Raw genomic sequence first — 56,646 nt, 5'->3', positions numbered from 1 at the left:
AGGCGGCATCCAGATTCGAGGGGGTCCTGGCGTAGCGCAGCTCGCCCGCACCGATGAAGCCCTGCGCGTGCGGGAACAGATCGAGTCCGCCCGTGTGGTCGAAGTGCATGTGCGACAACACGATTCGGCGGACGTCGCGGACGGTGTAACCGAGGGCCTCGATCTGCCGGTCGAGCCGGTACGCCTCGGGGAACTCGATCCGGAACGCGGCGGCCATCTCCCCGTAGGCCGCGGCGGGGTCGCCCGCGCCGAGGGTGGCCAGCCCGGAGTCGAAGACCAGCAGCCCTTCGTCGTGCTCGATCAGGAACGTCGGCGACGGAATGGTTTCCTGCTCGCCACCGGTGCCGAGCATGAGGATGCCGCAGTCGACGGTGAGGGTCGGGGCGTCCAGCGCCCAGACGCGGCGGACGGACTTCGATGCTGCCATGGGGACTCCAATGTCGTGCCGGCGTGGAGATGCTGAGAATGGTCGACAACGGCAACCCGAATTCAGCATTAAATATTATGTTTGCGCATTCCGAAGGCGTCAGCCGATCGGCGCTGGACGCCGACTCCCGTCACCACCCAACCCTCCGCTGTGCCCTGGATCACATGCTGGACCGTATACTATCCGCAACCGAGTCCATATTCAACAGATGACTAGATTTAGTCTCTACCTGCACAGATGTAGCCGTATCGGCCTCTCGGGGCATCGAGCGAACGCTGACCCCCGCCATACCGGCGCTCAGCGAGCCCTCGCTCCCCGTGCGCGGTAGGCGAACTTCACCCTGAAGCTCTTTGGGCAAAGTGCACTAAACTTTATACGTAATCTCGTACTCTGCTCCTGGGAGCAGCTCCCCGGGCCGGCCGACCGCGCACCCCCGGGCATCCCGTTCCGAACCGCCCACTCCCCCACATCGCCTCGCCCGCAGGGCGTGGCGGGGAGCGCGGCACTTCTCACAGAGCAAGAGAGATCCGATGAGTTCACCGAAGAACGAGGCGACCGCGATCGGTATGCGCCCCGCCGAGCTGGCTGTCGTGCTGTTCTGCGCGATCCTGAACATGCTCGACGGCTACGACGTCCTGGTGATGGGCTTCGCGATGCCACACCTCCCGGAGGGATTCGCGTCGAACTCCCAGAAGGGATACCTGGTCAGCGCCGCGCTCGCGGGCATGGCCGTCGGTGCGATCGGACTCGCCCGCTTCGCCGACGTCCACGGCCGCCGCCGAATCCTGCTGATCGGGTTGGCGGTCAACACGATCGGGCTCGCGGCCTCGGCCCTGTCGTTCAACTTCGAGACCTTGCTGCTGACTCGTTTCATCACCGGCATCGCGATCGGCACGATCAGCGTGGTGATCATCGTGCTCGGCCAGGAGAGCGCTCCCGAGAATCGGCGCAGCGTCGCACTGGGCATCGTGATGATCGGATATCCGATCGGCACCATGCTGGCCGGGTTCGCCGGGGCGGGACTCATCACCTGGGTCGGCGGTACGTGGCAGGGGATGTTCTGGATCGGCTCCGCTTTCGGCGCACTGTCACTGGTGGTCATGGCCGTCTTCCTGCGGGAGTCCGAGGACTTCCTCGCCCGCGCGACCGCCGGGCAACCGGTGATCCACGCCGAGGCGCCCCAGCTGCTCGGGCAGACGTTGCGTGTCCGGACGATCCTGCTGGCCGGTGGCTACTCGATGTTGACGGCCGCCTATTACTTCGTCGGCACCTGGACCCCGCAGTTGATCAAGAACGCCAGCGGTGACGCCGGTAGCGGCGCGCTGGCCGGGATCATGATCGGGTTGGGCGCGGTCATCGGCGGGACCGCCTTCGGCGCGATCGGATTGAGGTTCGCCGGTGCCCGGATCGCCGTCGTCACCGCGGTGGTAGCGGCGGTCGCGATCGCGGTGTTCGCGGTGACACTGCGGGGTCCCATCGCATTGACCACCGCGGCCGTACTCGGCGCGGCCATCTACGCGGCACTGACCGGGTATACCGCAACATCCACAGTGGTCTACCCGGTGCTGGCCCGAGCCAAGGGGTACGGCGCCATGATGGGGGTCGGCCGGGCCGGTGCGATCCTGTCGCCGATCATCGCGGGCTACGCGTTGAGCGTGCTGACGCCGCGCACGATGTACCTCGCCGTCGTCGTCCCCCTCCTGATCGCGGCGATCACCGCGCTGGCGTTGACGCGAGTCCGCTCGCTCGCCCTCGAACCGACGTCGGCGGTGGCGCCGCGCGAGGTCGTCACGGATTCCTAGGCGTCTGCCCTCGCCGATCCCGCTGATCGGGATCGGCGAGGAACATCCCGATCAGGGTGTGGGAGACCTGGTCCGCGAACTCCTCGATATCGAGATCGCTGCCGGGATCGAACCATTCGCCGATGAGGGACAGTCCGCCCAGAGCCAGATTCAGCGTGACGTGCAGGCGATCGGCCGGGATGGCCCGCGGTGTGCCGACGAGTTCGTCGACCACGCCGCGAAAGATCGAGGTCTGCTCGCGCCGCAGCTCGTCGCGCCGACGCGCGAGCGCCTCGATCGGAACCTGGACCTTGAGGAACAGCGGGATGAACTCGGGGTATTCGCGCAGCGTGATCACGGCTTCCTCGCGAAACATCCGCTGGAGCCGGCGCAGGGGCGGTTCGTCGGCTCGGGCGATCACCCGCAGCCGCGGGAAGACCTCGGCGGCGGCGTGTTCCATGCACCGGAGGAAGAGTTCCTCCTTGGACGGAAAGTAGTAGTAGAGGCTCGATCCGCGCATATCGAGCGCTGCGCCGATCGCTTCGAAATTGGTTGCCTCGTAACCGTATTCGGCGAACAGCCGGGCCGCGGTGTGTTCGATCAGCCGGACCCGGCCGGCACGTTTGCGTTCGGCGCGAGTCCGGGGTTTCCCGTCGACGTCCGCGCCGCCGCGGGCGGCATCGGTGCCTGCCTGGGGCGCGTTCATCATCAACCTCCCTCGCGACAGTCCCGACAGTGCGCGAGTCTAACGAACCTCCCGGGTCGGCCGGCACCGCGACGACCCCTTGCCAGAGTCCAATAATATATTTAATCTAGCCGCGAGTAGAATTTCTGGTCGTGCGACGAATGTGCTGTCTCGGTTCGGACCCGGCCATCGTCATCGCAGAAGGTGGAGTCGTGGATATCGCCGGAGTAGCCGTCGCCCATACCGATCAGGTACTGATCGGCGGCGCGTTTCGACCTGCCACGGGTGCGGGCTACACCGTCGTCGCGCCGTCGACCGGCCGGCGGGTCACCGAGGTGCGTCACCCGTCGGTGGCGGATGCGACCGCGGCGGTCGACGCCGCGGACTCCGCACGCGAGGCATGGGCACGGACTCCGATCGGCGAACGGATCGCCGCGACGAGCCGCTGGTTCGACCTCGTCGACGCCCGCGCCGCCGAACTGAATGTGGTGTGGGCGGTCGAGGCCGGAATGCCGGTGCGTCACGGCCGCGCCCTGCACCGCTTCGGCACGACCGCCGCGTGGCGTTCGGCGCTCGACGGCGCCGAGGCGGTCCTGCGCGAGCGCCGCGAAGGATCCGAACTCGGTGAGATCCTGTTGCGCCGCGAACCGGCCGGCGTCGTGGTGGCGATCCTGCCCTACAACGGACCCCTCGTCACGATCGCGTCCAAGGTTGTTCCGGCGCTGCTCGCCGGTTGTCCCGTCGTGATCAAGGCCGCGCCCGAGTCCCATCTGACAATGGCGTTGGTCGCCGAGTGCGCGTCACGGGCGGGTTTTCCCGCAGGGGTGGTCAACATCGTGTGCGGCCCGGTCGAGGTCGGCAAGGCGCTGACCCGTGATCCGCGCGTCGATCTGGTCTCGCTCACCGGCGGCCATGTCGCCGCGCAGGATGTCCTCGCCGCCACCCACGGCCGCTACGCGCGCACGCAGCTCGAGCTCGGTGGCAAGTCCCCCGCGCTGATCCTCGACGACGCGCCACTCGATCAAGCCCTGCGCGCGGTGATCCCCGGGGCCACCAACGGCACCGGCCAGGTCTGCGCGTCGCTGTCGCGGATCCTCGTCTCCGAGCGGCGGCACGACGAGGTGATCGACCACTTGCGGGCGGGATGGGAGCGGCTGACCATCGGTGACCCCCTCAACCCGAAGACCCATCTCGGTCCGCTGATCAACGAGGCCGCGCTGTGGCGCACCGAGGATTTCGTCGCCAAGGCCGCGGCCGATGGCGCGCAGTTGGTCACCGGCGGCAACCGGCCCGTGCACCTGGACGCCGGATGGTTCCACGAGCCGACACTGTTCACCGACGTGCGCGAGGACTCCGACCTGGTCCAGCGCGAAGTGTTCGGACCCGTCACCGCGGTGCAGGTCTACCGCGACCTCGACGACGCCGTACGCCTGGCCAACGCCACCGCGTTCGGCCTGTCCGGGGCGGTGTTCACCGCCGACATCGCCCTCGGCGTCGAGGTGGCGAGCCGAATCCGTTCCGGGGCCGTCGCCGTCAACGCCTTCGGGCCCGCGATGAGCGCCCCGTTCGGCGGTGTCGGGGCGTCTGGCTGGGGCCGCGAATCCGGACCGGAGGGGATTCTCGGATTCACCGAACTCAAGCAGATCCTCATCGGGGCGTGAACCGGTGACCCTCCACGAACCGGCGGCACAGCCCACCGAAACGACCCGCACGCGCGCGGCGGGCCCGCTGCACGGACTCAGGATCATCGAACTGGCCGGGCTCGGACCCGGACCGTGGTGCGGCATGCTGCTCAGCGATCTCGGCGCCGAGGTGCTGCGCGTCGACCGGCCCGGCGACGTCGGGTCGCTGCGCACCGACCTGGGCGCGAGCAACGGCCGCCAGCCCGCGTTCGTCAACGATCGCGGGCGACGCTCGGTGGCCATCGACCTCAAACACCCCGACGGCGTGGAAACCGTCCTGCGGCTGGTCGAGCAGGCCGACGCGCTCCTGGAAGGCAATCGGCCCGGCGTCACCGAACGTCTCGGCGTGGGACCGGAGGACTGCGCGGCCCGCAACCCCCGCCTGGTCTACGGCCGGGCCACCGGGTGGGGGCAGGAGGGGCCACTCAGCCGGGCCGCCGGACACGACCTGAACTATCTGTCGTTGTCCGGGCTGCTCGCCGCCATGGGACCGGCCGGCGGCGCCCCCGCGATCCCGCTGAACCTGCTCGGCGACTACGCCGGCGGCGGCCTGATGCTCGCGATGGGATTGCTCGCGGCCCTCTGGGAGGCGCGCGGCAGCGGACGCGGCCAGGTCGTCGACGCCGCGATGATCGACGGGATCGCCTTGCTCGGCGGCGTCTTCTACGGCCAGCGGCAGGCGGGCATGCACGGGCTCGAACGCGGAACGAACATGCTCGACGGCGGTGCGCCGTTCTACAGCGTGTACGAAACCGCCGACGGCGGCTGGATGGCGGTGGGCGCGATCGAACCCGCGTTCTTCGCCGCGCTGCTCGATGTCCTCGGACTGGAACCCGAACTCGCCGGCGCGCAGTGGGATCGCGCGCGCTGGCCGTGGTTACGGTCCCGGCTCTCGGCCGTGTTCCGCACCCGGACGCGAGCCGAGTGGGAGTCCGCGTTCGCGGGCACAGACGCCTGCACGACCCCGGTCCTGGACCTGGACGAGGCCCTGCGCCACGATCACGCGCTGACGCGAAACAGTTTCATCCCGGTCGACGGCGTCCTCCAACCCGCCCCCGCGCCGCGCTTCAGCCGCACTCCCGGTGCCGTGCAGGGGCCCGCTGTCCCGGCGGGAACGAATACCACTCCGGCACTGATCGACTGGGGCTTCACCCCGCCCGAGGTCGATGCGCTCCGCGCCGCCGGGGCGATCGTCTAGCAAAGGACACCACGAATGAGTCACCGCCGCCTCACTCACCGGAGCACGTCATGGCGCTGAGCCTGAACTACATCACCGACGCCATCGCCGCTCGGATGCCCGCCGTCGACCCGAACCGGCCCGCGGTCGCCCTCGGCGGCGAGCCCGCCCTGAGCTGGCTCGAACTGCGCGCCGCCGAGTTGCGCTACGCGCGGGCCCTGCGACAAGCGGGAGTTCGCAAAGGTGACCGGGTCGGTCTGCTGCTGCGCAACTGCACCGATTACGTCGCCCTCTACCTGGCCATCGGCCGGGTGGGCGCCATCGCGGTGCGCCTCAACTGGCGGCTCACCGCGCCGGAACTGCGGTTCGCACTCGACGATTCCGACCCCGGCGTCCTCGTGTTCGATCCCGAGTTCGGCGCCACCCTGGCCGCCATCCGCGACGAGATCGCGGTCGCCACCTACGTCGTACGCGGCGCTCCCGGCGCGCTCGACGGCGCCGTTCCGTTGTCGGAATTCGCCGCCGAGGAGTCCGATGCCGACGGTTTCCCGGTGATCCGCGCCGATGATCCGGTGTCGCTGATGTATTCGTCGGGAACCACGGGACGACCCAAGGGCGCCCTGTTCTCGCACGGCAACGCCCTGTGGATCGGCTCGATCCAGGCGCAACGCTGGCGCATCGGCAGCGACACCGTCGGCCAGACCAGCGGACCGCTGTTCCACGCGGGCGGATTCGAGGTCCTGCTCCTGCCCGCCCTGCTCGCCCACGGCACCGCGATCACGTTCCCGTCCGGCAACTTCAGCCTCGGCGGCTTCCTCGAGGTCGCCGAACGGCACGCCGCGACCGATGTGCTGCTCTACCCGTTCATGCTGTTCGACCTGCTGCGCGACGACGCCGTCATCGACCGGGTGCCGCGGACGCTGCGCCGCGTCGTCACCGGTGGCGACATCGTGATGCCCTGGGTCTACGACGAGATCGAGAAGCGGCTGCCCGGCGTCGAACTCGTCCAGTCCTACAGCCTCACCGAGGGCGGCGCGGTGAGCACCAGCCTGGAATTCGCCGTCGCCCGCGGCCACGAGAGCAGTATCGGCACGCCCCAGGCGATGACCGAGGTCAAGGTCATCCGGCCCGACGGTTCGCCCACCGACATCGACGAGGTCGGCGAGATCTGTGTCCGCAGCGGCGGAGTGAGCATCGGCTACTGGAACCGCCCCGACGCCGACCGGGTCACCTTCGTCGACGGCTGGTGTCACTCCGGCGATCTCGGCCGCATCGACGCCGACGGCTTCCTCACCATCGCCGGACGAGCCAAGGACATGTACCGCAGCGGCGGCGAGAACGTCTATCCCGCCGAGATCGAGATGGTCCTCACCGGGCACGCCGAGGTCGCCGACGCCGCGGTCATCGGGGTCCCCGACGATCGCTATGTCGAGGTCGGCGCGGCGCTGATCGTCGCGGCGGAGGGCAGCACCCTCGACCTCGACGCGCTGCGGTCCTGGCTCGGTGAGCGATTGGCGAAATACAAAGTGCCCAAACACTTTCACGTCGTCGACGAGTTGCCCCGCAACGCCAACGGCAAGGTCCTGAAGAACGTTCTGCGCGACACCTACGGGCAGACCACGACAACGGAGACGAACCCATGACACGAGCAGCACTGTTCGAACAGGCGGGCACCCCGCTCCGACTGACCGACCTCGACCTCGCCGAACCCGGTCCCGGCGAGGTGGCCGTCGATGTGAAGGCCACCGGCGTCTGCCACTCCGACGTGGGTGTCTTCTCCGGAAAGCTGCCCGCCCCATTACCTTTGGTGCTCGGACACGAGGGCGCCGGGGTGATCACCGCCGTCGGTGACGGTGTCGAGGGCCTCGCCGCCGGTGACCACGTGGTGCTGTCCTGGCTGGCGAGCTGCGGCGTCTGTTATTACTGCCAGCGCGCCGAACAGCACCTGTGCGGGCGCCCGCGCACCATGCTCGGCGCGCACACCATGCCCGACGGCAGCACTCGGATGAGCCTCGACGGCACACCGGTACGTCAGTTCTGCGGACTCGGTACCTTCGCCCAGCGCACGGTCGTACCGGCCGGGGCGGCCATTCGCATCTCCGATGAGGTGCCCATCGCCTCGGCGGCGCTGCTCGGCTGCGGTGTGCTCACCGGATTCGGCGCCGCGGTGAAGACCGGCGGCGTCCGGGTGGGCGACGCGGTCGCGGTGATCGGTTGCGGCGGCGTCGGACTCAATGCCGTCCAGGGCGCCCGGATCGCGGGCGCCACCACCATCATCGCCATCGACGTGCACGCCGACCGGCTCGCGCTGGCCACCCAACTCGGCGCGACCCACGCCCTGACCGCGGGCCCCGACGTGGTCAAGAAGGTCCAGCAACTCACCGGCCGCCGAGGCGCCGATGTCGTGATCGAGGTGGCCGGTCGCCAGGAGACGGTCAATCAGGCCGTCGCGATGGCCCGGCGCGGCGGCACCGCCGTACTCGTCGGCGCGGGTCCGGGCGTCGGCGTGGACGAGGTGTTCAACAATGTCGTCATGTCCGGCAAGACAGTCAGGGGCTGTCTCTACGGCTCGGCCCACGTCGCACGCGACATTCCTCAACTCGTCGAGCTCTACCAGCGGGGCGCGCTCCTGCTGGACCAGTTGGTCACCGAGACCTTCGATTTCGACGATATCGGCAAAGCCGTCGAATACTGCGCGGGCGAGAACGGGGCCCGAGCGGTCGTCCTCTCCTGACAATACGGCGGACAATTTCCTGATCACGGCTCGCCAACCTAGTCCCGGCAGCCCGGGTTTCCATGCCATGATCTCTGTTAGCTGATCATTCGCTTGCTCTGTTCGAACAGCCGGTCGACTCCAGGTGGTGACAGTGCGCGACGGTGATGAGACCCGCTCGGATGCGGGCGAGATCTGGGGGAAGTTTCGGGCGCTCGGCGGGGTGGGGCATTTGGTCGACGGGGCGGTGCCGGCGTTGGGGTTCCTGGTCGGCTACGCGGTTTGGAACGCGAAGATCGGTGTGGTGGTCGCGCTCGTGCTGGCGGTTCTGCTCGCGGGGCTGCGGACGTGGCGGGGGGAGTCGGCCAAGGTCGTGATGGTCTCGGTCGCCGCGGTGATCGTGTTCTCGCTGTTCGTCGGGATCACCGGGGAAGGGCGGGGTTTCTATCTGCCGGATCTGCTGGTGTGTGCGGCCGGGGCGGTGCTGTTCGGTGGGACAGTGCTGATCGGCCGTCCGCTCAGTCAGTGGGTGTGTCGCCGCATCGGGCTCGAGCCGGCCGAGCACGCGGACCCCGCGGCCCGGCGGGCGCTGCATCGCCGGGTGAGTCTGGCCTGGTTCGCGTTCTGGGCGGCGCATCTGCTGATTCTGGTGCCACTGTATGTGGCGAACGAGGTGGTGCTGCTCGGCTCGGTGGCGTTGGTGCTCGGGAAGCCGGCGTTGGTGGTGATGCTGGCCGTGACCTGGTTGTGGGTGCGCCGCAGCCTGCGTCCGCGGGTCCCCACGGCGTCGGCGTGAGCGAGCCGGAGGGTGAGTCGGACCATTCCCGGCCCGGAGCCGGGACAAGGGCAATCGAGGAGGAGACGGATATGACCGCAGCGATCGACCCGAGTGAGTTCATCGCGGCCCGGCAGCGGCGGGTGGCGGCGGAGATGCCGTTCGCCGACACCACCGATCACGACGACGCCGATCGCGGGTTCATCGCCGCGCTGGAGCCCGGCGTGGTGCACGATGACGACGGAAATGTGGTGTGGGACAACGATTCCTACTCGTTCCTGCGGGGCTCGTGCCCGGCGTCGGTGAATCCGAGTCTGTGGCGGCAGGCGGGGCTGAACATCAGGCAGGGGCTGTACGAGGTGACCGAGGGGATCTATCAGATCCGGGGGCTGGACCTGTCGAATATGACCCTGGTCGAGGGGAAATCCGGGGTGATCGTGATCGATCCGCTGATCTCGGCGGAGACCGCGGCCGCCGGGCTCGCGCTGTACCGGGCGCACCGGGGTGAGCGTCCGGTGACCGGGCTGATCTACACCCATTCGCACGTCGATCATTTCGGGGGCGCCCGGGGCGTCACCACGGTCGACGACGTCGAGGCCGGTCGCTGCCCGGTGCTGGCGCCGACCGGGTTCCTGGAGCACGCGGTCGCGGAGAACGTCTACGCGGGAACGGCGATGGCGCGGCGCGCGGCCTACATGTACGGCGCCGCCCTGCCGCGCGGACCGAAGGGTCAGGTGGGAGCGGGCCTGGGGCAGACCACCTCGACCGGTACCGTCACCCTGATCGCGCCCACCCTCGACATCGGCGTCACCGGCCAGGAGGAGACCGTCGACGGGGTGCGCATCGTCTTCCAGATCACGCCCGGCACCGAGGCTCCGGCCGAGATGAACTTCTACTTCCCGGACCATCGCGCGCTGTGCATGGCCGAAAACGCCACCCACACCCTGCACAATCTGCTCACCTTGCGGGGCGCGCTGGTACGCGATCCGCACGTGTGGTCGCAGTACCTGACCGAGGCGATCAATCTGTTCGGCTACCGGTCGGATCTGGTGTTCGCCTCGCACCACTGGCCGACGTGGGGTACCGAGCGGCTGATCGAATACCTGTCGCAACAGCGGGATCTGTACGCCTACCTGCACGACCAGACGCTGCGGCGGCTGAACCAGGGTTATGTGGGCAGCGAGATCGCCGAGTCCTTCCAGTTGCCGCCGGCGCTGGAGACCGCGTGGCACACCCATGGCTACTACGGGTCGGTCAGCCACAATGTCAAGGCGATCTACCAGCGCTACATGGGCTGGTTCGACGGCAATCCGGCACATCTGTGGGAACATCCGCCGGTCGAATCCGCCAAGCGCCACGTGGAATTCATGGGCGGCGCGGACGACGTGCTGCGCAAGGCGCGCGTCGCCTACGATGCCGGGGACTACCGGTGGGTGGCGCAGGTGGTCGATTACGTCATCTTCGCCGATCCGTCCAACGAGGACGCGAAGGCGTTGCAGGCCAACACGTTCGAGCAACTCGGCTACGGGGCGGAGAACGGCACCTGGCGCAGTTTCTACCTGATGGGCGCCTACGAACTGCGCAACGGGAACGTCGGCACCCCGACCAAGGCCTCCTCGCCGACCATGCTGGCCGCGCTCAGCGTGGAGCAGGTGTTCGACGCGCTCTCGCTCCGCCTCGACGGCCCCAAGGCGTGGCACGAAAAGGCCGTCAGCGACTGGGTTTTCACCGACGAGAACCGCACCCACCGGCTGGAACTACGCAATGGTGTCCTGCTCCACTATGACCGACCCGACGGCACCGACCTGCCCCCCGCCGAGGTCACCTTCACCCTCGACCGGCCGACCGTGATCGCGGTGCTGCTCGCCGGCCAGGACCTGCAAGCCACCCTGAAATCCGGCGCGATCACCATCGACGGCGACGCGCAGAGCTTCGTACGCCTGGCCGGCCTCTTCGACCAGCCCGACCCGAACTTCGACATCGTCACGCCCTGAACGAAGAGGGTATTCCTCTGCCGCCCAAGGGATCCGGAGCATCTCCGACGGCACGCAGCGCCACGCACCTATTCTTCCCCGTTCTTCAGCACCTGCTCCAGCAAATGATTGTCCGCGCCGATGGCGCGGGCGGCGGGTAAGGGTGGGGGGCGCTTGCCGTCGAAGGAGAGGGGGAGGCCGACGAGGGGGATTTCGTCGGGGGTGGGGGTGCCGAGGATTTGCAGGGCTCGGGTTTGTTCGTGGGTGACTATTTCGGCGGTGTTCTGGGTGGGGGCTACCGGGATGCCGGCGGATTGGAGGATGTTTTGCCAGTGGGCTCGGGGGGCGGCCGCGATTCGGTCTCCGATGAGGTGGTCGATGGCGTCGCGGTGGGTCAATCGGGCGGCGTTGGTGGCGAATCGGGGGTCGGTGGCCCATTCGGGATGGTCGAGGGCCTCGCACAGGCGGGCGAACAGGGCGTCGTTGGCGCAGCTGATCACGAGGTGGCCGTCGGCGGCCTCGTAGGCGCGGTGCGGGACGATGAACGCGACTCCGGATCCGTGTCGGCCGCCGATCGCGCCGTCGGCGGTGTAGTTGGCGATGCCGACGGTCATCCAGGCGATCGCGGTTTCGAGGAGGGAGCTGTTCACCGTCGCGCCGCGGTGCTGGAGCTGGCGGCGGAACAGGGCGGCGAGGATGCCGATCACCGCCCACATGCCGGTGCCGAAGTCCACGATCGACACTCCGGCGCGGACCGGGGCCTGGCCCTCCTCGCCGGTGATGCTCATGATGCCCGAGAACGCCTGCATCAGTGGGTCGTAGCCGGGCAGGGTGTTCATCGGGCCGGTGTGGCCGAACGCGCCGACCTCGGCGTGGACGAGTTCCGGTTTGGTCGCGCGCAGGCTGTCGGCGTCGAGTCCGTAGCGGGCCGCCGAGCCGGGGCGCAGGTTGTGGATGAACACGTCGGCGCGGGCGGCGATCAGCTCGTGCAGGGTCGCCAGCTGGTCTGGATCCTTGATATCGATTCGGAGGCAACGCTTTCCGCGATTGAGGGCGTGGAAGGCCGCGCCGCTGCCCTGCCAGGTGCTCGGACCCCAGCCGCGCGCGGAGTCGCCCGTGGGCCGTTCCACCTTCCACACCTCGGCGCCGAGTTCGGCGAGGATCTTGCCCGCGAAGGGGGCCGAGGCGCTGTCGCCCAGCTCCACCACGGTGATTCCGGCCAGCGGTAGATCGGATGTCATGGTCGGCTCCGTTCCCGGTCGTCCGCCGCCGCGCGGTCGGCCTGGTACGCGGCTCCGGAGTTCAACAGGTCTTCGATTTCCGTTGCGCCGAAACCGTATTCGGCCAGCAGCCGGGTGGAATGCTCACCGAGGCGCGGCGCGGGATACCGGACGTCCGGCCGGCTGTCGCTCCACTGCTGGGGTATGCCCAGCGTCCTGAGCCTGCCCTCGGTGGGGTGGTCCTCGTCCCGGAAGAACCCGACGTCCTTCATGTGCGGATCGTCGAGCAGGGAATCGGGGGTGTTCATCTCGATCGCCGGGATATCGGCCTCGGTGAGGAGCTGCACCCACTCCGCGGTCGACCTCGTCGCGAAGGTCCGGGCCAGGAAGTCGTACAGCACAGCGATATTCGCGGTCCTGGCGTGGATGTCGGCGAAGCGCGGATCCGACGCCATCTCCGGATGTCCCGCCAGCTCGAAGAACCGGCGCCAGTGCCGATCGGTGTAGACATTGACGCCGAGGTAGCCGTCGGTGGTGCGGTAGGGGCGGCGATCCGGATTCATCATCCGGGCATAACCCCAGTCGCCGATCGGCGGATCGAAGGTGTACCCGTAGAGGTGATCGCCCATGACGAAATGGGCGAACGTCTCGAACATCGGCACCTGCACCTCCTGCCCGCGGCCGGTCCGCTCGCGGTGGTACAGCGCCATCGATATCGCGGTGGCGGCGGCCATGCCGACGACGCGATCGGCGATCGCCGTGGCCACGTAGTCCGGAGGTCCCTGTTTGCGGGCCTGGAGCACCGGCATCCCCACCGCCGCCTGGATCAAGTCGTCGTAGGCCGGACGGTCGGCGTAGGGGCCGTTCTGGCCGAAACCGAATGCGCCGCAATAGATCACGCGCGGATTGAGGGCGTGGACCGCGTCGTAGGACAGACCCAGTTTCGCCATCGTCCGCGGCCGCAGACTGTGCAGGAGCACATCCGCCGAACCCAGCATCCGCCGCACGGCCGCATTGCCGTCCGGGGTCTTCAGGTCGAGCACCAGGCTGCGCTTGTTGCGGTTGAGGTGCAGGAAGATCGCGCTCATGCCGGGGTTGCGGCGCGGTCCGACACCGCGGGTGGTGTCGCCGTCGCGGGATTCGATCTTGGCGACGTCGGCTCCCATGTCGGCGAGCAGCAGCGACGCGTACGGCCCCATGAAATTCGAGGTCAGATCGAGAATCCGGACACCGTCCAGCGGACCGGTCATCGTCGCGATCCGTCCGCGCGCGCGAAGACCGGAAGGACCTGCCCGCCGCGCTCGATGAACCGCACCTCGACCGGCATCCCGATCTCGATCGTGTCCGGATCGCCCTCGATCTGGGTGAACAGGTGATAGCCCTCGGCGAGTTCGACGAATCCCACGGTGTAGGGCACGATGGCCGCCCACACGGGCGTCGGGCCGCGCCCGATCGTGCTGTAGGAGTACACCGTTCCGGTTCCCCGCGACTGTTGCCAGGTGAGTTCGGCGGCATCGCAGTGCGGGCAGCGCGAATGCGCGGGCCACACCGCCTCCCCACAGGCCCCACAGCGCTGATAGGTCAGCCGCTCGTCGGCCAGTGCCGCCCAGTACGGTTCGGCATCGAGCTGACGGTAGGGCCGCGGCCACTCGTCCAGCGGTGGTGTTTCGGTCATGTCGTCTGTCCTTTTCCCTGGTCACGCGGCCGACGACAGCAGCATGACGCTGCCCGCGGCGAGCATCCCCCCGGCGCCCTGGACGAGCACCGTCTCCGGCCTGCGCGCCGGCGCCGCGCCGAGTGCCGTGCCGCGCAACTGCCGGACGGCCTCGACGAGACTGTCCATATTGCAGGAGATTCCGGGCTGTCCGAACGACAGCCAGCCGCCGTTGGTGTCGGTCGGCAGATCCCCGTCGATGCCGGTGCGACCCTCGCGATAGATCTCCACGCCGTGGCCCTTCTTCGCGAATCCGAGATCCTCCAGCACGATCGGGCCCATGTGCGCGAAGTTGACCGACAGTTGCAGCATGTCGATATCGGACGGGCCGAGTCCGGACATGCCGTACGCCTGCCGGGCGGCCTCGGCGGTCGCGGTGTGGGTCAGGTTCGGGAGCGCGCCGAGACCGGGGAAACGACTGTGCCGCAAGTTCATTCGGTCGGTGAGATATTCGTGGGTACTCGCCGAACCGTACCCGTGGACGTAGACCACGCCGTCGCGGTCGCCCACATTGTCGGGTGAGGTGACGATCAGCGCGCCGCCCGTCCCGCCGCCCCACGTCGAGCACATCCACCGCCGCAGCGGCGTCGCCACATACGGGGAGGACAGCACCTTCTCCCGATCGATCTCGCCGTAGCGGGCCTTGGCGGCGTGCGGATGACGCACGCCCCAGCGCTGATTCGCGATCGCGACATCCGCCAGATCGGTTTCGGTGATACCGAACTCGTGCAGGTAGCGGCACGCCGCCTGCGCGTACAGCGACGGAATCGTCGCCCCGTAGGGAACCTCCACCTGCGGATCCGAATCGGCCTCCGCCCCCATCGCCACGGCGTCGACGAACAGTTCGGTCGCGTCGCTCTGTAAACACAGCACGTATTCCGCCCGCCCGGCCGCGATCATCTGCGCCGCGATCGCGATGGTCGAGGTGAGACCCGCGCCGTGCATGGTGATCTCGCTGTCGATGGTCACCGGCATGTGCATGTGCGAGATGAAGATATTGGACCACTGCGAGCGCTTGTCGGCCCAGGGGGACCGACCGGTGAAGACGGCGTCGATCTGGTTCTTGCGAATTCCCGCGTCGGCGAGGGCGCCGTAGGTCGCCTCCACGGCGAGTTGCATGGGGTCCTTGCGGTTGTCCCGCGAGGCGTAGGCGTCGCCCATGCCGATGATCGCGGCGACGGGAGTGGCGGCCACCGGAATCAGTCCTTCGGGCGTTCGGTGGGGACGGAGGAGCCGACCAGCGCGTCGAGATCCGCACGCTTGCGCAGCATCAACAGGCTCCACTCGCTCTTCTGCACGACGTAGCCGTCCTGGTTGAGCGCCTTCATCAGGAAGGTGACGACCCCGAACTTGTCGTCCTTGTCCTTCTTGCCGATCACCTCGGCGGTGGCGTAGATGGTGTCGCCGATGATCACCGGCTTCAGGTACCGCAGGTTGTCGATGCCGTAGTTCGCCTGAATCGACGGGCCGAACTGGATCAGCCCGGTCATCACCGAATAGGTGAGCGAGCCCTGCACGATCCGCTCACCGAACCGGGTCTGCGCGGCGTAGTGCACATTCGAGTGGATCTCGATCCAATTGCCGGTCAGCGCACAGAAATTCACGACATCGGTTTCGGTGATCGTCCGCCCGCCCGAGCGGAAGATCGTGCCGACCTCGATCTCGTCGAGCGGCATATCGATACGATTGTTGACGGCTACCATCGATCTCCTCCAGAAGTATTGCGGGACAAGCGTTTCCGCTTACGCGGACAGGCGCATCGACTTGGCGATGATGGTGCGCTGGATCTGCGAGGTGCCGCCGCCGATGGTGGACTGCACGCTCTCGCGCAGATAGCGCTCCATATCGGCCTCGGGCAGGTTGGCGTAGCCGCCCAGGATCTGCATACCGTCCAGCGCGCACTGCTTGAGGGTCTCCGAGCCGTACAGCTTGGCCATCGAGGTCTCGCTCGCGGCCGGCAGGCCCGCGGCCTTCATCCGCGCGGCGCGGTAGCACAGCAGCCGGGCCGCGTCGACGCGGGTCTGGTTCTCGGCCAGCATGTGCTTGAGCACCTGGAATTCGTAGATGGGCTTACCGAACTGCACCCGCTCGTGGGCGTACTTGTTGGCCGCGCGGACCGCTTCCTGGGCGTTGCCGACATAGGCCGCGGCCACCGCGCAGCGCTCCAGCTCCAGATGCTCGGTGATGATCTTCCAGCCCTGGCCCACCTCGCCCAGCAGCGCGTCGGCGGGGACGCGAACATCGTCGAGGAAGATCTCGGTGGTGCCGGTCGCGTGCCGCGACAGGGTCGGCAGCTTGCGGATGTCCAGGCCGGGAGTGTCGTTGGGAATCAACAGCACCGACAGGCCGCCGTGCTTGTCCCCGGTGTCGGTGCGCACCAGCATCGCGATGATCGTGTCCTTGGCCGCGGCGCCGCTGCACCACAGCTTCTGACCGGACACGATCCAGTCGCCGTTCGTGTCGCGACGGGCCCGGGTCTTGGTGTTGGAGGCGTCCGAACCCGCGTCGGGTTCGGAGATCGACACCGAGAACCGGATTCGGCCGTCGATGAACGGTTCGACGTAGCGCGCCTTCTGTTCCGCGGTGCCGTACTTGATGATGTTCATCGCGGTGAACGTCGGAACCAGGACCGAGCAGGCGAAGTCGAAGCCGTATTTGCCGAGTCCCTCGGCCATCAGCGAGTAGTCGAAGATGTCACCACCGGAGCCGCCCTCCTCCTCCGGGATCAGAATCCCGAGCCACCCCTGCGCGGCGATCTTCTCGTACGCCTCGTACGGATATTCCCGGCCGTAATCGCACTTGCGCACATATTCGACGGTGATTTCATTGTCCATGAACTTGTTGACGACATCGAGCCAGTCGGCCTGCGAGTCGGTCAGGAAGTTCGAATTCATTTCGCTCCGCTCCAAATGGGGAAATATGAGGCCCGCGATTTCGGATACGCTCTCTCACCGAGGCTAAACCGCCGGTCCCCGCGATCCAAGTGATATGTTGCGAATCAACGATTCGACGGATTCGAACAGCGTGTTCCCGGTTTTCCCGCGCACCGCATTACGCGATCGCGCCGGCGGCGCGCAACGCGGCCACCTGCTCTCGAGTGAAGCCCCAGTCGTCGAGTACCTCGTCGGTGTGCTCGCCCGGCCGCGCCGGGGGGCGCTGCACCGCACCCGGCGTGCGACTGAATCGAGGCGCGGGCGCGGGCTGGATCACGCCCTCGAACTCGACGAATGTGTGCCGGGCCCGCAGGTGGGGGTGGTGCGGCGCCTCGGTCAGCGACAGCACCGGCGCGAAGCACACCTCCTGGCCTTCGGCCAGGGCGCACCATTCGTCCCGGGTGCGGGTGGCGATCACCGCGGCCAAGCGCTTGTGCATTTCGGGCCATCGTGAGCGGTCGTGCTGATCGGGCATGTCGGCCTCGTCCAATTCCAGCACGCGCAGGGTGTTGCGCCAGAACCGCGCCTCGTTGGAGCCGACCGCGAGCCACCGGTCGTCGCGGGTGCGGTAGGTGTTGTACCAGGGCGCGCCGGAATCCAATCGGTTCACCCCGCGCTCGTCACGCCAGTATCCGGCCGCGTGCATGCCGTAGAACAGCGTCATGAGCGAGGCCGAGCCGTCGACCATCGCCGCGTCGACCACCTGGCCGCGCCCCGATGTGTGCCGTTCCAGCAGGGCCGCGACGATTCCGAAGGCCAGATACAGCGATCCGCCGCCCAGATCACCCGCGAGATTCAGCGGAATGGCGGGCGGGCCACCGGCGAACCCGATCGAATGCAGGACTCCGGTCAGCGCGATGTAGTTGATGTCGTGCCCGGGCGCCTGCGCGAGCGGGCCGTCCTGACCCCAGCCCGTCATCCGCCCGTAGACCAGACCGGGATTCACCGTCAGGCACTCGTCGGGCCCCAGCCCCAGTTTTTCGGCGACTCCGGGCCGAAATCCCTCGATCAGCACATCGGCTCGCCGCACCAGATCCAGCACGGCCGCAACGGCTTCCGGCTTCTTCAGGTCGATGGCCGCACTGCGCCTGCCCCGGTTGAGCAGATTGAACCGCGGCTCGATCGGTGCGCCGCCGTCGTATCCGGCGGGCCGATCGATCCGGATGATGTCGGCGCCGAGATCCGCCAGCAGTTGACAACAGAACGGCGTCGGCCCGACTCCGCCCAGTTCGACGACCTTGACGCCCGACAGCGGGCCGCCCGATTCACTCATGTCCACTCCATTGCGAGATCGCGCGGCAGACCCACGGATTTGAATTCGATGAATTCGTCGAAACCCTCGGGCCCGAGTTCGCGGCCCACGCCGCTGTCCTTGACGCCGCCCACTGGCGCGGCCAATCCGACCGGATTGCCGTTGATCTCGACCGTCCCGGTCCGAATTCGTTCGGCGATCTGCACCGCCCGCCCCGGATCGGCGGTGAAGATCGCGCCGTTGAGCCCGTAGGACGAGTCGTTGGCGATGTCGATCGCCTGCTCCTCGGTGTCGTATTCCAGGATCGAGAGCACCGGACCGAAGATCTCCTCCCGCGCGATGCGCATATCCGGCCGCACCCCGGCGAAGATGGTCGGCTCGACGAACCAGCCGGTGTCCAGTCCCGCCGGCCGTCCACCGCCCAGCACGACGGTCGCGCCCTCCGCGCGCCCGGACCGGATGTACCGCTCGACGGTCTCCCGCTGCCGCGCCGAGACCAGCGGCCCGAATTCGGTTGTGGGATCGGCGGGATCGCCCACCGGCATGCGCTCGGTCGCGGCGCGCAACGCGTCGGTGAAATCCGCGGCGCGCCCGCGCGGCACGACCACCCGGGTCTTGGCGCTGCACACCTGCCCGGTATTGCGGAACGCGCCGGTCCGCAGGGCCGAGACCGTCGACTCCGGATCGGCGTCGTCGAGGACGACCGCGGCGGATTTGCCGCCGAGTTCGAGCGCGACCCGCCGCACGAGTCCGCCGCACAGCGCGCCGATCCGGCGGCCGACGCCGGTGGATCCGGTGAACGACACCATGTCCACGCCGGGGTGCGTCACCAGATATTCGCTCGGTTCACGGTGTGCGGGAACGATATTCACGACGCCGTCGGGCAGTCCCGCGCGGGTGAGGAGTTCGGCGAGGAGATAGGCGTCCAGGGGCGTCTCGGGCGCCGGTTTCAGGACGACCGTGCAGCCCGCCAGCAGCGCCGGGGCCAATTTCATCATCGTCACCAGATGCGGCGCGTTCCACGGGACGATCGCCGCCAGCACGCCGACCGGTTCCCGGGTGACCCGCGCCCGCCCGGAGGGCGCCTCGCGGATCTCGTCGAAGGGATACGCCCGCGCCAGGTCGATCATCGCGTCCACGATCAGGCGCGGCCGCACCGCCTGGATGCCATGCGATTGGGTTATCGGACAACCCATTTCGTCGGATACGAGCTCGGCCATGAGGGTTTCCGCGTCCCGCATCCCCGCGCTCAGCCTGCCCAGCACCTCGATGCGATCGGCGAGGGACATCCGGGGCCACGGACCGCGGTCGAAGGCCGCGCGCGCGGCCGCCACGGCGGCGTCGACATCGGCGGTCCCGGCGGCCGGCACCCGCGCGATCGGTTTCTCGGTGTACGGCGAGATCACCTCGATGACCTCGTCGGTCGACGGAACCTCCCACCGCCCGCCGATGAACAAGCGATCGTATTCGCCTTGCCACACCATATGTCAGCTCCCGGGATGATCGACAATGCGTGCCTCATGAACCCGGCAGTGCCGCGGCCCCGATTCACCGAGGTTATTGCGTATTCTTCGATATTCCAATTGGCGAAAATAAAATCGGCGATTCGTGATATTCGAACCGCGCGCGGATATCAAATCGATGCGGCGGCCGACTCCTCGATCGCCTCGACGGCCCCCTCGCCCCGGGCCGCGAGTTGTTGGATGAATGCCCGAGCCACCGGGCTCGGCGCGCGACCGCTCGGGGTGGCGATGTGGATTCGGCGGATGGCCCACGACTCGTCGAACCGCAGCACCGCCACCCGAGCCAGCGGAACGTGGTCGAGCAGGCATTCGGGAACGACGGTCACGCCCAGACCGGCGTCCACCAGACCGATCGCGACCTCACCGCTGCGCACCCGATGGGGAGACCGGAACTCGCCGCCGAGCCGTTTGGCGGCCGCCCGGAACGCGCCGACCATGGCGAGCGGTGCGATCAGACGCTCCGACGCCAGATCCTGGAAGGTCACCGCGGTCTCGGCGCCGAGCGGATGCCCCGGGGGCACCACCGCGACGAGCCGGTCCTCCCGATACGGGATGACGTCGACGCCGTCGAGGTCCAGATCGCAGGCCGAGGCGAACACACCCAGATCCGCGTCGCCGCGGGCGACCTGCCGCGCGATATGGACGTTCTCGGTCTCGTGCAGACCCACCTCGACCCGCGGATACTCCCGGCTGAACGCGCCGATCTCACTCGCCAGGAACGGCACGACGATGGTGCGCGCCGACACGATCGACAACTCCCCCTGCACCCCCTCGGTGATCGCCGCGATCTCCGACCGCATGGCGTCGAGACTGCCGAAGATCGACCGCACGTAGCGCTCCAGTACCGCACCGGCCGGGCTCGGGACCACGCCCTTGGGCCCGCGCTCGAGCAATTCGACCCCGGCGATGTCCTCGAGAACCTGGATGCGTTTGGTGGCCGTGGACGGCGCGATGTTCTCCCGGACCGCCGCGAGACCTATCTGCCGTTCTTCGATGGCCGAGAGAAACAGCCGCAGCGTGAACAGGTCGACTTGGCGAATCAGGTGCAGCCTGTTGAACGTTCCCATCCGGACCTCGCGAATCATCGGCGGGATCGGCGTCGACCCCTTCGAGCTCGATCACACCGCCACCGTCTCTGTGGCGCGAATCACTACGATTCCGTATCGTACATTATATGTACGAATGACGTGTTCGTATATGTGAACGGCGATGGGACAACCGGATGACGACCAGGCAGAAGACGGCCGCGCCGAGCGCACCGCAGGAACACCGCACGGTGTCGCGCGTGGTCACGATCCTCGAACTCGTCGCCCGGACGCCCGCGGGGATGACGCTCGCCGAGCTGGCGACCGCGCTGGAGGCCCCGCGATCGTCGGTGCACTACCTCGCGAAGGGTCTCGTCGCCGCCGGGTATCTCACCGACGCCGGTGTCTACACCCTCGGCCCGGCGGTCGAGACGCTGCTCGGCGCGCGGTCGGCCTCGGTCGAGCACGCGGCGCGGGCCGATCTGGAGGCACTGCATCGCCGATTCGACGAGACGGTCCTGCTGTGCCTGCGCGCCGGCGAGCAGATCGTGTACGCCGACGCCATCGAATCCACCCGTGCCATCAGGTTTTCGGCGCGCGTCGGCGAACGCCGCGCGCTGTACCCGTCGTCGGCGGGACGCTGCTTCCTCGCCTACGGCGATCCGACGTTTCGGGACGGCTACCTCGCCCGCCACATCGGCGACGCCGCCACCCGGCGACGACTGCACGACGAATTCGCGCGCACGCTGCGCGACGGCGTCGGTTTCGCGGATCGGCACACCACCCCGGACCTCGGCGGAGTGCACGGGCCGGTGTTCCGCAACGGGGTGCACGTGGCCGTGGTGACCGTCGCGGGTCCGGCGGCTCGCATCGATGCGCGGCTGGGCCCGATCACCGAGGCGGTCGTCGCCCACGCCCGGCACATCACCGACCGGTTGACGTTCTCGCCGTAGGTCTTCGGCCGCAACGAATTCCCCCTTCGAGATTTTTCAATTGGATCGGCACATGTCTGTGATTAGGCTCACGACAACACTTTCGGTGTCCAGAAATCGATACGTTCACGCCGGGCCGACGGCGCTCACCCTCGACGCCGAGATCGGGGTCCGGAAATCAGGAGCGAAATGAGTACCGAGCGCAGCCTCGAGGACAAGATCCGGTGGGTCATCGACGTCGAAGAGATCAAGATGCTCATGTCGAAGTACTGCCAGGGCATCGATAAACACGACGAAGAGATGTTCATGAGCATCTGGGCCGACGACGCCGTCTACGTGCTGCCGCGCGGCGAGGGCAAGGGCATCGAGGGGGTGCGTGAACTCGTTCGCAAGGTATGGCAGCAGGTGCCGCGGTGCCACCACCACATCACCAATCCGGTGATCGAGTTCGACGGCGACACCGCGACGGCCCGGACCGATGTGACCTACTACCGGTTGACCTCCGACGGAATCCACCAATTGCTCTCCGGCGGTTACGATTTCGTCTTCGCTCGGATCGACGGCGGGTGGCGGATCCGGCGGATGGAGTTCGCGAGTTTCGTCTCCCTCAGCCCGATCTTCAAGGAAAACGTCCTGGGCTGAAAAGCCCGGTCGCACAGCCCCATTCGAAGTTGGAGATTCCCATGACCACGACCGCGGAGGCGACGGCCGTCGCCCTCGGCGCCGCCGACCGGCCCGGCGAACTGTTGATCGACGGCGCGTGGGCGCCGTCGGTGTCCGGCAAGACCTTCGAGGTGGTCGACCCCGGAACCGAGAACGTCATCACCCGGGTGGCCGAGGCGACCGCCGCCGATGTCGACACCGCGGTGCGGGCGGCGCGCCACGCCTTCGACACCGAGCGCTGGCTCCGGTTGTCCTCGACGCAGCGCGGAGTCGTGCTGTGGCGGGTGGCCGAGCTGATGGAAGCGCGCATCGACGACCTGGCGCGACTGGAGAGTCTGGATGTCGGACTTCCGGTCTCGCAAGCGCGATTGATGGTCACCGAGGCGATCGCCCAGTTCCGGTATCAGGCGGGCTGGGCGGACAAGATCCACGGCCGCACCGTGGACATCGGTCCGGGCGAGCGACGCTTCCAGGGCTCGACCTATCTCGAGCCGATCGGCGTCGTCGGCATGATCGTGCCGTGGAATGGGCCGCTGATCGCGATGTCGATGAAGATCGCTCCGGCGCTCGCTGCCGGCTGCACCTGCGTCCTGAAACCCTCTGAGCTGGCGCCCCTTTCGGCGCTCGCGCTCGGCCGCATCCTGCTCGAGGCGGGCGTTCCGGACGGCGTGGTCAATATCGTCACCGGCTTCGGTGAGGCGGGCGCCGCACTGGTCGAGCACCCGGACGTCGACAAGATCAGTTTCACCGGCTCGACACTGGTGGGCCGCAAGATCGTGGCCGCCGCGGCGGGCAATCTGAAGAAGGTGTCCCTGGAGCTGGGCGGCAAGTCGCCGGTGATCGTGCTCCCCGACGCCGATCTGGAGACCGCGGTCGCCGGAATCGCGTTGGGAGTCTTCTGGAATTCCGGCCAGATCTGTAGTTCGGGCACCCGGCTGTTCGTCCACGAGTCGGTGTACGAGCAGGTCGTCCAGGGCGTGGCCGAGGCGGGCCGTGCTCTGAAGGTCGGGTACGGCACCGAGCCGGACGCCGACCTCGGCCCGCTGATCTCCCAGCGGCAACTCGACCGCGTCTGCGGCTACGTCGACAGCGGCATCGCCGAGGGCGCGCGAATTGTCAGCGGCGGCAAGCGAATCGGTGAGCGGGGCTACTATTTCGAGCCGACCGTCGTCGCCGATGTCACCCCGGAGATGAGGATGATCCGCGAGGAGATCTTCGGCCCGGTCCTCGGCGCGATGGCCTTCACCGATATCGACGAGGCCGTCGCGATGGCGAACAACACCGAATACGGCCTGGCGGGCAGCGTCTGGACCCGCGACGTCGCGCACGCCCACCGCATCGCCCGCAAACTCCGCGGCGGACGGATCGGCGTCAATGTGCACCGGGCGGGCGGTGTGCAGATGCCGGTCGGCGGGTTCAAGCAGTCGGGGTGGGGCCGGGAGAACGGGCCGGAGGCCATCCACGAATATCTCGAGACCAAATCGGTCATCACGTTTTTGGATCGCTGATCACACATACCTCACGACCCCACGAACTCAGCTCCTCGTGTAACCGGAAATCAAGGAGAAATGTCATGCGGGTACGTGGTGCGGTGATCAGGACGTCGCCCGGAGACCTCGAGGTCGTGGAGATGGAACTCGACGATCCGCGTCCCGACGAGCTTCAGGTGAAGATGGTCGCCTCGGGCATTGCGACACCGTCATCGTGATGGGTGTCGGCGGCATCGGCGCCAGCGCGGTCCAGGGCGCGAGATTCGGTCGGCGAGGCCTTCTCGGCGATCCGCAAGGCCGGGACGGTCGTGGTCACCGCGATCGGCCCGCACGAGGCCATGGGCGCCCCGATCTCGCCGCACGAGCTGACGCTGTCGCAGAAGCGGTTGCAGGGCTCGCTGTTCGGCGCGACCAACGGGAACTGGGATGTGAAGCGGTTGCTGAGCCTGTATCGGGCGGGCGCGTTGAAACTCGACGAGATGGTGACCCGCACGTACTCCCTCGACGAGGTCGCGCAGGGCTACCGGGACCTGCACGCGGGCATCAACATTCGCGGTGTGGTCGTCTACGGGTGAACCGATCCGGCGGCTGTCCATTGAATTCTGTCGAATCACCGATTCGAAGAATACGAATTGACCTGTCCCACAACCGCTGACACCATCGAATGAGCGTAATAGGCGGCTGTTTTCGGAGGAGTTGGGTCGATGAGGACACGGGGCGCGGTGCTGCTCGAATCTCCAGGGCGATACGAGATCGTCGAACTGGAAATGGACGATCCCCGGCCCGGGGAGATTCGGGTGAAGATGGTCGCCAGCGGCCTGTGCCATTCCGACGACCATTTCGCCACCGGGGACCAGACGCCGGGCATCCTGCCGATCGCGGGCGGACACGAGGGCGCGGGCATCGTCGAGGCGGTAGGCCCCGGCACCCTCGGCTTCAGCGAGGGTGATCACGTCGTCTTCTCCTTTCTGCCGGTCTGCGGCCGCTGCACCTGGTGTGCGAAGGGCCTGCAGAATCTGTGCAATCTCGGCGCGTTCCTGGCCACCGGTGCGCGTTTCGACGATCCGACCTCGTTCCGTTTGTCGCTGGACGGCCGCCCGGTGGGGCAGCTCGCCGGGCTGGGCACGTTCTGCGAACACGTCACGGTGTCGACCGCGTCGGCGATCCGGATCGATCCGTCCATTCCGCTCGACGTCGCGGTCCTCACCGGGTGTGGGGTCGGAACGGGATGGGGTGCGGCGGTGAATTCCGCGGCGGTGCGGCCCGGCGATGTCGTCATCGTGATGGGTATCGGCGGCATCGGCATCAACGCCGTGCAGGGCGCCGCACACGCCGGAGCGAACGCGGTCATCGCGGTCGACCCGGTGGAGTTCAAACGCGACTCCGCGCTGAAATTCGGTGCCACGCACGCGGTTTCGACCATCGAGGAGGCCACCGAACTCGCTCGGTCGATGACCGACGGCCAAGGCGCGGACTCCTCGATCGTCACCGTCGGTGTGACGACAGGGCGGCATATCGGCCAAGGTCTGCAAGCCGTGCGCAAGGGCGGGACGTGTGTCGCGGTCGGAATCGGCGACACCTTCGTCAAGGACGGCGATATCAACCTTCACGAGCTGACGCTGTCGCAGAAACGATTGCAGGGCGCGCTGTTCGGCGCCTGCGCGCCCACCGCAGACATCCCCGCGCAATTGGCGATGTACCAGCAGGGCAAACTCGAGCTGGCGGGACTCGTGACCACGCGGTACTCATTGGATCAGATCAATCAGGGCTTCGACGATATGAAGGCGGGCCGGAATCTGCGCGGGGTCATCGTCCACGACAGCTGATTCCGGCCCGTCTCCGTCAGACTCCGATGAAATCGTGGTAGCGGAAGGTGATGTCACCGTCGAGCATTTCGAGGAGTTCGGTGATCACACCGGTCTTGTCCCGCCACGCCAGGTAGTTCTCGAAATGCTCGCGGCTGTCCCATTTCTCGACGAACAGGATTCGATTCGGCTCGTCCTGGTTGCGCGCGATTTCCACGGTGATATTGCCCTCGAAGCCGCGGGTTCCGGGGATGTGTTCGAGGAACCAATTACGCAGATCGTCATAGGATCCCTCTTTCGCGGTCATGTCGATGCTCACCTGAATTGCCATGAAATTCTCCTGCGACAGCAGCCGATAATGATGCTCCGACAGTAACCTGCATCACAGCCCGAACCAATTGAATAGTCTCGAAATCCTGATTCGACAAGATCGAACCCGGCCGGGTGGCCGTCGTCCTGCCGGGGAAGGATCTCTCCCATTGTCGGCGGCCCGCATCGGGGCGAGTCTCGTTGTGTGCCCATCGAGGCAGACCAACTCCCGAAAGGACAACCACCGTCATGCAGACCAGCGTGAGCTTTCCGAGCAACGGACTCCGGCTCGCCGGAATCCTGTTCACCCCGGACGACCGCTCCGGTGAGCGGCTGCCCGCGGTCGTCGTGTCCCACCCGGGCGGCGGGGTCAAGGAACAGACCGCCAGCGTGTACGCGCGGCGGCTGGCCGAGCAGGGTTACGCGGCGCTCGTGTTCGACGCCGCCTATCAGGGCGAGTCGGAGGGCGAACCGCGCTTCCTGGAGGATCCCTTCCAGCGCGCCGAGGACGTGAAGTCCGCGGTCACCTATCTGACCACCCGTGACGACATCGACGCCGGCCGCATCGGCGCGCTCGGCATCTGCGCCTCCGGCGGCTACGTCCCGTTCGCCGCGCAGACCGACCACCGCATCAAGGCCGTCGCGACCGTGAGCGCCCTGGACATCGGCGACTACCTGTCCAACGGCCTGGGCCGCACCCAGGATCCGTCGGTGCTGGACGAGATGCTGGACGCCGCGGGCGCGCTGCGCACGGCGGCGGCGCGCGGCGCGGAGCCGACCTACCAGATCTGGGCGCCGCCGACCGCCGAGGGGCTTGAGGACGCGCCGGACCTGTTCCGCGAGGCGCACGACTACTACCGCACCCCGCGCGCACAGCACCCGCGGTCGGAGAACAAGTGGCCGCTGCAGAGCATCGACCGCATCGCCCACTTCGACGCCTTCGCCAAGATCGCCATGATCGCGCCGCGGCCGCTGCTGATGATCGCCGGATCGAAGGCCGACACCAAGTACTTCAGCGACGAGGCCATCGAGAAGGCGGCCGAGCCGAAGGAACTGTTCGTCGTCGACGGCGCGTCCCACATCGACCTGTACGACCGGGACGAGTACGTCACCCCGGCCGTGGAGAAGCTGACGGAGTTCTTCGGCAAGAACCTCGCGGGCTGATCACGGCAGCAGGTATCCGACGCCCGCCCCCCGAAATCTCTTGGGGGGCGGGCGTTTTCGCGGCTTGCTAGTCCGCGGCGGGCGGGGTGCCCAGGACCAGACCGTACGCGCGACGGCTCACATCACCGGACAGATCGATGGTGATCCCCTTGTCCTGGGTGAATTCCCCGAGGGCGTCGGGCCCCAGCTCGCGCCCGGTGCCGGACTGCTTGTAACCGCCGAAGGGCAGGTACTGGGAGATGTTGTGGTAGTCGTTGATCCACACCGACCCCGCCTCGATCCGCCGGGCGACCTCGAGCGCGCGTTGGTTGTCGCGGCTCCACACCGCCGCGGCCAGGCCGTATTCGGTGTCGTTGGCGATCTTGATCGCCTCGTCGACCGAGTCGTACTTCAGCACCGACAGCACCGGACCGAAGATCTCCTCGCGGGCGATACACATGTCGTTGGACACCCCGGTGAACACCGTCGGCTCGATCCAGTAGCCCTTCTCGAACTCGGTGCCGGCCGGTACGCCACCGCCGTAGGCGACGGTCGCGCCCTCGGCCTTGCCCTTCTCGATGTACCCGAGGATGCGCTCGTGCTGGGCCTTGCTCATCACCGCGCCGATATCGGTGGCCGGGTCGAGCGGATTGCCGATCTTCAGCGTGCGCAGCCGCTGGATCAAGCGGGTCACGAACTCGTCGTGGAGTGATGCGGGGAGCAGCAGCCGGGTACCGGATTCGCACGCCTGACCGGCGTGCAGCAGGAACGCGTAGATCGAACCGTCCACCGCCGCGGTCAGATCGGCGTCGTCGAGCACGATGTTCGGGCCCTTGCCGCCCAGCTCGAGCAGCACCCGCTTGACATTGCCCGCCGCGTCGGCCATCACCTGACGGCCGGTGGCCGTGGAACCGGTGAACGACACCAGCCGCACGTCGGGATGCTTCACCAGGTGTCGGCCCACGGTCGGGCCGTCGCCGACGACGACGTTGTACGCGCCGTCCGGCAGGCCCGCCTCGCGCAGGATCCCGGCCAGTTCCAGCGCGAAGATCGGCGTCTTCTCGTCGGTCTTCAGCACCACGGTATTGCCCGCGGCCAGCGCCGGAATCGACTTCCACACGGCGATGAGGGCGGGGAAGTTCCACGGCACGATCCCCGCGCAGACACCGAGGGGCTCCTTGCGGATGAAACTCGCCGAGAGCACCTGACCGGTGACCGGGCCCGGGCGCTCGAACTCGTAGGTGCGGGTCAGCTCCGCGTAGTGCCCGAGGTGCACGATCGGGAAGCCGACGCCGATCGCGCCCGCCACGCGCACCGGCATTCCGGTCTCGCGGCTGCTCAGTGCCGCCAACTCCTCCATCCGCGCGCTCAGTGCGGCGATCACCCGGTCGATCACCGCGGCCCGCTCGACGGGCGCCGTCTCGCGCCACACCCCGGACTCGTGTGTCCGCTTCGCGGCCGCCACCGCCGCGTCCACATGGGAGGTGTCGGCCCGGGCGACCGTGCACACCACCTCTTCGGTGGCCGGATCGATCACCGGAATGATCTCCTCGGACTCCACCCATTCCCCGCCGATGAACATGCGGTAGTGCGGAACTCCGTTCCGATCCACGGCGACCTGTTCGGTCGATGTCGCGGTCATCTTCACCTCCAGCTCCCTGACCGTGCCGGCCGATGCGTTCGGCCACGACTCGACCGTAAGAGGGCGCGACCGGGGAAAATGTCCAAGAATCGGACAGCCGGGGATTCAGGCGATGCGCAGGGCCCGGATCCGGTTGTAGAGCGTCGACCTGCTGATGCCGAGCGCGCGCGCCGCCCGCAGTTTGTTGCCGCCCGCGGCCTCGAGCGCGGCGACGATGACGTCCCGTTCCGCCTCCCGCAGCGGCGACACGACGCCGTGGCCGCCGCGATGGGAGGCCGGGAGATCGGACGGAATGACATCTCCGGCGGTCCGCACCCCGGCGACGGCCTCGACGACTCGGCGAAGTTCGGCGATATTGCCGCGCCACGGCTGCGCGGCCAACACACGCAACGTCTCCGCGGTCAATCTGACCCGGCCGGGGGCCGACAGCTCGGCCATGAATTGCTCTGCCAGGCGCGGGATCTCGTGGCGGCGCCGCCGCAGGGGGATCAGATCCCGGCGGTCGTTGCACAGGGCGAGGAGCGGGGCGTGCACATCGTCGAGGTGGTCGCCCGGAGTGGACGTCAGGACGACGGGTCGTGGTGTGGTGCGGACCAGGCGGGTGAGCAGCGCCGTCATCCGCTCGGACAGCAGGTCGATGTTCTCCACGATCACGACCGGTCCGTCGCTGTTCAGCGCGGCCCGCAGGTCGCCGGCCCACGCGGATTCGCCGCGCAGCACGACATCGGTCGCGTCGAGAGTCGTCGCCCCGGGCCCCGCGGTTCGCCGGGCGTCGGTGGTGCGGCCGCTGCCCGGTTCGCCGACCACGATCAGCGGCCAGCGCGCCCGCCGGTGGCCGATCACGGAAACCGTTGCGGCGGTGGGTTTCTCGGTGACGATATCGATCAGGACGCCGTCGGCGCGCTCGACCGGCGTGCAGATCAACCGGACCCGGCGGCCCGAGGTCAGGGTGATCGGGACACTGCGCTCTCCCCCGGCGCGGACCCCGTCGGCGCAGGCGCGCACGGTCGCGTGATCCGGGGCTTCGAGCAGATCGAGCGCCGACGGCGAGGCCAGGACGACGCCGTCCCCGACGACGACCACGCAGCGCCCGCGCCGGGCGGACGCCGCTTGGAAGGCGCTCATCAATCTGGTCTGGGCGCGCGGCGAGCGGGTCTGGAGGCGGTCCTCGATATCGCGAACCATCCGCCGGGCCAGCGGTACGGGGAGCCGATCGTCCTCGTCGATCAGGCCGCCGATGCCGAGCACACCTTCCAACCTGCGGGTGACCGGGTGGAAGATCGGATGCCCGTAACAGGTGAAGTCGCGGAAGGCCGCCGAGTAGTGCTCCCGCCCCCGGACCAGCAGGCCCTGGCGGATCTCCACCGGTGTGCCCAGCGCGTTGGTGCCGATGACATCCTCGCCGAGCCGCACTCCCGGCCCGATTCCCAGCTCGTCCAAGGCGCCGCGAATCGTCGCGTCCGCACACCGCAGGTCGACCACGCGGGCGGCGTGGTCGGCGAGCACCAGGGCGACGGGGCTGCCGTCGAGTTCGGCGGCGGCCTGCCGTAATGCGCGGCCCGCCGCCCGCGCGAGACCGCCCTCGGGATCGACGTCCTCGGACATCAGGGACGGTTCGGAGTCCTCGCCCAGGCCGTGCAATCGGGATCGCGCCCACGACGAGGTGATCTCCGCTTGTTGCACGAGAACACCACCTTCCCGCCCCGGCCGTCGACCAAGGCGTTGAACATCATATTTTCTCCATCGTGCCTGATACACCGAGGCGTCGGAGCGGAATCCGGAACCGGAGCGTTCGAGCTACAGTGCGACGGTGGATTCAGCATGGCCGCGACCGAGCCAGCGGACCGCACAGTTGATGCGGAACGTCGCCGAGCGTTTGCTGGCCTCGACGAACGCGGCGGTCGAGGAGGTGTTGGCGGCGGCGCACCGGGGAGCCGAATATCGCGCGATGCTGGATGATCCGCAGCTGGTGGCGGCGGACCGGCACATGAGCAAGGCGTATCTGCTGCACTGGTTGTCGGCCACCTTGCAGGATCCGGGGGCGCGGGTCGGGCCGTGTCTCGATCCGGAGGTTCTGCAATTCGCGCGGGATCTGGTGCGCCGCGGGCTGGACACGCACGACCTCGGTTCGTGGCGGGGCGCGCAGCACGGGGCGTGGGACATGTGGGTCGAGGCGTGTTTCGCGGAGACGACCGTCGTGGACGAGCTCCGCGACCTGATGAAGGTGTCCGAGCGGTCGATGGCGACGTTCATCGACGATTCGATCGCGGCGCTCGACGCGTATGTCGAGCGGGAGCGGGCGGATCTCGCGCGGGGGGCCAGCGCGGAGCGGCACGCCACGGTCCAACTCCTGCTCGAGGGCGCGCCGATCGCCCGGGCGCGGGCCGAATCGCGGCTCGGGTACCCGCTGACCGGCAGCCATGTCGCCGCGATCATCTGGAGCGATACCCCCGACGAGTCCGCGGGACTGGACGCCGCCGCCGAGATCGTGATGCAGATGTGCGCGGCCCGGCGTCGGATCACCCTGAACGCGAGCGCGACCGCGCTGTGGGTGTGGGTCGCGGCGGATACGGTCCCGGCGGCGGAGACCGCGGAGGCCGAACTGGCCGCCCGCCCGGGGATCCATGTCGCGTTCGGACGGTCCGGGCGCGATCTCGACGGATTCCGCCGCAGCCACCTGGACGCCGCGTCCGCGCAACGGTTGCTGGCGCGGCTGGGCTCGGCGCGCTCGGTCGTCCGGTACGAGGACGTCGCGTTGGTGTCGGTGCTCACCGCCGATATGGCACAGGCCGATCAGTTCGTCGCCGACACCCTGGGCGACCTCGCGACCGCCGACCCGGTGTTGCGGCGGACCGTGCTGACCTACGTCCGGGAACGGTTCAACGCCTCCGCCGCCGCGGAGCGAATGTTCACCCACCGCAACACGATCGAGCGACGACTGGCCCGCGCCGATCAGCTGCTGCCCGCACCGCTGGCCGACAATGCCGCGAGCGTGGTCGCGGCGCTCATGCTCGTGCAGCTGCGGGATTGACGCCGGTCGATCACAAGGGCAGGTCCGGCGAGTCGACCCCGACGACCCGATCTCCGCAGAATACCCGTACCGATTCCGCGGGTCCGTGCCCGCCGATGCCGGACGAATCCCAGAAACTCTGGGCGGAGTCGTCGCCGAGGTCGGCGATCTTCGCGCCATTGACCCGCACCTCGCCGGATCGGAGGCGGGCGCCGATCGCGATCGCGCGGTCGGTGTCGGCGCCGAACACGTAGGCGTCCAGGCCCGAGGGGTGCGCGTTGGCGGCGCGCAGCGCGTCCTCGTCGGAGTCCACGCCGTGCACGGAGACGACCGGTCCGAACAGTTCGGCGGTCGTGCGGTCCGGGTCGGAGCCGGTGGCGATCGTGGGCGACAGGAAGAAGCCGGGCAGGTCGGGCAGTTGCCCGGGTTGGTCGATCTCGGCGCCGAGTCCGCGCAGGTCCTCGATCCGCTGGGTCAGGGTGCGGTAGTGCGGTTCGTTGGCGATCGGGCCGATGTCGGTCTGCGGGTCGAGCGAGTGCCCGATCCGCAGTCGCGCGATGCGCTCGGCGAGGGCCTCGCGCAGGGGATCCACCAGGCGATGCGGTGCCAGGACCTTGCCCGGGCCCTCACACCACTGGCCGTTCAGGTTCGTCATGCCGGTGAGGATGCCGTCGGCGGTCACGTCGAGGTCGGCGTCGTCGAGCACGAGCACGGGGTTGTTGCCGCCGAGTTCGAGCTGGAGGACCTTGAAGTCCTCGGCCGCGGCGCGAGCGATCGCGCGCCCGGCGCCGGGACCGCCGGTGAAGGACACCACCCGGATCCGGGGGTCGCCGGTGAGTGCCGCACCGATCTCGCCCGCGCCGTGCACGAGTTGCAGCGCGCCCTCGGGCAGTCCGGCCGCGACGAAACACTCCACGATCACCTGCGCGCTGGCGGGGGCGTGCTCGGACGGCTTGAGCAGCACCGGGCATCCCGACGCCACCGCGCTGGCGACCTTCGCCGCCGGGATGAAGCTGGGGCCGTTCCACGGCGTGAGGATCGCGGCGGGTCCCCACGGCACCCGATACAGCCGGACGTCGCGCCCGCCCGCGGCGAGCGGGGCGACACGGGGGATCGCGCGGGCCTCCGCGGCGGCGGCCCGGATCCGGGGCGGGAGGAACGCGGCGAGGGTGCGGGTGGCGGTGATCGCCGTGCCGCTGGTGAGCGCGTCGGTGCGGGCGATCTCCTCGAGCCGTCGCTCGACATTCGCCGCGGCCCGGTCGAGCGCCTCGGCCCGCTCGCGGCGGAAGTCGTCGTCGGCCCAGCGCTGCGTCTCGTAGGCGTGTTGGGCGTGCCGGAGGGCGCGTTCGAGGTCGGCGGGTGGCGTGGTCGCCGTGCGGTGGATCGGCTCGCCCGTGTTCGGGTCGAGATTCCACGCGTCGAGCGGGGCGCACGGCACCCACTCCCCCGCGATGTAGTTCACCGGCCGCGGGAGGGTCGGGGTGGTCATCGGGTCTCCTCCTCGGGGCGGCCGGACGCGGCCGGCATGGCGACGACGATGCGGGTCACATCGCCCGATTTCATGGCCTCGAAGCCGTCGTTGATCCGCTCGAAGTCGATGACCTCGGTGACCATCTCGTCGAGCAGCAGCCGACCGTGCCGGTAGAGCCGGGCGAACTGGGCGATGTCCGCGCGCGCCTGCCCCGAGCCCATGTACGAGCCGATCAGGCGCTTCTCGCCGAAGAAGAAGTCGGCCGCGGGGAGGGTCAGCCGGGTGCCCTCGGGGGCGATGCCGACAAGGCAGGCCGTGCCGGTGGGGCGGACCACGTCGAGCGCGGCGGCCGCGGTGCGGGCGGACCCGACGGCCTCGAAGGAGTAGTCGACGCCGTCGCCCAGCAGGGCGCGCACCTCGGCGGCCAGGTCGTCGGCGCCGCCGTTCAGGGTGTGGGTCGCGCCGTAGCCGCGCGCGGCGCGCAACCGCTCCTCGTCCAGATCGATCGCGACGATCGCCGACGCGCCCGCGAGCCGCGCGCCCTGGATGACGGCCGAGCCGACGCCACCGCAGCCGATCACCGCCACCGTGGCCCCGGGCCGGACCCGCGCCCCGCGGAACACCGCCCCGACCCCGGTGACGACGCAGCACGACAAGAGACAGCCGACCCGGGTGGGCACGTCGTCGGGCAGCGGCACGACGGCGTTCGCGCGCAACAGGATGTGTTCGGAGAACGCCCCCACGTCGCCGAGCCGGGCGACCGGCGTCCCGTCGGGCAAAGTGTACGCGGGCCGGGGGCGGCGGCGGATCTCGGCGAGCCGCTGGCACTGGGTCGAACGGCCCGCGTCGCAGTTCGCGCACGCGCCGCACGAGGGGGTGAGCGCGCCGGTGACATGATCGCCCGGCCGCAGGTCGGTGACGGCCGCGCCGACGGCCTCGACGATCCCGGCGACCTCGTGTCCGACGACCACCGGCGGTTCGATGGCGACGGTGCCGGTCATGTAGTGCAGGTCGCTGTGGCACAGCCCGACGTGCGTGACGGCGATCCGCACCTCGTGCGGTTCGGGGTCGTCGACGTGGATCTGGGTCAGGTGCAGCGGTTGGCCCACGGTCGTGAGCACGGCCGCGCGGGTGGTGATCATCGGTTCTCTCCGGTCGTCGTGGCGGACTTCCTGGCGTTCCAGAAGCCCTGGATGCCCGCGGTCAGCGCGCCGCTGTGCCACGACGCGTCGGCGGCGGCGTCCTCCAGCGCGAAGGCGCGTTCGATCTCCACCGACGAGGGCCGCAGCAGCGCGAGGTGCAGGGCGGTGTTGTTGCCGCCCTCGGGGGTCCAGGCGTGGACGGTGTCGATCGCGCGGTCCACCAACTCGTCCGGCTCGACGATGTGATCGAGCAGACCGATCCGCAGCGCCTCCTCGGCGGCGATGCGCTCCGAGCCCAGGACCATCCGCATGGCGTGCGTGCGCACGATCCGGGGCAGCAGCAGGCTGGACGCGTTGGAGATGGTGAGGCCGCGCGCGTTCTCCGGCTGGAAGAACGTGGTGTCCGGCGTGCCCAGGCGCGCGTCACAGCACAGCGTGATCTCCGAGGCGCCGCCGACCGCGATGCCGTTGATCGCCGCGACCACGGGGACCCGGGTCTGGATCACCGCGCGGGTGACGTCGTGGAAGCTCTCGAAGGTCTCCCGCATCTCGGCGAACGTGGTCGGCGGCGCGCCGAGGTCCTCGCCCGCGCTGAATGCCCGGCCCGTGCCCGTGAGCACGATGCCCCGGGCCCGCTCGCCGGTGCCGTACTCGCGGATGAGCGCGGCCAGGCGCAGGCGCATCCCGACCGTGAGCGCGTTGAGTTTCGCCGGGCGGCACAGGGTGATGACGGCGGTCTCGCGGATCACCTCGACGCGCACGAGTTCGGCCGCGTCCGGCGCTGGTCCCGGGGAGAGTGGTTCGCGCTCGTCCGGCGCTGGTCCCGAGGAGGGTCGTTCGCGCTCGTCCGAGGCTGGTCCCGGGGAAGGTCGTTCGCGCTCGTCCGAGGCTGGTCCCCGGGAGGGTCGTTCGCGCTCGTCCGGCGCTGGCCCCGGGGAGGATCGTTCGCGTGCGCGCAGGTCGAAGGTGGTGCCAGGGTTCTCGGCCGCGCGTGCCTTCAGCGCGGGCTTGGCAACCCGCTCGGACGGGGTGCGGGGGAAGTCCGCGACGAATTCGACGTAGCGCGGCACCTTGAACGGCGCGAGCCGCTCCGCGACCCGGCCGATGATCGCCTCGGCCGTCGCCCGGTCTCCGGTGCCGCCCGCCGCGAGCTGGACGAATGCCTTCACCTCCTCGCCGAGCACCGCATCGGGCTCGGCGACGACCGCGGCCGCGACGACGGCGTCGTCGGATTCCAGCGCGGCCTCCACCTCGGCGCTGGCGACATTCTCCCCACCCCGGCGCACCATATCCTTCATGCGCCCCACCAGGCGGATCTCGCCGCGCTCGTCGGCGACCGCGAGATCGCCGGTGTGCAACCAGCCGTCCCGCAGCGTCCGCGCGGTCTCCTCGGGCCGGTTCCAGTAACCGAGCATCATCGGCGCGCCGGACACGGTCAGCTCGCCCGGGGTGCCCGCGGGCACCTCGACGCCGTCGGCGTCCACGATCCTGACCCGCTTGGTCGGCACGGGCCGCCCGAGGCCGCCGGTCCCGACGCACGCGGTGTCGTCCAGCGGGCTGATCAGGTCGATCCCGCTCTCGGTCATGCCGTAGACCTCGCGCCAGGGCGCGCCCCAACGGTCCTCGAGCCGGGCGTGCAGGGCCGGGGGAATCGCGGAGCAGAGCACCACGCGCAGGTGGTTGTCCCGGTCGGCGGGGGTGGGCGGCTGCTTGAACAGCAGGGTGGGCATCGATCCGAGCACGTAGCAGAAGGTCACCCGGTGGCGGCGCACATCGGCCATGAATCCGGACGCCGAGAACCGCGGCAGCACCACCAGCGGCGCGCCGACGGTCAGGGCGAGCACCGTATTCCACTGCGGGTCCATATAGGAGAACGGCTGCGCGGTGAGCAGCACATCGCAGTCGCCGAGTCCGGTGGCTTCGGCGCAGTGCCACGCGATGTGCGTCCAGTAGTCGTGGGTCAACATGCACGCCTTCGGGAATCCCGTTGTGCCCGAGGTGTATTGCAGGTTGGCCAGGGTGTCCGGGGTGATGGCGACCTCGGGGGCGGTGGCCGGGAAGCCCGCGTCGGCACCGTCGCCGACATCGACGACGCGGAGGCCCGCGAGAGCGCTGTCCTCGGACACCACCTCACGAACCAGCGGCAGATGCTCGGCGTCGGTGACGATCACCCGCGCGCCGGAGTCGCGCAGCACGAACGCCAGATCGGCCGCGCGATACGCCGAGTTCACGGGCACGGTGACCGCGCCCGCCGCGAGCACCGCGAACCAGGTGAGCGGCCACCACACCACATTCGGCAACATGATCGCGACGCGATCGCCCGGTGCCACGCCCTCGGCCTCGCGCAACCGGTGCGCCAGCCGCGCCGACGCGGCGACAACCTGCTCGTAGGTCCTCGACTCGTCGCCGAAGCGCAGCAACTCGGCGCGCGGCGTGCGGGCGGCACGGTCGGCCAGCAGGCCCGTAACCGTGCGTATCCGGTCGGTGTCAGTGGTCATTCTCGGCCTCCCGCCGTCTGCTCGATTCGTCGACGATCCAGGTCAGGGCCGGATCGTCCCGTTCCATCCACTCGGGGTGCCACTGCACCCCGAGAACCGGCGCGCCCGGTGTTTCCACGACCTCCACCACCCCGTCGGGTGTGCGACCGGTGACCACGAGCCCCGCACCGCAGCGGTCGACGGCCTGGTGATGCCACGAGTTGGTGACGGCGCTGTCGCCGAAGATCCGCGCGGCCGTCGAACCGGGCTCGAACCGCACGCGGTGCCCGGCGTCGCCGTCGGTGGGCGCGGCCAGCGGCGACAGATGCGGCACCGGGCCGGGCGGCAGATCCGCGACGAGCGTCCCGCCCAATGCCACATTGAGCAGTTGCATCCCCCGGCACACCCCCAGTACGGGAATGCCGCGGTCGAGGGCGGCCCGAACCAGGGCGAACTCGTAGTCGTCCCGTTGGGGATCGTGCGCGTGGGTATCCCGCCGGGGGTCGACGTCCCGGACCACGGACGTATCGCCGCCCCACCGAGCCGGGTGCACATCCTGGCCGCCGGAGATCACCACCCCGGACAGCCACCCGCACACCTCCCGCGGATCCGCGTCATAGGGCAGATGCACCGGCACGCCGCCCGCTCGCGCGATACGCGTAGCGAAGTCGGACATGAACGAGTCCGTGCACGCCTCGCCGTACCGGTCGTCCGCCCCCGCGATCAGCCCCAGCCGGAACCGGCGTCCGGTGATCCCGATCAATGGCTTGCGGCTCATGGGAACTCGAAGTAGCGACGGGACTCCCACGCGGAGAGTTCGGCGTACGGATCCCCGCCCTTGGTGTGGAACTCCATCCACTCCCACCGGCGCGAGGCCACCCAGAAGTCCACGAACTCGTCGCCCAGGTATTCGCGGAGCACCTCGTCGCGATCCAGCGCCGCGATGGCCTTCGTGATCGAGTCCGGGATCCGCGCGACCCCGCTGTCGTCGGGCAGGCACCACGCCATGTCGTCGACCTGCGGCGGGGCCTGCATTCGACGTTCGATTCCGGCCACGACCCCGGCCAGCACACCGGCCAGCGCGTAGTACGGGTTGACGTCCGATCCGGGCAGCCGGTATTCCAGCCGCGAGTACTTGGGGTGCCCGACGATGGCCCGCACCGCCGCGGTCTTGTTGTTGACGCCCCAACTGATGGTGGTCGGCGGTCCGCTGATATCGACCAGACGCCGATACGAGGTGATCTGCGGTAGCGCCAACAGCGTGTTTCCCGCCATCGTGGCCAGCAGCCCGCCGACGGCCCGCAGCATCACCTCGGACGGCCCGTCGGGGGCGAAGAACTGATTCTCCCCGTCCCGGTGCAGGGAGAGGTTGATGTGCGAGCCCTGCCCGAATCCGGCGGTCGGCTTGGCCATGAACGTCACCGAGCGGTCCTGCTCGAAGGCGACCTCACGCATCACCTGTTTGGTGCGCACCCACGAGTCGCCGAGGTTCACCGGATCGGTGGGCGCGAGATTCAACTCGGTCTGCCCGGCGGCGGCCTCGTCGGTCCACGCCTCCCAGAGAATGCCGAGGTCGTCGAGCCGGTCGGTGACCGCGTCCATGTAGTCCACCCAGTCCTTGGACCGGGCCAGGTGGTAGGTCGCGCCGGTGTCCCCGCCGAGCGGGGTGAGATCGCGGTAGCCGCGGGCCCGCGCCTGCTGAACGGACTCCTCGAACAGCGTCGTCTCGATCTCCACCGCGACCGTGGCCGTGTAGCCGAGCCCCCGCAGCCGCTCGATCTGCCCGCGCACCATGTTCCGCGGGCAGATCGGCACCGGGCGCCCGTCCCGGAGCCAGTAGTCGCCGATGACGGCGTCGAGGCCGGGACGCCACTCCACCAACGTGTCCATATCGGGGATCATCGCGATGTCGTAGAGATTGCCGCGCCAATCGGGGAAGGCGTCGCCGAATACCAACCCCTGGCCCAGGTCGATCGCGAACAGGATGTCGGCGAAGGCGAAGCCCGACTCCCGGCCGGAGGCGAACTTCGCGGGCGTGATGGTCTTGCCCAGGAAACTCCCGTCGTGGCCGGTGGCCTCCAGGCGGATCGCCTTCGTGGGTATCGCCCGCTCAGACATCGAATCGAACCTTCCACGAGGCGGCCGTCATGACCGACATCTGCGAGAGCGTCCCCTGGACCCGCAGACCGGCATCCAGGGCGGTGAGGAAGTAGTCCGTGCCGGTGAACACGCCCGCCAGCGCGTGGGGCGTACCGACCATGCGGTACGTGTTCTCACCCGCGCCGAACCGGGCCTCCTCCGGGCCGTCCGGTCCGAGCGCGACCGCGACGAGAACGTCCGGGATGCCCCGGATCTCGCGGGTCACATCCCAGAACCGTTCGGCGGCCACACGCCACGAGGGCAGCGGGGGCCGCAGCGCGCGCAACGCCCCGGCGGCGATATCCGCGTCACCGTCCGGCTCCCGCGTCGGCGCGAAGCGGGCCTCGAGGTCCACGACCAGCGTCGCGTCGGTCGGCGCGAACACACCACCGGTCACGGACACGGCACCCTCGGTGAACGTGACCGTGGCGGCCTGCGGAGTGTCGTGCGAGAGAACGGCGACCGTCCCGCTCCCGCGACCGAGCACCTCGGGCGCGTGACCGATCCGCACCGCGTCCCGCAGCGTCCGGCCGAGCAGCCGGACCACAGGCGTGGCATCGTCATCGATCCGAACCGGCACGCCCTGCGTCACCGGTGAGATCGTCGGGCTTTCCGTCAATGTCGTACCTTTCTTCGGCGGCGAATCCTGTTGGCGCGCCGGATTATTCGAGTGCGGCGTAAACCTCCGGCCGCCGCCGCTGCAACACCACCGCCCACGCGAGGCCGCCGACCCCCGCCGCGACGAGGACTGCGAGGAACACATCCGCTCCGATGCGCGACCCCACCAGGAGCTCGAAGTTGCCCACGACGAGCACGAGGATCGTCCCGAGCGCGACGAGCGCGAGCGCGGGAGCGACGGCACCCGTCCACACGCTCGCCGTGCGCACCCTGCGCAGATGCACGAGGCTCGCGGCGGAGGTCAGCACCAGCAACACGATCAGCCCGAGGGTTCCGGCCCCGCCGAACCAGGCGTAGATCTCCACAACGGGTTCGAGCCCCGCGACCGCCGTGGCCGCGAGCAGGGCGGCGATCACCCCGGAGACCACCAGCGAGGCCCGGTGCGGCGACCGATGCGCGGGATGCACCGCCCCGAGCGCGACCGGAAGAGCACCCTGACGGCCGAGCGTGAACAGGTACCGGGCCACCACGTTGTGCACGGTGAGCACGCACGCGAAGAAGCTCGTGACGAGCAGCACCTGCATGACGTCGTGCGCCACCGGCGACACATAGCGGGTGGCGAGCCCGGCCGCGAGCCCCTCGGGATCGTTCGCCGCCGACTCGGCCGCGCGCTCGACGCCGAGTCCGTTGACCATGGCCCACGACGAGAACGCGTAGATCCCGCCGATCAGCACGACCGCCAGGTAGGTGGCCCGCGGAATGGTCCGGTCGGGCCGCACGGCCTCGGAGCGGAACACGGCGGTGGCCTCGAACCCCACGAAACCGAACACGGCGAACATGACCCCAGTTCCGGGCGCGCCGCTGGTGAACGCGTCCCAGGTCAGCGGGTACGCCGACAGCCCGTGATCGCCGCCGCGCAACACGATGGCGAGATCGACGACGCCCACGATCCCGATCTCCGCGACCAGCAGCGCCCCGAGCACCCGCGCGCTGACCTCGACATTGCGGTACCCCAGGTAACCGACGATCCCGAGCCCGACCGCGGCGAGACACCACCACGGCACCGACACACCGGAGAAGGTCTCGACCACGGTCCGCGCGGCGGCCCCGAGATAGGCGGACACGGCCACCATGAGCAGCGAATACGTGACCAGGGCGAGCGTCGCGGCACTCAGTCCCGCGCCGGTGCCGAGGCCGCGCTGCACATAGGAATAGAAGGCCCCCGCGTTGCGCACCTCGGGCGTCATCGCGGCGTACCCGACGGTGAACAGCACGAGCACCACCCCGACGATCACGAAATCGATCGGCGTCGCGACACCGTTCCCCGAGCCGAGCATCAACGGGATGAGCCCGGCGAACACCGTCAGCGGCGCGGCCATCGCCACCACCATGAAGACGATCTGCGGGACGCCGAGCGTCCGATCCAGCCCGGTCACGACCCCGCCCCGCGGTTCAGCACCTCGTCGACGGCCCGCTCCGCGGCACGGACGGCCCCGTCGAGGTAACCCTGATTGACCGTCGCGGTCTCCGTCCCCGCCCAGTGGATCCGCCCGACCGGGCGACGATCCGCGTCCGTGTACTGGGTCAGCGATCCCGGCGGCCGGGAGCCGACGCAGCCGCTGATCCACGCCTCGTGCGTCCAGTCCTTCTCCAGGTACGCGACAGGATTCGCCGCCCGTTCGCCGAAAAGCACGGTCAGGTCGGCGAGGAAGGCGGAGCGCCGCGCGGCGGGATCGTCGAGAATCCCGTCCGGCCAGCGTTCGCCGAATCCCGCGTGCGCGGTACCGAGGAAGGTCAACAGAATCCCGACACCCCCATCCGGCGGCGAATTGTCGACGACGTACCGGGCCACCGGCAGATCCGTGACCGCCTGCCCGCTCAACCCCTCTTCCCGCCAGAACGGGCGCTCGTAGACGGCGAACAGCTTGCTCTCCACACCGCTGCTCCAGCGCCGCTGCACCATCGCGCGGCCCGCGGGCAGACCGGGCGCGACGCGGATCCGGGCGGCATCGGCCGGTGACATCGCGACGATCACCCGATCCGCGCGCACATCCCTCCGCGCCGACCGGACCGTGACCCCGTCGGCGTCCTGCGCGATCTCGAACACGGGCGAGTCGAGCAACACCGCCTCCCCCAACTCCTCGGCCAGCCGTTCCGCGATCCGGACCGTGCCCCCGACCACCCGCGACTCCTGCGCCCCACCGGTGACATTGACGATGTGATCGATCCCCCCGGACCCCCGGATCCGCGCCAGCTGCACCAATAGCGATGTGGAGTGCGGATCCTCGGAGTTGGTCACCGAGAAGCCGATCGCGAACATCTCCCGGGCCTCCGCGGTCATCGCGTTGGCGTCGAGCCAGTGGCCGAAGGTCGTGGCGTCCCAGGTCCGGGCGCGACGCGCGGTCCACGGGGCGTCCAGCGGCACGGTCCTCGCCATCCGTTCCAGCCGCAGCTGCAACTGGGCGAAATCCGCGAGCGCGAGCGGGCTCAGCGGCGGGATCGTGCCGTCGTACCGCTTGGAGCGCCCGCGCCGGTGATAGATCGACTTCCCGTCCACATAGGTCTCGAACGTGCGCAACCCCAGCTCACCGAGCAGCGCGAGCACCCGGTCCTGCCCCGGCCCGACCCACTGCCCGCCGCCCTCGGTCACCACACCGTCGGCGACGTCGAGATTCATCGTGCGGCCCCCGACCCGATCACCGGCCTCGAGAACCACGACCGACCGCCCGGCCTGCGCCAGCCGCCGCGCCGCGGTCAATCCGGAGATCCCGGCGCCGATGACGACGACGTCGGTGCTGCGAAACCCGTTCATAAAGTTGCCTTTTCGAGATGCTCGACGACGTGATCGGCGACGCGCGGCGCGAGCGCGTCGGGAAGGTGGTGTCCCATACCGGGAATGACGATGTGCCGCGCGCCCACGATCGCGGCCGCGGTGGCGGCACCCCCCGACGGCGCGACGAGCAAATCGCGATCACCGTTGATCACCAGGGTCGGCGCGGTGATACGCGCGATCTCGGCCGTCCGGTCCCCCGACGCCTGAATGGCCTGGATCTGCCGAGCGGTCCCCGCCGCCCCGTCCCCGGCCGTACGGTTCCACGTCTCCACGGCGTGGCCCGCCTCCTCGACCTCGTCGATCGGGAATCCGGTGCCCGCGAGGTGCGCCGTGATGCGCAGATGCGCGCGCACGGCCTGTACCCGGTTGCGCGGCGGCGGCGCGGCGATCAACGCCATGGTCGACAGGGCCGGTTGCCCGACCTTCGTGTCACCCGTGGTGGAGAACAGCGAGGTCAGCGACGCCGCGCACGCGGGATGCCGGGCGGCGACGGTCTGCGCGATCATCCCGCCCATCGAGCGCCCGACGAGATGCGCCGGACCCCGGCCGAGGTGCTCGATCAGCTGCGCGGCATCGGCCGCCATATCGGCCAGCGTGTACGCGTCCCGGCGCGGCCGGGCGAGCAGCTGCCGGAGCGTGCCCGGCGGCGGCGTGGTCGCGTAGCTGGACCGGCCGCAGTCCCGATTGTCCATGCGGATCACCGGAAATCCGGCCGCGACGAGAGCGGCGACGAACCGCCCGGACCACGCGGTCAAGTCCTCGGCGAGCCCGGCGATGAGCAGCACCGGCGGGGCGTCGGACTCGCCATCGATCCGATAACAGACCCGCGTGCCGCCGGGAAGTGTGACGAACCGGTCCCCGGTGTGCTCAGGCACGGACCGCCTCCCGCGCTGCCGGGGCGGTGTCGTCGGTGGTGGAACCGAACCGCAGCGCGTCGTCCAGCAGCGGACCGCGCAACAGCTTGGCGTCCTGCGGATACGACATCGACATCTGCCACAGACCCGTGCCCTGCTTCGGCGTGGTGTCGCGGGCCCGTTGCGCGTAACCCGAGCTCAAATCCATGACCGGCCGCGTCGGCATCGTCGGATCTGCCTCGACGACCACGCTGTCGTACCCGAAGGCGTCCATATGCCGAACCAGATCGCAGAAGTAACGGCACAGAATGCCGATCTTCAGCGTCCACGACGAGGTCGTGTACCCGATCGCGATGGCGAGGTTGGGAATCCCTGACAGCAGGGTGCCGCGATAGGTGACGCAGTCGGCGAGGTTCACCGGCACACCGTCGACCACCACATCGATCCCGCCCAGCACGCGAACGTTGAGTCCGGTCGCGGTGATGATCACGTCGGCGTCGAGGTGCTTACCCGACTCCAGCTGAATCCCCGTCTCGGTGAATCGCGCGATCCGGTCGGTGACGATCGAGGCGCCCCCGTCGCTCAGCGCGGCGAAGAAGTCACCGTCCGGAGACAGACACAAGCGCTGATCCCACGGGTCGTACGGCGGATTGAAATGGGTGTCCACGTCGTATCCCTTGGGCAACGACATCCTGTTGACCCGCCGAATGACCGCCCGCCCCAGACGCGGAAATGCCCGCAACGACTTGACCACGCCGCGATCGATCCAGATATTGACGAACCGCGTCACCGCGTAACCGCGACGAGCCCCGAGGACCCGGTTGAACAGCAGCGCGAGCGAATCGACCTTCGGCCAGGGCAACACATAGCTGGGCGTGCGCTGCAACATGGTCACATGGGCCGCGGCCCCCTCACCGACCAGCATCGACGGAATCAACGTCACCGCCGTCGCCCCGCTCCCGATCACGACGACCCGCTTGCCCGCGTAGTCGTAGCCCTCGGGCCAGTGCTGCGGATGGATGACATCGCCCGCGAAATCCTCGCGCCCCTCGAAATGCGGGGAGTAGCCCTCGTCATAGCGGTAATATCCGGTGCCCGCGAATATCCAACCGGCGGTGATACGCCGGTCCCCCTCCGCGGTGCGCACATCGATCGTCCAGCGCGCGTCGGCGCTCGACCATTCGGCGCGCCGCACGGTATGCCCGAGCCGGATGAGCCTGCCCAGGTCGTTCTCCTCGATCGTCTCCCGCAGATAGTTGAGAATCTTGGGCCCCTCCGCGATGGCCGCGCGGTCCGTCCACGGCTTGAATTCGTAGCCGAAGGTGTGCAGATCGGAATCGGAACGAATACCGGGATATTTGAACAGATCCCAGGTGCCCCCGATATTGTCCCGGCTTTCGAGCACGACGACCCGCTTGTCGGGAAACGCCTCGACGATATAGCGCGCGGCGCCGATGCCGGAAATACCGGCACCGATGACGACGATGTCGAATTCCTCGGATCTTTGCGATGCGTTCATCGTGGGGCCTTTCGGTGGTGATCACTGCGATGTGAGCAACCATGGTGCGCGCACCAGCGGCCCGCGTGCTACGCCGCACTGCCCCATTTTCGGCGCCAGTGTGGTGCAGACTGCACCGCCGGAGCCGCTGCGGCCTGGATCACACGGCGTCATGGTGCAATGTGTCGCAGTCCCCGCGCCAACTTGTTGCACCTCGACGTAGCGGCCGCCGCCCGAGCGCGCGACTGTGGGATCCGCACGAGATCACGGTCACACTCGAGGAAGGCGCTGCCATGCGCGACGTACTCTTCGCCGCGGCGGACATCTGGATGATCACCATCGGATTCGTCTGCGGCGTGAAATTCATTCGGGCCCACCACAATCATCTGATCGGCCTGGAATGGATCATCATGGGCGTATCGGGAACCAATTTCCTGATCTACGGGGTCACCAAGGCCGGAACCGATTCCCCGATGTACCACATCGCCTTCTTCCTGGACGCGTTCTCGCGCTCGATCGGATTCACGCTGATCCTGGTCCTCGGCCTTCTGGTCCGCACCCACGGCTACCGGCCCACGACCCGGGTCGAGGTCGGCGCCTTCGCCCTGGCCGCGGTCCTCGGTTTCGTCCTGTCGGAATTCGCGCCGGAGATCGGCACTCCCGGCAAGGTGTTCTTCCTGATCACCGCACTCGCGACGTCCGGATTCCTGTGCTATTTCGCATGGCGTCTGTGGGAGGTCGGCGAGCGCGCCCATGCCGCGTGGGTGACCGTCGCGACCGCCCTGAACGTGGTCGTCGCCTCGATCTACGACTTCTGGCGCATCCCCGGCGAGGACGCCAACCACACCCTGTTCTACATCCTCGCCCTCTTCACCTGGGGCCTGTCCATGCTCGTCATCTACCGCTCGTACGTGGCCTTCGCCGCCCACCCCGCCCGGGCCGACGCGGTCGCCCCCGTACGAGGAGCCGAAATCGCATGACCACCACCACGGAGAACACGACCTACACCACCTTCACCGGCTGGATCGATCCCCCCACCGACCTCCGACCCCCGCTGACGGAGAACCTCACCTGCTCCGTCGCCGTCATCGGCGGCGGCCTCGCGGGCATGGCGACCGCACTCCGGCTCGCCGACCACGGCATCGACACCGTCCTGCTGGAATCGGACTTCTGCGGCCACGGCTCCGGCTCCCGCAACGCCGGTCAACTCGCCAGCGCGCCCGGCGGCGACATCCAGCTGCTGAACCTGCTGTACCGCAAGCGCATGCCCGCCCTCATCCGCCTCACCGAGAACGCCGCCGCCCACGTCGAGGCCCTCATCGATCGCCTCGACATCGACTGCGACTACGAGCCCACCGGCAATGTCTTCGCCGCCGTCTCCCGCGGCCAACTGGCCCGAACCCGCCGCATCGCGAAGATCCTCCGCCGAGCCGGCGCCCACGTCGAGGAGGGCACGGCCCACGACCTGGGCATCCCACCCGGCTTCCTCGGCGGCATGCGCGAAATCCACGGCGGCATCCTCAACCCCGGCAAACTCCTGCGCGGCCTGCGCGCCGCGGTCCTCGCCTCACCCGTGCGCGTCTTCGAACAGTCCAAGGTCCTCGACATCGCCACATGCACCGGCGGCGTCACCCTCGCGACCCCCCACGGCGTGATCCGAGCCGAAAAAGCGGTCCTCGCCACGAACGCCTACGCAGGCGAATGGGACATCACCCCCGAACGCCTCTCCTCCCCCATGTGGGTGACCGAAATCGAAACCGCCCCCATCCCCCCGGACCGCCTCGCCGCCCTCGCCTGGACCAGCCGATCCGGCCTCGTCACCCAACACAACATCATGGAGAACTACCGCCTCACCAGCAGAAACACCCTCGTCGCCGGCGTCCGCCGAATCGAACGAGCCCCCACCTACCCCCTCCCCGCCCGCAGCCCCAACCCCACCGTGGTCACCGAACTCGCCACCACCCTCGCCCACCGCTTCCCACCCCTCGCCGACATCCCGATAGCCCAAGCCTGGGGCGGCTGGATCGGAATCACCCCCACCTGGCTCCCCCTAGCCGGAACCCTCGACGACACCATCTACTACTCCCTCCCCTGCAACGGCCACGGCCTAGCCCAAGCCCCCTACATCGGCTCCCTCATAGCCGACCGAATAGCCACCGCCACCACCCCACCCGACCTCCACACCATCTGGACCGCCAACCCCAAATTCGGCCACACAGTCCCCCTACTCATGGGCCCCCTCGGCCTCCGCGCGGCCTGGACCCTCGACAGATTCAACGACATGATCAACGGCAGCAAACGCAACGCCCGCAAGGGTTTTACCCTGGGTGGCTCACCGATGCCGGTTTCGGTCACCCGGCCCGACTGACCGCCCATTCCGCCGATCCACGAATTCAGTCCCCCCGCGCCAACTCCGGATGCGCCCGCCCAGCAACCAACGGCAGATCCACCCCCGACTTGATCCCCACCCCCGCCGCACACACATACGGAATCGAGTTCACACAATGATTAGCCGTAGCCACAATCCCCGGATTCCGCCGCAACCCCTCCGCCACAGACGTCGGCTGCCACCCCCGAATCACCACGAACGTATCCGGATCCCCCTTGATCTCGATCTCGTACCGCTCCCCCTCCGCCCCGAACCCCCACCCCGATTCCAAATTCTCCTCTCCCATAAGCCAATTCACCGCGATCCGCACCACCACCCGATCCCCCACCACCGCATCCCACACGAACCGCTGCGCGGCGACCTGCCCGGCCTCGAGCACCCCCAGCGGCGAGTCGATCGGACCGGTCGCCACCCCGATCTCGTGTGACGTCCGAATCTCCGCCTCCGCGAAACCCAAAGCGTCCAAACACATTCGGGCGGACTGCGTGAACCCACCGCTCAACAACCCCAGCATCGGCGACTCCCGCGCCTGCTCCGGCGTCCCCCCGAACCCCATCACCGAACGCAACACATCGGGAGCGTCATAGGTCCGCATATCCGAAAACTCCTCGGACCGAACGAAAGTCACCGACGACGACATCGCCGACAACACCAGCGGATGCACATCGGTCGTCCCGCCCGGATTGATCCCGATGCCGTGCAGGGTGACACCGCCGTCGACGCATGCCCGCGCCAGTTTCGCGTCCCGCTCACTCGGATAGAACCACCCCACCGGCGTGACGACGTTCTTACCCGACCGCAGAATCCGCGCCACCTCGCGCGCGTTCGGAATCAACGGCGCGTAGACCACCGCGTCCGCGTCGAGCGCGAGAATCGCCTCGACGTCATTGGTGGCGACCACACCCAGCGGCGCGCCACCCAGAATCTCGCCGACATCCTTGCCGCTCTTGTCCTCGGAATACACATAACACCCGACGAGCTCGAGTTCGGGATGCGCGAGCACCGCCTCGATCGCGGCCTTACCCACGCCGCCCGTGGCCCACTGGACAACCCGCAACATAGGGGCCTCCTCGAAAGCACCGATGAGAGCCGCTCCCTCACCGCCGCCGAGTCTCGCAACGGGCCCACGGCCCTGGCAATCAGCTATTCCACTTTCGGAAGATGACGGCCGAACCACGCGGTCAACCCCGCGTCCACCGCCCGAGCCACCGGCAGCTGCGGCGCGGGCTCGATACCCGGCTCGTCGGCGAGCGGATGCGCCAACCCGGGCACCGACAGCAACTCGGCCCGATCCCCCAACGCCCGCGCCAGCTCCACCGCGTCCGCCCGCAACGCCGAATGATCCCGCTCCCCACTGACGATCAACAACGGCACCCCGATATCCCCCGCCCGCGCAACGAAATCCAACCCCTCGACAACCGCCTCGGACTCCGCGTCATACGGATACGGCCCCGGAAACAGATCCACCACCGACCGCATCCGAATCGCCGCATTCACCACCGCCCCCGCGAAAACCGCGACCGGAGACTCCACCAACACCCGCAGCGCCACCGCCCCACCCAACGACCCCCCGAGCACCCCGATCGGCCCGTCCCCCACCGGAAACCGCTCCCGAATCTCCGCCAACGCCGCCGGAAACTCCGCACTCGCCTGCCGCACGAACGGCGCCAAATACGCCAACAACGGATCCTCCCGAGCCAACGCGACCACCGCATCGACCCGCCCATCCACCATCCGCGCCCCACACATGGGCATCCCCAAATGCACCCGCCAAGCAGCCAACCCATTCATCGGCAACGCCGCCGCGAACGCCCCATCCGACCGCGGCGCATCAAGCATGTGCCAACTGACAACCAACGGCGCGACACCCCCACCCACGGGCGGCAACGCGGTGAACGGCACGCCCGCGGCGGTACCGATGATCGGTGCGGTCATACCGCCCACGGTAGGAGGTGCGAGCCGAGGCCCGGACCCGGTTACGCCACAAGCGAAATCGCCGCACCTCGTGTTCCAATGGTCCCTCTACCAACGGATCGACTCCCATGACCACTACCGAGACCCCATCGGCAGCCCGAACCTACCTCGTCTCACGCGGACTGGCCCTGACCGGCGGTTCGGTGGCCGAGGCCGTCCTTCCGCTGATCGTGGTGGTCACCCTGCACGGCGACACGTCGGCGGTGGGCGCCGTGACAGCCACGATGCTCACCGTCGGCCTGGTCACCCGAATCCCGCTCGCGTCCTGGGTCGACAGCCGGAAGCGGCACATCACCGTCCAGGCTCTCGCTCAGATCCTCGCGGCGGCGTCCGCGTGCCTGATCCCGTTGCTGTGGTGGTCCCGAACGCTCACCCTGCCCACGCTTCTGGCGTCGGTGGTGGTGGTCGTGTCGACGAAGACGCTGGTGGCGAGCTGCGGTCACTCGACGCTCAACAGCGTGGTGCCCCCGCGGCGACGCACCCGAGCGGTGGGCGCGCTCAACAGCATGAGCAGCGCCGCGGACATCGTCGGCAGTTCCGCCGGTCCCGCCCTGACGAGACTTGTTCCGGCACCGGCGATTTTGCTGGTCGACGCGGCATTGAACCTGCTCTCGGCCGCGTTGCTGTGGCCACTACGCTTCGTCGACGCCGAAACGACTGTCGCCGAACGAGTTTCGGAACCGGTCCGCATCGTCCCGACCACGACCCTCGTTCTGACCGTCGCGCGCCGACGAGACGTGTGGCTGCTGTGGCTGTCCGGCGTGGTCGGAAGCCTCCTCGCCCCGGTGACGCTGGTGTATCTGATCCGCGATCTGCACGTGGCGCCCGCGCTCGTAGGGGTCCTGCTCGCCTTCGGCGCGGTCGGCGGCATCGTCGGCGGTCTGCTCGCGCATCGGATCCTGCGATGGCTCGGAATGTGGCCCCTCATCGCCGCGTCGAGCGGACTCTCCGCCGTGTCGACCGTCTGTCTGCTTTCGGCCGGACAGCTCCATCGGCTCGTGTATCCGCTCGTCATCCTCTTCGAGGTACTGTCCGCCTCCGCGGGCACCCTGCTCGTCGCCGCCGTCTTCGGCACCCTGCAAACCGCGACCGCCCGCCCGGAGATCTCGCGCGTGATGTCCATCGCCAGCACCGGAATGGAAGGGCTCGCCCTGGCCGGAATCGCGGCGGGTGTCGCGCTGTCCACGGCGTGGTCCGATCACGCTGTCATCGTGGTGACAGCGTCGTGCTATGTGATCTTGGCTCTGTGCGCCGCCGCGGCGTACCTCACGAAGGGCACGGGCAACCCGGCCCTTGTCACCCACCGACGTTCGCATCCAAAAACGCCCGAGCCACCCCCGCCTCCGGCCCCACCGCCCCGATGACCGACCGCCGCGGTACGCGACCGTTCAGGGCCCGGAGATGATCTCCGCCACGGCCTTCATGGCGGCACTGAGTTGCACCTCCGCGTTCAGCAATTCGATGCCCAGCAGCGCGCCGTCCGCGCCGAAATCCAGCGCGGCCACGACCGTCTCCCCGTCCCGTACCGGAACCGTACGCGCGACCCGCCGCGGGCCGTCCCCGAACGCGAGATACGCCGCGTCGGCCCGCTTGTCCCACGTCCACGACCGTGCGTCCACTACCCCACGCTAACCCACCGGAATCCGCTATGCTCACCACGCAGCGCTCGGCGAGCAACCCCGTGTGCTGGCGGAAGTCTTGTGAGAGAGCCGGTTCGGAGCTTGACCAGAGGGAGTCGGGGTCATGGAATCGAACGAGATCAGCCAGGCCGAGCTGGACGGGGCGGAGCCGTATTCGCCGACTTTGCTTCGGCTGTACGACCTTTGGGTGCTCGGATTCAACAACTCGGTCGTATGGCGTTGCCCGACAACCCATCTGCGCAAACTGTACGACGGCAACGTCGCCGCGGATCACCTCGACATCGGCCCCGGATCGGGCTGGTTGCTCGCGCACGCCACCTATCCGGCGCGGCGGCCGCAGGTCACCCTGGTCGATCTGAATCCGCACTCGCTCGGCATGGCCGCCCGGCGGCTGCGGCGGCGGGACATCGAGCCGGTCCTGCGCACCGGGAGCGTGCTGCGGCCGCTGCCGGTGGACCGGCGGTACGGGTCCGTCGCGGCCAGCCTACTGCTGCACTGCGTGCCCGGGACCTGGGCGGACAAGGGAATCGCGTTCCGCCACATCGCGAACGCGACCACCGACGACGGGGTGTTCTTCGGTGCGACCGTGCTCTCCCACGGCGTCCCGCACACCCGGCTCAGCCGCGCCGTCTCCGACGCGTTCAACAAACGCGGCGCGTTCCACAATCGCGACGACGATCGCGACGGGCTGGTCGCGGCCCTGGAGCGAGCGTTCGGGGCGGTCCACGTCGACACCATCGGCGCCATGGCCCTGTGGACCGCCCGCGAGCCGCGCCGCGCCGAGTGACCCAGCCCACCGAGACGGCGAAAACCCTTGCGCCCGAAGCGAATCACAACGGCACGAGCAGAACCGCCACCGGAGCCCCGGACTCCTTCTGCGCGCTCGTCACCGAGAACACCGCCGCCCGGAACCGCTCCCCATCCACCGAAACCGTCTGTTCCACAGTCGAATCCGGCGACGCCGCCAACACCCGATCGGTATCGATCTGCTGCAACACCTGGGTGAGCAACCGCTCGTCCTCGAATTCCGGCGCGAGATCCCCGGTGGCCGTGATCGCCACCCGCGTCCGCGCGTCGACCATCAGCAACGTGGCATTGGTGTACCGCACGAGCGTCCCCAGCCGCGTATCGATCCGCCGGTCCCGCAGCTGCGCGGTCAGCCCGTAGACCGTCGACCCGCGCTCATCGGCCGTGCCGAGCAGGAAGGCCGTGGACCAGAAATGAACCCACCGATCGTCCGGCCGAACCGACCAGAACGCCTCGGCGAACGTGCCCTCCCTCCCGGTCTGCGCGTCGTAGTGCAGCGAGACGAACTCGCCCGCGTCCTCGGGATTCATGTGCCGCAACAGATCTCGGATCGCGCGCTCCTCGCCGACGCGGCGATCGGTGCCGATGAGGCTGAGATCGTCCCCGCCGCTGCGGGTCGCGGCCTTGTGCACATCGAGGATCCACGAGTTGTAGACCGGCCGTACCCCCACCGGCGGGGCGGCCAGCCAGATGACCAGGCCCACCGCCGTCCCGTCCGGCGCGGTGACCCAGTGGGTGTGGCAGCACAGCCCGCCCTCGGACCGCACCGCGTCCACCGGCGGACCCGCCAGCACGTCCTGCACCACCGCGCCGAACAGCTCCTCCCCCTGCCGGTCGAACCCCAACCGGTTCGCGACACGACGAAGCGGCCGGGCCACCCGTTGCCCGTCGGCGGAGTGGATGATGACCTTCTCCCGGGACAGCGAGGCCAGGACGTCGACGCCGAACCAACAGCGCGGCAACTGCATATCCAGACAGGGTAGTCGTGTCGCCGACGGCCCAGAAGGACTCAAATGCGCATCGCCGCACCGCAGTTCGCCCCGCGACCGGCTGTTAGGATCGATACGCGCCGGCTGGTGAGCGATTCCCACGCCCGGAAGTGCGTACCCCCAGGGGAGCTTTCGGCCTGTGTGACGGGAGGGATCACCAGTGATGAATGTGCGCTACCTGCGACGACATCCCACGACAACCAACGTTCCGCATATGCGGACCCTCGAACCCCCTACTCGATACGGGTTGCGGCACATAGTCGAAACCTTCGGCGTCGACGCCGTCGTCGAGCGGATCGCCGATCTGCGCGCGGCGGGCAATCGTCCCGCCGCCGCCTGCCTACAGGCGGAATTCGCGTCGATCGCCGCGCGCGGCGGCTACACCCAGCGCGTCCAGCGGCTGGCCCGCGCCCTCGCCGACGACCCGGCGAACGAAACCGTCGCGCGGGAGCTGGCGGAACTGCTCGCGGCCCGGTTCCCCCGACGGGTCTGAGCCCGGCTCAGCCGACCCACGGCGGGGTGAAGACCGTGCCGTCGGCGAGTTCGGCGCGGAAGCCGACGGGCACCGTCACCAGCAGGGTCGCGGGCGCGTCGGACGAATTGTCCAGGCGGATGGTGGATTCGGCGGGGGCCACCGCGGCGTCCCCGGGACCGAGGGTGACGGATTCATCGTCGATGGTGAGAATCGCTGTGCCGCTGAGCATTATGAAGGTCTCCTCGCGCAGGACCCGATGCGGCTGACCCACCGTCTCGGCACCGATCTCGAGCCGCCATTGGCAGATCTCGGCGCTGCCGGTGGCGGGTCGGATGAGCGAGTGGAAGCGGACGTTGTGCATCGAGTGGACCTCGGCCTGGTCGGCGCGGATCACGGGCATCTGATCGCCTTTCAATTGGACAAGCTTCTTGTCTATATAGTCAAGCAGCTTGCCCATTCCGTCAAGTGCCAAGATGCATCCATGTCCCGCCGCGCTCCCGTACCCGCCCCGGATCTGCCCCTGCTGCTGCTGGCCGCCGCCGCGGAGGTCACCGACGCCGTGCACGCGGGCGTGGTGGCGGCCGGCTTCGCCGACATCCGGCCCAGTCACGGATTCGCCTTCGTGCGCATGGCCCCCGACGGCGCGACCGTGGGCGAGCTCGCCGCACATCTCGGCGTCACCAAGCAGGCGGCGAGCCAGTTGGTCGAGGAACTCGTGAGCAAGGGGTACGCCCAGCGCAATCCGCACCCGCGCGACGCGCGCGCCCGGCTGATCACCCTGACCGACCGCGGCTGGGCGGTGACCCGGGCGGCCGACGCGGCGCTGGCGGCGTTCAACCGCACATGGGCCGAAACCTTGGGCGCCGCAACGCTTTCCGAGGTGCGCGACGGCCTGGCGCGGGTGGTCCGGCCCGGCCGGGTGCGGCCGTCGAGCTGGTAGTCCTGCGCGATGCGGCCGGGGGGACGAGAATGCCCGGCAGCAATGCGGACATCGGTGATGTCGCCCCGGCGGCACGGGCGCCGGGTATCAGGACTCGGGCGAGGAGGACCATGCGGGAGCGGCTGCGCACCATCGGGCGGCGACTGATCGGCGACGACCCGGCGGAGAGTCCGCTCGCCCGGTTCGTCGTCTGCGCGGCGCTGGGGGTGAATCTGCTGTACAACCACCACGGGCGCGTCCCGGTGTGGCTGTGGGCGGCGGTGGGCGTGGCGTGCGCGGGGGTGGTGACGTTCTCGGTACTCGATCGCCGCCATCCGCGAATCGCGGTGGGCGCGTTGGCCGGTGGCGCCTTCGTCGCCGCGGCGGCCGCGGGTCCGGCGACGGACGCGGCCGCCTTCGTCACGACCTGCGTGGCGATCGGCCTGCTGAGCCAGCAGCTCCGCGTGAACGGATCGATCATCGTGACCGTGGCCGCGGCCGACGGCGCGGTGCTGGCGGCGAGTGCGACGCTGGCCCACCGGCCCGCCGACGCGTTGATCACCGCGCTGGTCGTGCTGTGCGCGGTGACGTTGCTGGGACTGTATCGGCGACAGTATCGGTTCCGGGCGCGCGCGACGGCATCGCTGCGGGAGCAGATCGCGCGCACTCGGCAGGAGCGGACCCGAGCCGCCGGATTCGACGAGCGGACGAAGACCGCGCGGGAGATGCACGAGGTGCTCACCAATTCCCTTGGGGCGCTTGCGGTTCAGCTCGATCTCGCCGAAGGGCTGTTGAGCGAGAACAGCGATCTGCCCGGCGCGCTCGCGCGGGTGCGGCGGTCGCGGCGGCTGGCGGCCGAGAGCACGGCCGAGGCGCGGGCGGTGGCGACGGTGCTGCGCGACGACACCCCGCCGCTGGACGGGGCGGTGCGCGGGCTGGTCGACGAGTTCCGCCGCGACCACCACATGACGATCGACCGTCAGGTGACCGGAACCGTCCGGGCGGTCGACCCCACGGCCGCGGTGGCCGTGCTGGGCGCCGCCCGGGAGGCCCTCGCCAATGCGAGCAAACACGCGCCGGGAGCGCCGGTATCGGTCGTGCTCAGTTTCGATACGGAATGGGTACGGGTTTCGGTACACAATCCGGCGGCGCGCAACCGCACACCCGACTCCGGCAGCGGGTACGGTCTGACGGGGATGAAGGAGCGTGTCGCGCTGGTCGGCGGCAGCCTGTCGGCGGGACCAGGACACGACGGGCGAGGATGGTCGGTACTGGTGGAGGTGCCGGGATGACCGATTACGCGCACAACGATCACGCGTCCAAGGGCCGCGCGGAGAAGGCGCGCCGCCTGGCCGCCTACGCCTGGCAGCGCGGCATCAGCGGCGGCGAACTGCTGGCACTCGCCCCCGCGACCCTGCGCAAACTGGCCCGCGCCGCCGACACCAATCCGCCCGGCAGCGAGGAGACCCGGCAGTTGATCGCGCGACTGCTCGACGAGAAGGACGCGTGGGCCGCGCGGCATCCGAATCACCCTGCGGCACAACGCGATCACCTCGACGAGAAGATCCTGTGGGTCAAGCCGCCGGTCCGGCCCTGGCAGGGCTGACTCTTGACACCAAGAAATGAACCGAGGTTCACTTCTTGAGTGGCACCCGATGAGCACCCCGGAACGCGGCCGGCGGCCTGGCGCGACGACTCGACCGCGGGCGAGGATTCGCCCTTCGCCGGGCGGCCCACGCCCGCGGACTCGGCGACCTATCCGACGCTGACCTACGAGGTCACCGGACGGATCGCGCGGATCACGTTCAACCGGCCCGAGCACGGCAACGCGATCACCGCGGATACGCCGATCGATCTCGCGCACGCGGTCGAACGCGCCGACGTGGACCCGCGGGTGCACGTCATCGTGGTGTCCGGGCGCGGCAAGGGTTTCTGCGGCGGCTACGACCTGTCGATCTTCGCCGAGGGCGGCTTCGATCCGAGCGAGTCCGCGCAACCGGCGACCGGTACCGTCCTCGATCCCACCGTGCAGGCGCGCAATCACGACGCTCGGCGCACCTGGGACCCGATGATCGACTATCAGATGATGAGCCGCTTCAACCGCGGCTTCGCGAGCCTGCTGCACGCGAACAAGCCGACGGTCGCCAAGCTGCACGGCTTCGCGGTCGCGGGCGGCAGCGATATCGCCCTGTTCGCCGACCAGATCATCTGCGCCGACGACACCAAGATCGGCTACCCGCCCGCCCGCGTCTGGGGCATCCCCGCCGCCGGCATGTGGGCCCACCGCCTCGGCGACCAACGCGCCAAACGCCTCCTGCTCACCGGCGACTGCCTCACCGGCAAACAGGCCGTCGAATGGGGCCTGGCCGTGGAATCCTGCCCCGTCGACGAACTCGACACCCGCACCGAACACCTCCTGAACCGCATAGCCCGACTCCCCGTCAACCAACTGATCATGGCCAAACTGGCCCTCAACAGCGCCCTCCTCGCCCAGGGCGTAGCCAACTCCGCCATGATCAGCACGGTCTTCGACGGCATCTCCCGCCA

The 56,646-nt window shown here is 68.9% G+C and carries 53 protein-coding genes (2 of these 53 only partly in view); 24 read left to right on the top strand and 29 right to left on the bottom strand.

Annotated elements, in window-relative coordinates; genetic code table 11:
- Positions 1 to 427, bottom strand: partial view of an N-acyl homoserine lactonase family protein gene (locus tag ACFYTQ_RS33820; protein ID WP_387369706.1) — the 5' portion only. The gene continues 416 nt to the left of window position 1, outside the view; 427 of the gene's 843 nt are visible here — the first part of the coding sequence; its start codon is at positions 425 to 427; its stop codon lies off the left edge, out of view.
- A gap of 530 nt (positions 428 to 957) precedes the next feature.
- On the opposite strand from ACFYTQ_RS33820, the gene ACFYTQ_RS33815 reads away from it, so the two are divergent.
- Positions 958 to 2,229, top strand: coding sequence for an MFS transporter (locus tag ACFYTQ_RS33815; RefSeq protein ID WP_387369704.1), 1,272 nt, complete (start codon positions 958 to 960; stop codon positions 2,227 to 2,229).
- On the opposite strand, the gene ACFYTQ_RS33810 is transcribed toward ACFYTQ_RS33815, so the two are convergent.
- Positions 2,216 to 2,914: a TetR/AcrR family transcriptional regulator gene (locus ACFYTQ_RS33810; protein WP_387369702.1), complete on the bottom strand. Its 699-nt coding sequence runs from the start codon at positions 2,912 to 2,914 to the stop codon at positions 2,216 to 2,218. The genes ACFYTQ_RS33815 and ACFYTQ_RS33810 overlap by 14 nt on opposite strands.
- Before the next feature lie 191 nt (positions 2,915 to 3,105).
- On the opposite strand from ACFYTQ_RS33810, the gene ACFYTQ_RS33805 reads away from it, so the two are divergent.
- The 6 genes from ACFYTQ_RS33805 (at position 3,106) to ACFYTQ_RS33780 (ending at position 11,234) form a co-directional block, all read left to right on the top strand.
- A complete protein-coding gene (locus tag ACFYTQ_RS33805; protein WP_387369700.1) occupies positions 3,106 to 4,554 on the top strand; it encodes an aldehyde dehydrogenase family protein in 1,449 nt (482 codons plus the stop codon).
- Between the two features lie 4 nt (positions 4,555 to 4,558).
- Positions 4,559 to 5,773: a CaiB/BaiF CoA transferase family protein gene (locus tag ACFYTQ_RS33800; protein WP_387369698.1), complete on the top strand. Its 1,215-nt coding sequence runs from the start codon at positions 4,559 to 4,561 to the stop codon at positions 5,771 to 5,773.
- Positions 5,774 to 5,823: 50 nt separating this feature from the next.
- Positions 5,824 to 7,395: a class I adenylate-forming enzyme family protein gene (locus ACFYTQ_RS33795; RefSeq protein WP_387369696.1), complete on the top strand. Its 1,572-nt coding sequence runs from the start codon at positions 5,824 to 5,826 to the stop codon at positions 7,393 to 7,395.
- Positions 7,392 to 8,486: a Zn-dependent alcohol dehydrogenase gene (locus ACFYTQ_RS33790; RefSeq protein ID WP_387369694.1), complete on the top strand. Its 1,095-nt coding sequence runs from the start codon at positions 7,392 to 7,394 to the stop codon at positions 8,484 to 8,486. The genes ACFYTQ_RS33795 and ACFYTQ_RS33790 overlap by 4 nt, the downstream gene beginning before the upstream one ends.
- 133 nt (positions 8,487 to 8,619) lie before the next feature.
- The gene (locus ACFYTQ_RS33785; RefSeq protein ID WP_387369692.1) at positions 8,620 to 9,261 is read left to right on the top strand and encodes a DUF3159 domain-containing protein; all 642 of its coding nucleotides are present in this window, start codon (positions 8,620 to 8,622) and stop codon (positions 9,259 to 9,261) included.
- A gap of 71 nt (positions 9,262 to 9,332) precedes the next feature.
- Positions 9,333 to 11,234 (top strand): alkyl/aryl-sulfatase, encoded by a 1,902-nt coding sequence (locus ACFYTQ_RS33780; RefSeq protein WP_387369690.1) that lies wholly within the window; start codon positions 9,333 to 9,335, stop codon positions 11,232 to 11,234.
- Positions 11,235 to 11,302: 68 nt separating this feature from the next.
- On the opposite strand, the gene ACFYTQ_RS33775 is transcribed toward ACFYTQ_RS33780, so the two are convergent.
- The 9 genes from ACFYTQ_RS33775 to ACFYTQ_RS33735 form a co-directional block, all read right to left on the bottom strand.
- Positions 11,303 to 12,454: a CaiB/BaiF CoA transferase family protein gene (locus tag ACFYTQ_RS33775; RefSeq protein ID WP_387369688.1), complete on the bottom strand. Its 1,152-nt coding sequence runs from the start codon at positions 12,452 to 12,454 to the stop codon at positions 11,303 to 11,305.
- Positions 12,451 to 13,683, bottom strand: a complete 1,233-nt coding sequence (locus tag ACFYTQ_RS33770; RefSeq protein ID WP_387369686.1) for a CaiB/BaiF CoA transferase family protein — start codon at positions 13,681 to 13,683, stop codon at positions 12,451 to 12,453. The genes ACFYTQ_RS33775 and ACFYTQ_RS33770 overlap by 4 nt, the downstream gene beginning before the upstream one ends.
- Positions 13,680 to 14,108 (bottom strand): Zn-ribbon domain-containing OB-fold protein, encoded by a 429-nt coding sequence (locus ACFYTQ_RS33765; protein ID WP_387369684.1) that lies wholly within the window; start codon positions 14,106 to 14,108, stop codon positions 13,680 to 13,682. The genes ACFYTQ_RS33770 and ACFYTQ_RS33765 overlap by 4 nt, the downstream gene beginning before the upstream one ends.
- A 21-nt stretch (positions 14,109 to 14,129) precedes the next feature.
- Positions 14,130 to 15,341: a thiolase family protein gene (locus ACFYTQ_RS33760; protein ID WP_387369682.1), complete on the bottom strand. Its 1,212-nt coding sequence runs from the start codon at positions 15,339 to 15,341 to the stop codon at positions 14,130 to 14,132.
- A gap of 5 nt (positions 15,342 to 15,346) precedes the next feature.
- Complete coding sequence (locus tag ACFYTQ_RS33755) at positions 15,347 to 15,850, bottom strand: MaoC/PaaZ C-terminal domain-containing protein (RefSeq protein ID WP_387369679.1); 504 nt, start codon at positions 15,848 to 15,850, stop codon at positions 15,347 to 15,349.
- 39 nt (positions 15,851 to 15,889) lie between these two features.
- The gene (locus ACFYTQ_RS33750) at positions 15,890 to 17,041 is read right to left on the bottom strand and encodes an acyl-CoA dehydrogenase family protein (protein ID WP_387369677.1); all 1,152 of its coding nucleotides are present in this window, start codon (positions 17,039 to 17,041) and stop codon (positions 15,890 to 15,892) included.
- Between the two features lie 157 nt (positions 17,042 to 17,198).
- Positions 17,199 to 18,353: a CaiB/BaiF CoA transferase family protein gene (locus ACFYTQ_RS33745; RefSeq protein WP_387369675.1), complete on the bottom strand. Its 1,155-nt coding sequence runs from the start codon at positions 18,351 to 18,353 to the stop codon at positions 17,199 to 17,201.
- Positions 18,350 to 19,816 (bottom strand): aldehyde dehydrogenase, encoded by a 1,467-nt coding sequence (locus ACFYTQ_RS33740; protein WP_387369673.1) that lies wholly within the window; start codon positions 19,814 to 19,816, stop codon positions 18,350 to 18,352. Before ACFYTQ_RS33740 ends, ACFYTQ_RS33745 begins: the two co-directional genes overlap by 4 nt.
- 149 nt (positions 19,817 to 19,965) lie before the next feature.
- Complete coding sequence (locus ACFYTQ_RS33735) at positions 19,966 to 20,940, bottom strand: LysR family transcriptional regulator (protein WP_387369671.1); 975 nt, start codon at positions 20,938 to 20,940, stop codon at positions 19,966 to 19,968.
- A gap of 137 nt (positions 20,941 to 21,077) precedes the next feature.
- Here ACFYTQ_RS33735 and ACFYTQ_RS33730 point away from each other — a divergent pair, with 137 nt between their 5' ends.
- From ACFYTQ_RS33730 to ACFYTQ_RS33705, 6 genes are all read left to right on the top strand, one after another.
- Positions 21,078 to 21,833, top strand: a complete 756-nt coding sequence (locus ACFYTQ_RS33730) for an IclR family transcriptional regulator (protein ID WP_387369669.1) — start codon at positions 21,078 to 21,080, stop codon at positions 21,831 to 21,833.
- Positions 21,834 to 22,001: 168 nt separating this feature from the next.
- Complete coding sequence (locus ACFYTQ_RS33725) at positions 22,002 to 22,454, top strand: nuclear transport factor 2 family protein (RefSeq protein ID WP_387369667.1); 453 nt, start codon at positions 22,002 to 22,004, stop codon at positions 22,452 to 22,454.
- 41 nt (positions 22,455 to 22,495) lie between these two features.
- A complete protein-coding gene (locus ACFYTQ_RS33720) occupies positions 22,496 to 23,983 on the top strand; it encodes an aldehyde dehydrogenase family protein (protein ID WP_387369665.1) in 1,488 nt (495 codons plus the stop codon).
- Positions 23,984 to 24,048: 65 nt separating this feature from the next.
- Positions 24,049 to 24,183 carry a hypothetical protein gene (locus tag ACFYTQ_RS33715; protein ID WP_387369663.1) on the top strand — a complete coding sequence of 45 codons (135 nt, stop codon included), beginning with the start codon at positions 24,049 to 24,051 and terminating at the stop codon, positions 24,181 to 24,183.
- Between the two features lie 3 nt (positions 24,184 to 24,186).
- The gene (locus tag ACFYTQ_RS33710; protein ID WP_387369661.1) at positions 24,187 to 24,540 is read left to right on the top strand and encodes a hypothetical protein; all 354 of its coding nucleotides are present in this window, start codon (positions 24,187 to 24,189) and stop codon (positions 24,538 to 24,540) included.
- Between the two features lie 129 nt (positions 24,541 to 24,669).
- Positions 24,670 to 25,791 carry an NDMA-dependent alcohol dehydrogenase gene (locus ACFYTQ_RS33705; protein ID WP_387369659.1) on the top strand — a complete coding sequence of 374 codons (1,122 nt, stop codon included), beginning with the start codon at positions 24,670 to 24,672 and terminating at the stop codon, positions 25,789 to 25,791.
- A gap of 16 nt (positions 25,792 to 25,807) precedes the next feature.
- On the opposite strand, the gene ACFYTQ_RS33700 is transcribed toward ACFYTQ_RS33705, so the two are convergent.
- Entirely contained in the window at positions 25,808 to 26,101 is a 294-nt protein-coding gene (locus tag ACFYTQ_RS33700; RefSeq protein ID WP_387369657.1) for a putative quinol monooxygenase, read from the bottom strand.
- 227 nt (positions 26,102 to 26,328) lie between these two features.
- On the opposite strand from ACFYTQ_RS33700, the gene ACFYTQ_RS33695 reads away from it, so the two are divergent.
- Positions 26,329 to 27,243 carry an alpha/beta hydrolase gene (locus ACFYTQ_RS33695; protein ID WP_387369655.1) on the top strand — a complete coding sequence of 305 codons (915 nt, stop codon included), beginning with the start codon at positions 26,329 to 26,331 and terminating at the stop codon, positions 27,241 to 27,243.
- Between the two features lie 67 nt (positions 27,244 to 27,310).
- Here ACFYTQ_RS33695 and ACFYTQ_RS33690 read toward each other — a convergent pair whose 3' ends face one another.
- Both ACFYTQ_RS33690 and ACFYTQ_RS33685 read right to left on the bottom strand, forming a co-directional pair.
- Positions 27,311 to 28,864 (bottom strand): aldehyde dehydrogenase family protein, encoded by a 1,554-nt coding sequence (locus ACFYTQ_RS33690; protein WP_387369653.1) that lies wholly within the window; start codon positions 28,862 to 28,864, stop codon positions 27,311 to 27,313.
- A 105-nt stretch (positions 28,865 to 28,969) separates the two neighbouring features.
- The gene (locus ACFYTQ_RS33685) at positions 28,970 to 30,547 is read right to left on the bottom strand and encodes a sigma-54-dependent Fis family transcriptional regulator (protein ID WP_387369651.1); all 1,578 of its coding nucleotides are present in this window, start codon (positions 30,545 to 30,547) and stop codon (positions 28,970 to 28,972) included.
- A gap of 127 nt (positions 30,548 to 30,674) precedes the next feature.
- Here ACFYTQ_RS33685 and ACFYTQ_RS33680 point away from each other — a divergent pair, with 127 nt between their 5' ends.
- Positions 30,675 to 31,895: a helix-turn-helix domain-containing protein gene (locus tag ACFYTQ_RS33680; RefSeq protein WP_387369649.1), complete on the top strand. Its 1,221-nt coding sequence runs from the start codon at positions 30,675 to 30,677 to the stop codon at positions 31,893 to 31,895.
- 10 nt (positions 31,896 to 31,905) lie between these two features.
- Here the strand turns inward: ACFYTQ_RS33680 and ACFYTQ_RS33675 are convergent, their stop codons facing one another.
- Genes ACFYTQ_RS33675 through ACFYTQ_RS33630 form a run of 10 tightly spaced genes read right to left on the bottom strand, consistent with a single transcriptional unit; the run spans position 31,906 to position 44,927 of the window.
- Positions 31,906 to 33,363, bottom strand: a complete 1,458-nt coding sequence (locus ACFYTQ_RS33675) for an aldehyde dehydrogenase family protein (protein WP_387369647.1) — start codon at positions 33,361 to 33,363, stop codon at positions 31,906 to 31,908.
- Positions 33,360 to 34,487, bottom strand: a complete 1,128-nt coding sequence (locus ACFYTQ_RS33670) for a Zn-dependent alcohol dehydrogenase (protein ID WP_387369645.1) — start codon at positions 34,485 to 34,487, stop codon at positions 33,360 to 33,362. Before ACFYTQ_RS33670 ends, ACFYTQ_RS33675 begins: the two co-directional genes overlap by 4 nt.
- The gene (locus tag ACFYTQ_RS33665) at positions 34,484 to 36,985 is read right to left on the bottom strand and encodes an AMP-binding protein (protein ID WP_387369643.1); all 2,502 of its coding nucleotides are present in this window, start codon (positions 36,983 to 36,985) and stop codon (positions 34,484 to 34,486) included. Before ACFYTQ_RS33665 ends, ACFYTQ_RS33670 begins: the two co-directional genes overlap by 4 nt.
- On the bottom strand, positions 36,975 to 37,742 hold the full coding sequence (locus ACFYTQ_RS33660; RefSeq protein ID WP_387369641.1) for a gamma-glutamyl-gamma-aminobutyrate hydrolase family protein: 768 nt from the start codon (positions 37,740 to 37,742) through the stop codon (positions 36,975 to 36,977). Before ACFYTQ_RS33660 ends, ACFYTQ_RS33665 begins: the two co-directional genes overlap by 11 nt.
- The gene (locus ACFYTQ_RS33655) at positions 37,739 to 39,082 is read right to left on the bottom strand and encodes a glutamine synthetase family protein (protein ID WP_387369639.1); all 1,344 of its coding nucleotides are present in this window, start codon (positions 39,080 to 39,082) and stop codon (positions 37,739 to 37,741) included. The genes ACFYTQ_RS33660 and ACFYTQ_RS33655 overlap by 4 nt, the downstream gene beginning before the upstream one ends.
- Positions 39,075 to 39,722: a hypothetical protein gene (locus tag ACFYTQ_RS33650; protein ID WP_387369637.1), complete on the bottom strand. Its 648-nt coding sequence runs from the start codon at positions 39,720 to 39,722 to the stop codon at positions 39,075 to 39,077. The genes ACFYTQ_RS33655 and ACFYTQ_RS33650 overlap by 8 nt, the downstream gene beginning before the upstream one ends.
- Positions 39,723 to 39,765: 43 nt before the next feature.
- Positions 39,766 to 41,157: an APC family permease gene (locus ACFYTQ_RS33645; RefSeq protein WP_387369635.1), complete on the bottom strand. Its 1,392-nt coding sequence runs from the start codon at positions 41,155 to 41,157 to the stop codon at positions 39,766 to 39,768.
- The gene (locus ACFYTQ_RS33640) at positions 41,154 to 42,533 is read right to left on the bottom strand and encodes a flavin monoamine oxidase family protein (RefSeq protein ID WP_387369632.1); all 1,380 of its coding nucleotides are present in this window, start codon (positions 42,531 to 42,533) and stop codon (positions 41,154 to 41,156) included. The genes ACFYTQ_RS33645 and ACFYTQ_RS33640 overlap by 4 nt, the downstream gene beginning before the upstream one ends.
- Positions 42,530 to 43,429: an alpha/beta fold hydrolase gene (locus ACFYTQ_RS33635; RefSeq protein ID WP_387369630.1), complete on the bottom strand. Its 900-nt coding sequence runs from the start codon at positions 43,427 to 43,429 to the stop codon at positions 42,530 to 42,532. The genes ACFYTQ_RS33640 and ACFYTQ_RS33635 overlap by 4 nt, the downstream gene beginning before the upstream one ends.
- A complete protein-coding gene (locus ACFYTQ_RS33630) occupies positions 43,422 to 44,927 on the bottom strand; it encodes a flavin-containing monooxygenase (protein ID WP_387369628.1) in 1,506 nt (501 codons plus the stop codon). The genes ACFYTQ_RS33635 and ACFYTQ_RS33630 overlap by 8 nt, the downstream gene beginning before the upstream one ends.
- A 272-nt stretch (positions 44,928 to 45,199) precedes the next feature.
- Here ACFYTQ_RS33630 and ACFYTQ_RS33625 point away from each other — a divergent pair, with 272 nt between their 5' ends.
- Entirely contained in the window at positions 45,200 to 45,886 is a 687-nt protein-coding gene (locus ACFYTQ_RS33625; RefSeq protein WP_387369626.1) for a transporter, read from the top strand.
- Positions 45,883 to 47,274, top strand: a complete 1,392-nt coding sequence (locus ACFYTQ_RS33620; protein WP_387369624.1) for an NAD(P)/FAD-dependent oxidoreductase — start codon at positions 45,883 to 45,885, stop codon at positions 47,272 to 47,274. The genes ACFYTQ_RS33625 and ACFYTQ_RS33620 overlap by 4 nt, the downstream gene beginning before the upstream one ends.
- Positions 47,275 to 47,299: 25 nt before the next feature.
- Here the strand turns inward: ACFYTQ_RS33620 and ACFYTQ_RS33615 are convergent, their stop codons facing one another.
- Positions 47,300 to 48,355 (bottom strand): dihydrodipicolinate reductase, encoded by a 1,056-nt coding sequence (locus ACFYTQ_RS33615; RefSeq protein WP_387369622.1) that lies wholly within the window; start codon positions 48,353 to 48,355, stop codon positions 47,300 to 47,302.
- A gap of 83 nt (positions 48,356 to 48,438) precedes the next feature.
- The gene (locus ACFYTQ_RS33610; protein WP_387369620.1) at positions 48,439 to 49,230 is read right to left on the bottom strand and encodes an alpha/beta hydrolase family protein; all 792 of its coding nucleotides are present in this window, start codon (positions 49,228 to 49,230) and stop codon (positions 48,439 to 48,441) included.
- A gap of 107 nt (positions 49,231 to 49,337) precedes the next feature.
- Here ACFYTQ_RS33610 and ACFYTQ_RS33605 point away from each other — a divergent pair, with 107 nt between their 5' ends.
- Positions 49,338 to 50,633, top strand: coding sequence for an MFS transporter (locus ACFYTQ_RS33605; RefSeq protein WP_387369618.1), 1,296 nt, complete (start codon positions 49,338 to 49,340; stop codon positions 50,631 to 50,633).
- Between the two features lie 24 nt (positions 50,634 to 50,657).
- On the opposite strand, the gene ACFYTQ_RS33600 is transcribed toward ACFYTQ_RS33605, so the two are convergent.
- Entirely contained in the window at positions 50,658 to 50,888 is a 231-nt protein-coding gene (locus ACFYTQ_RS33600) for a DUF2283 domain-containing protein (protein ID WP_387369616.1), read from the bottom strand.
- Between the two features lie 124 nt (positions 50,889 to 51,012).
- On the opposite strand from ACFYTQ_RS33600, the gene ACFYTQ_RS33595 reads away from it, so the two are divergent.
- Complete coding sequence (locus tag ACFYTQ_RS33595; protein ID WP_387369614.1) at positions 51,013 to 51,696, top strand: class I SAM-dependent methyltransferase; 684 nt, start codon at positions 51,013 to 51,015, stop codon at positions 51,694 to 51,696.
- 43 nt (positions 51,697 to 51,739) lie between these two features.
- Here ACFYTQ_RS33595 and ACFYTQ_RS33590 read toward each other — a convergent pair whose 3' ends face one another.
- Positions 51,740 to 52,684, bottom strand: a complete 945-nt coding sequence (locus tag ACFYTQ_RS33590; protein WP_387369611.1) for a hypothetical protein — start codon at positions 52,682 to 52,684, stop codon at positions 51,740 to 51,742.
- 235 nt (positions 52,685 to 52,919) lie between these two features.
- On the opposite strand from ACFYTQ_RS33590, the gene ACFYTQ_RS33585 reads away from it, so the two are divergent.
- Positions 52,920 to 53,198, top strand: coding sequence for a hypothetical protein (locus ACFYTQ_RS33585; RefSeq protein WP_387369609.1), 279 nt, complete (start codon positions 52,920 to 52,922; stop codon positions 53,196 to 53,198).
- Between the two features lie 7 nt (positions 53,199 to 53,205).
- Here the strand turns inward: ACFYTQ_RS33585 and ACFYTQ_RS33580 are convergent, their stop codons facing one another.
- Positions 53,206 to 53,580, bottom strand: coding sequence for a cupin domain-containing protein (locus ACFYTQ_RS33580; RefSeq protein WP_387369607.1), 375 nt, complete (start codon positions 53,578 to 53,580; stop codon positions 53,206 to 53,208).
- Positions 53,581 to 53,661: 81 nt separating this feature from the next.
- Between ACFYTQ_RS33580 and ACFYTQ_RS33575 the strand changes: the two genes are divergently transcribed.
- The 4 genes from ACFYTQ_RS33575 to ACFYTQ_RS33560 all read left to right on the top strand — a co-directional run.
- Entirely contained in the window at positions 53,662 to 54,120 is a 459-nt protein-coding gene (locus ACFYTQ_RS33575; protein ID WP_387369605.1) for a MarR family winged helix-turn-helix transcriptional regulator, read from the top strand.
- Between the two features lie 110 nt (positions 54,121 to 54,230).
- On the top strand, positions 54,231 to 55,391 hold the full coding sequence (locus tag ACFYTQ_RS33570; RefSeq protein ID WP_387369603.1) for a sensor histidine kinase: 1,161 nt from the start codon (positions 54,231 to 54,233) through the stop codon (positions 55,389 to 55,391).
- The gene (locus ACFYTQ_RS33565; RefSeq protein ID WP_387369601.1) at positions 55,388 to 55,705 is read left to right on the top strand and encodes a hypothetical protein; all 318 of its coding nucleotides are present in this window, start codon (positions 55,388 to 55,390) and stop codon (positions 55,703 to 55,705) included. Before ACFYTQ_RS33570 ends, ACFYTQ_RS33565 begins: the two co-directional genes overlap by 4 nt.
- A gap of 39 nt (positions 55,706 to 55,744) precedes the next feature.
- Positions 55,745 to 56,646 carry the 5' portion of a crotonase/enoyl-CoA hydratase family protein gene (locus ACFYTQ_RS33560; RefSeq protein WP_387369599.1) on the top strand. The gene runs 100 nt beyond the window's last position, so only the first 902 of its 1,002 coding nucleotides appear in the window; it begins with the start codon at positions 55,745 to 55,747; its stop codon lies beyond the right edge, outside the window.

It is taken from the genome of Nocardia sp. NPDC004068, from assembly GCF_042874315.1.
In the GTDB taxonomy this organism is placed as follows: Bacteria; Actinomycetota; Actinomycetes; order Mycobacteriales; family Mycobacteriaceae; genus Nocardia.
The sequence above is the reverse complement of the archived record's forward strand: the minus strand, read 5'-3'. Positions and strand labels throughout refer to the sequence as shown.

Coding starts and splice junctions, on each gene's coding strand:
- ACFYTQ_RS33720 (WP_387369665.1), top strand. CDS start 22,496: ATGACCACGACCGCGGAGGCGACGGCCGTCGCCCTCGGCGCCGCCGAC.
- ACFYTQ_RS33795 (WP_387369696.1), top strand. CDS start 5,824: ATGGCGCTGAGCCTGAACTACATCACCGACGCCATCGCCGCTCGGATG.
- ACFYTQ_RS33705 (WP_387369659.1), top strand. CDS start 24,670: ATGAGGACACGGGGCGCGGTGCTGCTCGAATCTCCAGGGCGATACGAG.
- ACFYTQ_RS33595 (WP_387369614.1), top strand. CDS start 51,013: ATGGAATCGAACGAGATCAGCCAGGCCGAGCTGGACGGGGCGGAGCCG.
- ACFYTQ_RS33665 (WP_387369643.1), bottom strand. CDS start 36,985: ATGACCACTGACACCGACCGGATACGCACGGTTACGGGCCTGCTGGCC.
- ACFYTQ_RS33610 (WP_387369620.1), bottom strand. CDS start 49,230: ATGACCGCACCGATCATCGGTACCGCCGCGGGCGTGCCGTTCACCGCG.
- ACFYTQ_RS33575 (WP_387369605.1), top strand. CDS start 53,662: ATGTCCCGCCGCGCTCCCGTACCCGCCCCGGATCTGCCCCTGCTGCTG.
- ACFYTQ_RS33815 (WP_387369704.1), top strand. CDS start 958: ATGAGTTCACCGAAGAACGAGGCGACCGCGATCGGTATGCGCCCCGCC.
- ACFYTQ_RS33640 (WP_387369632.1), bottom strand. CDS start 42,533: ATGAACGGGTTTCGCAGCACCGACGTCGTCGTCATCGGCGCCGGGATC.
- ACFYTQ_RS33735 (WP_387369671.1), bottom strand. CDS start 20,940: ATGATTCGCGAGGTCCGGATGGGAACGTTCAACAGGCTGCACCTGATT.
- ACFYTQ_RS33730 (WP_387369669.1), top strand. CDS start 21,078: ATGACGACCAGGCAGAAGACGGCCGCGCCGAGCGCACCGCAGGAACAC.
- ACFYTQ_RS33770 (WP_387369686.1), bottom strand. CDS start 13,683: ATGACCGGTCCGCTGGACGGTGTCCGGATTCTCGATCTGACCTCGAAT.
- ACFYTQ_RS33630 (WP_387369628.1), bottom strand. CDS start 44,927: ATGAACGCATCGCAAAGATCCGAGGAATTCGACATCGTCGTCATCGGT.
- ACFYTQ_RS33700 (WP_387369657.1), bottom strand. CDS start 26,101: ATGGCAATTCAGGTGAGCATCGACATGACCGCGAAAGAGGGATCCTAT.
- ACFYTQ_RS33750 (WP_387369677.1), bottom strand. CDS start 17,041: ATGAATTCGAACTTCCTGACCGACTCGCAGGCCGACTGGCTCGATGTC.
- ACFYTQ_RS33580 (WP_387369607.1), bottom strand. CDS start 53,580: ATGCCCGTGATCCGCGCCGACCAGGCCGAGGTCCACTCGATGCACAAC.
- ACFYTQ_RS33690 (WP_387369653.1), bottom strand. CDS start 28,864: ATGACCGCGACATCGACCGAACAGGTCGCCGTGGATCGGAACGGAGTT.
- ACFYTQ_RS33585 (WP_387369609.1), top strand. CDS start 52,920: ATGCGGACCCTCGAACCCCCTACTCGATACGGGTTGCGGCACATAGTC.
- ACFYTQ_RS33590 (WP_387369611.1), bottom strand. CDS start 52,684: ATGCAGTTGCCGCGCTGTTGGTTCGGCGTCGACGTCCTGGCCTCGCTG.
- ACFYTQ_RS33790 (WP_387369694.1), top strand. CDS start 7,392: ATGACACGAGCAGCACTGTTCGAACAGGCGGGCACCCCGCTCCGACTG.
- ACFYTQ_RS33605 (WP_387369618.1), top strand. CDS start 49,338: ATGACCACTACCGAGACCCCATCGGCAGCCCGAACCTACCTCGTCTCA.
- ACFYTQ_RS33620 (WP_387369624.1), top strand. CDS start 45,883: ATGACCACCACCACGGAGAACACGACCTACACCACCTTCACCGGCTGG.
- ACFYTQ_RS33625 (WP_387369626.1), top strand. CDS start 45,200: ATGCGCGACGTACTCTTCGCCGCGGCGGACATCTGGATGATCACCATC.
- ACFYTQ_RS33565 (WP_387369601.1), top strand. CDS start 55,388: ATGACCGATTACGCGCACAACGATCACGCGTCCAAGGGCCGCGCGGAG.
- ACFYTQ_RS33615 (WP_387369622.1), bottom strand. CDS start 48,355: ATGTTGCGGGTTGTCCAGTGGGCCACGGGCGGCGTGGGTAAGGCCGCG.
- ACFYTQ_RS33745 (WP_387369675.1), bottom strand. CDS start 18,353: ATGAGTGAATCGGGCGGCCCGCTGTCGGGCGTCAAGGTCGTCGAACTG.
- ACFYTQ_RS33660 (WP_387369641.1), bottom strand. CDS start 37,742: ATGAGCCGCAAGCCATTGATCGGGATCACCGGACGCCGGTTCCGGCTG.
- ACFYTQ_RS33810 (WP_387369702.1), bottom strand. CDS start 2,914: ATGAACGCGCCCCAGGCAGGCACCGATGCCGCCCGCGGCGGCGCGGAC.
- ACFYTQ_RS33675 (WP_387369647.1), bottom strand. CDS start 33,363: ATGACCACCCCGACCCTCCCGCGGCCGGTGAACTACATCGCGGGGGAG.
- ACFYTQ_RS33670 (WP_387369645.1), bottom strand. CDS start 34,487: ATGATCACCACCCGCGCGGCCGTGCTCACGACCGTGGGCCAACCGCTG.
- ACFYTQ_RS33695 (WP_387369655.1), top strand. CDS start 26,329: ATGCAGACCAGCGTGAGCTTTCCGAGCAACGGACTCCGGCTCGCCGGA.
- ACFYTQ_RS33755 (WP_387369679.1), bottom strand. CDS start 15,850: ATGGTAGCCGTCAACAATCGTATCGATATGCCGCTCGACGAGATCGAG.
- ACFYTQ_RS33765 (WP_387369684.1), bottom strand. CDS start 14,108: ATGACCGAAACACCACCGCTGGACGAGTGGCCGCGGCCCTACCGTCAG.
- ACFYTQ_RS33725 (WP_387369667.1), top strand. CDS start 22,002: ATGAGTACCGAGCGCAGCCTCGAGGACAAGATCCGGTGGGTCATCGAC.
- ACFYTQ_RS33780 (WP_387369690.1), top strand. CDS start 9,333: ATGACCGCAGCGATCGACCCGAGTGAGTTCATCGCGGCCCGGCAGCGG.
- ACFYTQ_RS33570 (WP_387369603.1), top strand. CDS start 54,231: ATGCGGGAGCGGCTGCGCACCATCGGGCGGCGACTGATCGGCGACGAC.
- ACFYTQ_RS33740 (WP_387369673.1), bottom strand. CDS start 19,816: ATGGTGTGGCAAGGCGAATACGATCGCTTGTTCATCGGCGGGCGGTGG.
- ACFYTQ_RS33715 (WP_387369663.1), top strand. CDS start 24,049: ATGCGGGTACGTGGTGCGGTGATCAGGACGTCGCCCGGAGACCTCGAG.
- ACFYTQ_RS33775 (WP_387369688.1), bottom strand. CDS start 12,454: ATGACATCCGATCTACCGCTGGCCGGAATCACCGTGGTGGAGCTGGGC.
- ACFYTQ_RS33655 (WP_387369639.1), bottom strand. CDS start 39,082: ATGTCTGAGCGGGCGATACCCACGAAGGCGATCCGCCTGGAGGCCACC.